General features: G+C 51.1%; 55 protein-coding genes, 1 pseudogene and 1 riboswitch (1 of these 57 running past the window's edge). Of the genes and pseudogenes, 35 read left to right on the top strand and 21 right to left on the bottom strand.

The window, feature by feature from the left end; translation table 11 throughout:
- Positions 1–1,277, top strand: the 3' portion of a protein-coding gene (gene viaA / locus VV869_RS13120; protein WP_337735358.1) for an ATPase RavA stimulator ViaA. Its footprint begins 172 nt before the window's first position; the window shows 1,277 of its 1,449 coding nt (coding positions 173–1,449); its start codon lies off the left edge, out of view; its stop codon occupies positions 1,275–1,277.
- Positions 1,278–1,414: 137 nt separating this feature from the next.
- Here viaA and VV869_RS13115 read toward each other — a convergent pair whose 3' ends face one another.
- Positions 1,415–2,530, bottom strand: coding sequence for a substrate-binding periplasmic protein (locus tag VV869_RS13115; protein ID WP_337735357.1), 1,116 nt, complete (start codon positions 2,528–2,530; stop codon positions 1,415–1,417).
- Between the two features lie 235 nt (positions 2,531–2,765).
- On the opposite strand from VV869_RS13115, the gene VV869_RS13110 reads away from it, so the two are divergent.
- Both VV869_RS13110 and VV869_RS13105 read left to right on the top strand, forming a co-directional pair.
- Entirely contained in the window at positions 2,766–4,175 is a 1,410-nt protein-coding gene (locus VV869_RS13110; RefSeq protein ID WP_337735500.1) for an NfeD family protein, read from the top strand.
- 3 nt (positions 4,176–4,178) lie between these two features.
- On the top strand, positions 4,179–5,009 hold the full coding sequence (locus VV869_RS13105) for a slipin family protein (RefSeq protein ID WP_337735356.1): 831 nt from the start codon (positions 4,179–4,181) through the stop codon (positions 5,007–5,009).
- A 44-nt stretch (positions 5,010–5,053) separates the two neighbouring features.
- Here VV869_RS13105 and pelG read toward each other — a convergent pair whose 3' ends face one another.
- The 7 genes from pelG to VV869_RS13070 are packed head-to-tail and all read right to left on the bottom strand — an operon-like array spanning position 5,054 to position 17,147.
- On the bottom strand, positions 5,054–6,427 hold the full coding sequence (pelG, locus tag VV869_RS13100) for an exopolysaccharide Pel transporter PelG (RefSeq protein WP_337735355.1): 1,374 nt from the start codon (positions 6,425–6,427) through the stop codon (positions 5,054–5,056).
- On the bottom strand, positions 6,408–7,922 hold the full coding sequence (gene pelF / locus VV869_RS13095) for a GT4 family glycosyltransferase PelF (RefSeq protein WP_337735354.1): 1,515 nt from the start codon (positions 7,920–7,922) through the stop codon (positions 6,408–6,410). Before pelF ends, pelG begins: the two co-directional genes overlap by 20 nt.
- Positions 7,919–8,890: a hypothetical protein gene (locus VV869_RS13090; protein ID WP_337735353.1), complete on the bottom strand. Its 972-nt coding sequence runs from the start codon at positions 8,888–8,890 to the stop codon at positions 7,919–7,921. The genes pelF and VV869_RS13090 overlap by 4 nt, the downstream gene beginning before the upstream one ends.
- On the bottom strand, positions 8,853–10,247 hold the full coding sequence (locus VV869_RS13085) for a PelD GGDEF domain-containing protein (protein WP_337735352.1): 1,395 nt from the start codon (positions 10,245–10,247) through the stop codon (positions 8,853–8,855). Before VV869_RS13085 ends, VV869_RS13090 begins: the two co-directional genes overlap by 38 nt.
- Before the next feature lie 22 nt (positions 10,248–10,269).
- On the bottom strand, positions 10,270–10,794 hold the full coding sequence (locus tag VV869_RS13080) for a hypothetical protein (RefSeq protein WP_337735351.1): 525 nt from the start codon (positions 10,792–10,794) through the stop codon (positions 10,270–10,272).
- Positions 10,795–10,806: 12 nt separating this feature from the next.
- Complete coding sequence (locus VV869_RS13075) at positions 10,807–14,355, bottom strand: tetratricopeptide repeat protein (protein ID WP_337735350.1); 3,549 nt, start codon at positions 14,353–14,355, stop codon at positions 10,807–10,809.
- A gap of 14 nt (positions 14,356–14,369) precedes the next feature.
- Positions 14,370–17,147, bottom strand: a complete 2,778-nt coding sequence (locus tag VV869_RS13070; protein WP_337735349.1) for an endo alpha-1,4 polygalactosaminidase — start codon at positions 17,145–17,147, stop codon at positions 14,370–14,372.
- Positions 17,148–17,442: 295 nt separating this feature from the next.
- Between VV869_RS13070 and VV869_RS13065 the strand changes: the two genes are divergently transcribed.
- The 11 genes from VV869_RS13065 to VV869_RS13015 are packed head-to-tail and all read left to right on the top strand — an operon-like array spanning position 17,443 to position 26,941.
- Positions 17,443–18,390 carry a YbgA family protein gene (locus VV869_RS13065; protein WP_337735348.1) on the top strand — a complete coding sequence of 316 codons (948 nt, stop codon included), beginning with the start codon at positions 17,443–17,445 and terminating at the stop codon, positions 18,388–18,390.
- Positions 18,380–19,210, top strand: coding sequence for a MerR family transcriptional regulator (locus VV869_RS13060; RefSeq protein ID WP_337735347.1), 831 nt, complete (start codon positions 18,380–18,382; stop codon positions 19,208–19,210). Before VV869_RS13065 ends, VV869_RS13060 begins: the two co-directional genes overlap by 11 nt.
- The gene (gene phrB / locus VV869_RS13055) at positions 19,207–20,691 is read left to right on the top strand and encodes a deoxyribodipyrimidine photo-lyase (RefSeq protein WP_337735346.1); all 1,485 of its coding nucleotides are present in this window, start codon (positions 19,207–19,209) and stop codon (positions 20,689–20,691) included. Before VV869_RS13060 ends, phrB begins: the two co-directional genes overlap by 4 nt.
- A gap of 44 nt (positions 20,692–20,735) precedes the next feature.
- Positions 20,736–21,164 carry a nuclear transport factor 2 family protein gene (locus VV869_RS13050; protein WP_337735345.1) on the top strand — a complete coding sequence of 143 codons (429 nt, stop codon included), beginning with the start codon at positions 20,736–20,738 and terminating at the stop codon, positions 21,162–21,164.
- A 2-nt stretch (positions 21,165–21,166) separates the two neighbouring features.
- Positions 21,167–21,913 carry an SDR family NAD(P)-dependent oxidoreductase gene (locus tag VV869_RS13045; protein WP_337735344.1) on the top strand — a complete coding sequence of 249 codons (747 nt, stop codon included), beginning with the start codon at positions 21,167–21,169 and terminating at the stop codon, positions 21,911–21,913.
- Positions 21,910–23,211 (top strand): NAD(P)/FAD-dependent oxidoreductase, encoded by a 1,302-nt coding sequence (locus VV869_RS13040; RefSeq protein WP_337735343.1) that lies wholly within the window; start codon positions 21,910–21,912, stop codon positions 23,209–23,211. Before VV869_RS13045 ends, VV869_RS13040 begins: the two co-directional genes overlap by 4 nt.
- Positions 23,208–24,011, top strand: a complete 804-nt coding sequence (locus VV869_RS13035) for a DUF1365 domain-containing protein (RefSeq protein ID WP_337735342.1) — start codon at positions 23,208–23,210, stop codon at positions 24,009–24,011. Before VV869_RS13040 ends, VV869_RS13035 begins: the two co-directional genes overlap by 4 nt.
- Before the next feature lie 22 nt (positions 24,012–24,033).
- On the top strand, positions 24,034–25,275 hold the full coding sequence (locus VV869_RS13030; RefSeq protein ID WP_337735341.1) for a cyclopropane-fatty-acyl-phospholipid synthase family protein: 1,242 nt from the start codon (positions 24,034–24,036) through the stop codon (positions 25,273–25,275).
- Positions 25,276–25,333: 58 nt separating this feature from the next.
- Positions 25,334–25,834 (top strand): DUF2878 family protein, encoded by a 501-nt coding sequence (locus tag VV869_RS13025; protein WP_337735340.1) that lies wholly within the window; start codon positions 25,334–25,336, stop codon positions 25,832–25,834.
- Entirely contained in the window at positions 25,831–26,379 is a 549-nt protein-coding gene (locus tag VV869_RS13020) for a chalcone isomerase family protein (RefSeq protein WP_337735339.1), read from the top strand. The genes VV869_RS13025 and VV869_RS13020 overlap by 4 nt, the downstream gene beginning before the upstream one ends.
- A gap of 25 nt (positions 26,380–26,404) precedes the next feature.
- On the top strand, positions 26,405–26,941 hold the full coding sequence (locus VV869_RS13015; protein ID WP_337735338.1) for a DUF3833 domain-containing protein: 537 nt from the start codon (positions 26,405–26,407) through the stop codon (positions 26,939–26,941).
- Between the two features lie 39 nt (positions 26,942–26,980).
- Here VV869_RS13015 and VV869_RS13010 read toward each other — a convergent pair whose 3' ends face one another.
- Entirely contained in the window at positions 26,981–28,636 is a 1,656-nt protein-coding gene (locus VV869_RS13010) for an ATP-dependent endonuclease (protein ID WP_337735337.1), read from the bottom strand.
- Positions 28,637–28,862: 226 nt separating this feature from the next.
- Here VV869_RS13010 and VV869_RS13005 point away from each other — a divergent pair, with 226 nt between their 5' ends.
- From VV869_RS13005 to VV869_RS12995, 3 genes are all read left to right on the top strand, one after another.
- Complete coding sequence (locus VV869_RS13005; RefSeq protein WP_261604060.1) at positions 28,863–29,258, top strand: VOC family protein; 396 nt, start codon at positions 28,863–28,865, stop codon at positions 29,256–29,258.
- A 319-nt stretch (positions 29,259–29,577) separates the two neighbouring features.
- The gene (locus VV869_RS13000) at positions 29,578–31,335 is read left to right on the top strand and encodes a bifunctional metallophosphatase/5'-nucleotidase (protein WP_337735336.1); all 1,758 of its coding nucleotides are present in this window, start codon (positions 29,578–29,580) and stop codon (positions 31,333–31,335) included.
- Positions 31,336–31,501: 166 nt separating this feature from the next.
- Positions 31,502–31,705 (top strand): hypothetical protein, encoded by a 204-nt coding sequence (locus tag VV869_RS12995; RefSeq protein ID WP_337735508.1) that lies wholly within the window; start codon positions 31,502–31,504, stop codon positions 31,703–31,705.
- A gap of 195 nt (positions 31,706–31,900) precedes the next feature.
- Here VV869_RS12995 and ribB read toward each other — a convergent pair whose 3' ends face one another.
- Both ribB and VV869_RS12985 read right to left on the bottom strand, forming a co-directional pair.
- On the bottom strand, positions 31,901–32,578 hold the full coding sequence (ribB, locus tag VV869_RS12990; RefSeq protein ID WP_337735335.1) for a 3,4-dihydroxy-2-butanone-4-phosphate synthase: 678 nt from the start codon (positions 32,576–32,578) through the stop codon (positions 31,901–31,903).
- Positions 32,579–32,726: 148 nt separating this feature from the next.
- Positions 32,727–32,913: riboswitch (FMN riboswitch) on the bottom strand.
- A gap of 123 nt (positions 32,914–33,036) precedes the next feature.
- Positions 33,037–33,999, bottom strand: a complete 963-nt coding sequence (locus VV869_RS12985; RefSeq protein WP_337735334.1) for a hypothetical protein — start codon at positions 33,997–33,999, stop codon at positions 33,037–33,039.
- Positions 34,000–34,267: 268 nt separating this feature from the next.
- Between VV869_RS12985 and VV869_RS12980 the strand changes: the two genes are divergently transcribed.
- The 10 genes from VV869_RS12980 to VV869_RS12935 all read left to right on the top strand — a co-directional run bounded on the left by VV869_RS12980 (position 34,268) and on the right by VV869_RS12935 (position 43,787).
- On the top strand, positions 34,268–34,459 hold the full coding sequence (locus VV869_RS12980; protein ID WP_261604064.1) for a hypothetical protein: 192 nt from the start codon (positions 34,268–34,270) through the stop codon (positions 34,457–34,459).
- Between the two features lie 201 nt (positions 34,460–34,660).
- Positions 34,661–34,936, top strand: a complete 276-nt coding sequence (locus VV869_RS12975) for an HlyU family transcriptional regulator (protein WP_337735333.1) — start codon at positions 34,661–34,663, stop codon at positions 34,934–34,936.
- Positions 34,937–35,385: 449 nt separating this feature from the next.
- Complete coding sequence (pntA, locus tag VV869_RS12970) at positions 35,386–36,942, top strand: Re/Si-specific NAD(P)(+) transhydrogenase subunit alpha (protein ID WP_337735332.1); 1,557 nt, start codon at positions 35,386–35,388, stop codon at positions 36,940–36,942.
- An 11-nt stretch (positions 36,943–36,953) separates the two neighbouring features.
- Positions 36,954–38,330, top strand: a complete 1,377-nt coding sequence (pntB, locus tag VV869_RS12965) for a Re/Si-specific NAD(P)(+) transhydrogenase subunit beta (protein ID WP_337735331.1) — start codon at positions 36,954–36,956, stop codon at positions 38,328–38,330.
- Positions 38,331–38,522: 192 nt separating this feature from the next.
- Entirely contained in the window at positions 38,523–39,965 is a 1,443-nt protein-coding gene (gene vxrA, locus VV869_RS12960) for a sensor histidine kinase VxrA (protein ID WP_337735330.1), read from the top strand.
- The gene (locus VV869_RS12955; protein WP_337735329.1) at positions 39,940–40,608 is read left to right on the top strand and encodes a response regulator transcription factor; all 669 of its coding nucleotides are present in this window, start codon (positions 39,940–39,942) and stop codon (positions 40,606–40,608) included. The genes vxrA and VV869_RS12955 overlap by 26 nt, the downstream gene beginning before the upstream one ends.
- Positions 40,608–41,474: a DUF2861 family protein gene (locus tag VV869_RS12950; RefSeq protein ID WP_337735328.1), complete on the top strand. Its 867-nt coding sequence runs from the start codon at positions 40,608–40,610 to the stop codon at positions 41,472–41,474. The genes VV869_RS12955 and VV869_RS12950 overlap by 1 nt, the downstream gene beginning before the upstream one ends.
- 189 nt (positions 41,475–41,663) lie before the next feature.
- Positions 41,664–42,869: an NnrS family protein gene (locus VV869_RS12945; protein WP_337735327.1), complete on the top strand. Its 1,206-nt coding sequence runs from the start codon at positions 41,664–41,666 to the stop codon at positions 42,867–42,869.
- Between the two features lie 63 nt (positions 42,870–42,932).
- A complete protein-coding gene (locus tag VV869_RS12940; RefSeq protein WP_337735326.1) occupies positions 42,933–43,109 on the top strand; it encodes a YoaH family protein in 177 nt (58 codons plus the stop codon).
- 162 nt (positions 43,110–43,271) lie between these two features.
- Positions 43,272–43,787, top strand: coding sequence for a phosphohydrolase (locus VV869_RS12935; RefSeq protein WP_337735325.1), 516 nt, complete (start codon positions 43,272–43,274; stop codon positions 43,785–43,787).
- A gap of 96 nt (positions 43,788–43,883) precedes the next feature.
- On the opposite strand, the gene nadE is transcribed toward VV869_RS12935, so the two are convergent.
- Positions 43,884–44,726, bottom strand: a complete 843-nt coding sequence (gene nadE / locus VV869_RS12930; protein WP_337735324.1) for an ammonia-dependent NAD(+) synthetase — start codon at positions 44,724–44,726, stop codon at positions 43,884–43,886.
- 182 nt (positions 44,727–44,908) lie between these two features.
- Between nadE and VV869_RS12925 the strand changes: the two genes are divergently transcribed.
- Positions 44,909–45,433 carry a nicotinate-nicotinamide nucleotide adenylyltransferase gene (locus VV869_RS12925; RefSeq protein ID WP_337735323.1) on the top strand — a complete coding sequence of 175 codons (525 nt, stop codon included), beginning with the start codon at positions 44,909–44,911 and terminating at the stop codon, positions 45,431–45,433.
- A 129-nt stretch (positions 45,434–45,562) separates the two neighbouring features.
- Positions 45,563–46,003 carry a hypothetical protein gene (locus tag VV869_RS12920; protein WP_337735322.1) on the top strand — a complete coding sequence of 147 codons (441 nt, stop codon included), beginning with the start codon at positions 45,563–45,565 and terminating at the stop codon, positions 46,001–46,003.
- 57 nt (positions 46,004–46,060) lie between these two features.
- Here the strand turns inward: VV869_RS12920 and VV869_RS12915 are convergent, their stop codons facing one another.
- On the bottom strand, positions 46,061–46,750 hold the full coding sequence (locus VV869_RS12915) for an AraC family ligand binding domain-containing protein (RefSeq protein ID WP_337735321.1): 690 nt from the start codon (positions 46,748–46,750) through the stop codon (positions 46,061–46,063).
- 273 nt (positions 46,751–47,023) lie between these two features.
- On the opposite strand from VV869_RS12915, the gene VV869_RS12910 reads away from it, so the two are divergent.
- Complete coding sequence (locus VV869_RS12910; protein ID WP_337735320.1) at positions 47,024–48,133, top strand: 1-acyl-sn-glycerol-3-phosphate acyltransferase; 1,110 nt, start codon at positions 47,024–47,026, stop codon at positions 48,131–48,133.
- An 80-nt stretch (positions 48,134–48,213) separates the two neighbouring features.
- Here VV869_RS12910 and VV869_RS12905 read toward each other — a convergent pair whose 3' ends face one another.
- Positions 48,214–48,588, bottom strand: coding sequence for an OmpA family protein (locus VV869_RS12905; protein ID WP_337735319.1), 375 nt, complete (start codon positions 48,586–48,588; stop codon positions 48,214–48,216).
- 245 nt (positions 48,589–48,833) lie between these two features.
- Positions 48,834–49,763: a LysR family transcriptional regulator gene (locus tag VV869_RS12900; RefSeq protein ID WP_337735318.1), complete on the bottom strand. Its 930-nt coding sequence runs from the start codon at positions 49,761–49,763 to the stop codon at positions 48,834–48,836.
- A 513-nt stretch (positions 49,764–50,276) separates the two neighbouring features.
- On the opposite strand from VV869_RS12900, the gene chrA reads away from it, so the two are divergent.
- Entirely contained in the window at positions 50,277–51,431 is a 1,155-nt protein-coding gene (gene chrA, locus VV869_RS12895; protein WP_337735317.1) for a chromate efflux transporter, read from the top strand.
- A gap of 135 nt (positions 51,432–51,566) precedes the next feature.
- Here chrA and VV869_RS12890 read toward each other — a convergent pair whose 3' ends face one another.
- The 3 genes from VV869_RS12890 to rpoS form a co-directional block, all read right to left on the bottom strand.
- Positions 51,567–52,109 carry a DUF1439 domain-containing protein gene (locus VV869_RS12890; RefSeq protein ID WP_337735316.1) on the bottom strand — a complete coding sequence of 181 codons (543 nt, stop codon included), beginning with the start codon at positions 52,107–52,109 and terminating at the stop codon, positions 51,567–51,569.
- 80 nt (positions 52,110–52,189) lie between these two features.
- Positions 52,190–52,411, bottom strand: a complete 222-nt coding sequence (locus tag VV869_RS12885) for a hypothetical protein (protein ID WP_337735315.1) — start codon at positions 52,409–52,411, stop codon at positions 52,190–52,192.
- Positions 52,412–52,598: 187 nt separating this feature from the next.
- Positions 52,599–53,474 (bottom strand): RNA polymerase sigma factor RpoS, encoded by an 876-nt coding sequence (gene rpoS, locus VV869_RS12880; RefSeq protein WP_337735314.1) that lies wholly within the window; start codon positions 53,472–53,474, stop codon positions 52,599–52,601.
- A 390-nt stretch (positions 53,475–53,864) separates the two neighbouring features.
- On the opposite strand from rpoS, the gene VV869_RS12875 reads away from it, so the two are divergent.
- Complete coding sequence (locus VV869_RS12875; protein ID WP_337735313.1) at positions 53,865–54,407, top strand: virion protein; 543 nt, start codon at positions 53,865–53,867, stop codon at positions 54,405–54,407.
- 129 nt (positions 54,408–54,536) lie between these two features.
- Here the strand turns inward: VV869_RS12875 and VV869_RS12870 are convergent, their stop codons facing one another.
- Positions 54,537–54,965, bottom strand: a complete 429-nt coding sequence (locus tag VV869_RS12870) for a hypothetical protein (RefSeq protein WP_337735312.1) — start codon at positions 54,963–54,965, stop codon at positions 54,537–54,539.
- A 419-nt stretch (positions 54,966–55,384) separates the two neighbouring features.
- Here VV869_RS12870 and VV869_RS12865 point away from each other — a divergent pair, with 419 nt between their 5' ends.
- The 3 genes from VV869_RS12865 to VV869_RS12855 all read left to right on the top strand — a co-directional run bounded on the left by VV869_RS12865 (position 55,385) and on the right by VV869_RS12855 (position 56,080).
- On the top strand, positions 55,385–55,591 hold the full coding sequence (locus VV869_RS12865; protein ID WP_337735311.1) for a hypothetical protein: 207 nt from the start codon (positions 55,385–55,387) through the stop codon (positions 55,589–55,591).
- The gene (locus tag VV869_RS12860; protein WP_337735310.1) at positions 55,591–55,743 is read left to right on the top strand and encodes a hypothetical protein; all 153 of its coding nucleotides are present in this window, start codon (positions 55,591–55,593) and stop codon (positions 55,741–55,743) included. Before VV869_RS12865 ends, VV869_RS12860 begins: the two co-directional genes overlap by 1 nt.
- Before the next feature lie 82 nt (positions 55,744–55,825).
- Positions 55,826–56,080: a hypothetical protein gene (locus VV869_RS12855; RefSeq protein WP_337735309.1), complete on the top strand. Its 255-nt coding sequence runs from the start codon at positions 55,826–55,828 to the stop codon at positions 56,078–56,080.
- A 45-nt stretch (positions 56,081–56,125) separates the two neighbouring features.
- On the opposite strand, the gene VV869_RS12850 is transcribed toward VV869_RS12855, so the two are convergent.
- The gene (locus VV869_RS12850; protein ID WP_337735308.1) at positions 56,126–56,590 is read right to left on the bottom strand and encodes a phage protein; all 465 of its coding nucleotides are present in this window, start codon (positions 56,588–56,590) and stop codon (positions 56,126–56,128) included.
- A 370-nt stretch (positions 56,591–56,960) separates the two neighbouring features.
- Positions 56,961–57,293, bottom strand: a pseudogene (locus tag VV869_RS12845) (ISNCY family transposase); the annotation flags it as partial.

Raw genomic sequence — 57,293 nt, 5'->3', positions numbered from 1 at the left:
AGCAGCGGATCAGCCGGGTGAGCGTGGAGGAGCGTTTTCGTCAGGAAATCACCCTTTACCAGGAAGTCAGCCAGTGGGAGCCGGATTATTTTCTCGACCATGCGGACGCCGTCGTGAAAAAGCTCGAGGGTCACTCTGCATTTTATTTTCGTGCAAAGAACTTGTTGGATCGGGAGCATCAGAAACATAATCCGATGTTTCAGAGCTATTTTTGTAATCAGTGGTATCAGGCGCTGACGCAATCGCTCACCGAAGCCCAGCAGACGGAACTGGAGCAGCATAAGGAAAAACTGCTGGCCGATTTGTATCAGCGCATTGAAACCATGCAGCAGATGAACGAAGTCACCGAAGCGGGTGACGAGAAAAAAGCCGGTCGACTGTGGGATATGGCTCAGGCCAAGTTAACCCGAACCGATGTGAAGAGTTTAAAAGCCATGGCGGCCTTCCTGAAGAAGAATAAAGGGTTGCAGGAGATTGCTGAGAAGCTGGGTCGTATGGCAAACGAAGTGGATGACCCGAATCAGGCCCGGGTACGCTCGGAAGACTTAAAAATGGTTGAAGAGCGGAGTGACAGCGTCACTGATGATATTGTCGGTGTTCATGAGAGTGATGACCTGGCAAAACTGTTACCGAACGAAGCGATGTTCCTGGCGTATCCGGAGCTGGAAGTTGTGTTCTACAAACATCTGGTTGATAAGCGACTGATGAATTACCGGATGCAAGGCGCGCAGCGCAAACTGCGTAAGGTGAAAGCCTACAAACGCCAAACCAAGCAGGTGGAGCAGGACAAGGGACCATTTATTGTCTGCATTGATGCTTCGGGTTCGATGAATGGTTTTCCGGAGCAGTGCGCCAAAGCCCTGGCTTATGGTCTGATGCAGATTGCGCTGGCTGAAGAGCGGGATTGCTACGTGATCATGTTCTCAACCCAGCAAATCACCTATGAGCTCACCAAACAGGATGGCCTGCGCGAAGTGCTGAACTTTTTGTCCTATTCATTTCATGGTGGGACGGATCTCGGACCGGTGCTGGATCAGTCGATTGCCCTGATGAGTAGCGAGAAATACCAGAACGCCGATCTGGTGGTGTTGTCAGATTTCATCGCACCGTCACAACCGGATGCAATGATGAAGCGGATTCATAAGCTCAAAGAGCATAAGAATCGTTTTCATGCGGTGAACTTATCCAAATATGGGAATCCGGAGCTGATGACGATCTTCGATCATTGCTGGTCGTATCATCCGTCCCAGTTGGGCCGCTTGTTAAAATGGAAATAAATACGACCGATGTTAAATTGAATTCCACACTAAAATAATAATATCTCTAGTTGTCTTGTCGTTGGCGGTGATTGATCACCGCCTTTTTTGTGTCCGGCGGAGATGAATATTGCGGTGAGTATGAGTGATGCGAGCGGTCATTTCTCAGCAAAGTATTCATGCAGAGCCTGCCGCCAGACGGGCGTCCTGCGCACTTTCAGCAGGGCACGATTGAGGGATTCGGTGTACGGGCTTTTATCTTCGATGGCAAACCCATAATTTTGCTTTTCAAATGGGTATGGCAAGACCGTCAATTGCTGGAACTCACCGTTTTCCTTTGCCTTTTTCACCAGATACATCAATACCGCGTTATCAGCTACCACAGCGTCGACATCCTGCAGCTCCAGCGCTTCCAGTAACTGACGATTATCACGATATAACCGATGCACAATGCCACGGTTGGACAGGTAGGTCGAAGAGGTTGAGGCGGTTTTCGCGCCAACCGGAATATTGGCCAGATCGTTTGGCCCCTTTATTTCCGAGCTGAGCAAACCCAGGGTGAAGGTGCTGGCGAGCAGGGCGGTGATACTGGCAATAAACAACGTGGTGGCAATCGCCAGAATGACGGTGATCACTCGTCCGGTCAGGGTTTTAAACTCAAAGTAATTAAAGGGACCTTTGGTGATAAACAGCAAGCCCAGAATAAAGCCTTCGATGAGTTTGGCCCGGCGCGACGGCATGGAATACAGCTTGTCGTTCACCCGGTGTTCCAGCAGGTAGTAAACCATCCCGACCAGCGAGGCGGCAATAAAGATGAATCCAAGTACCGACAATAACTGCTTGTTGGTTAACAAGCCCGTGACTGCGGACAGATAGTTTTTCTGTTTGACGGCGATGGCGAGGTGGGTTTCGTAAAATGAGTGGGAAAAGTCAAATCGCAACTCACGCTCAGGCGTGATCGACAGACAGGAAACGCCGAAGTTGATTTCCTTGTCGGCGATTTTGTCCAGCAGGGTTTTCAGCTCATATTCCTGGATTTCGTATTGGATCCCCATTTCTTTGGCAACTTGCTCCCAAAGGAAAATGCTCAGCCCGGAGAATGTACCGTCGGGATGTTTGATCACAAAAGGTGGGCAGTCATAGGTCCCGACCAAAACGGTGGGCTTGACGGCGGGCGCTGCGGCTGCGGGCAGCGTCCAGAAGCACTGTGTCAGCAGGAAGAACAGCGTCAGCGGGAAGAATAACCGGGAGGTTGGTTTGACAGGTCTGGCCATAGGTAACCCTGAATCGTTTCATTTTGGGTTAATTATAAGTGTCAATTTTATTTCACGGGGCTGTCTTATTTTTGCATGGAGAAGCGCATAAAACAGTGTGCTTAATCGGGTGGGCTATGCTTATAGCAGTTGAAACGTGCGCAGGAAAAGTATCAGGGTACTGAATTACCCGCGATTTTCTCCTGGGGGAGGAAGTGAAGTGAAACGTTTCTCTTACGTTGCGTTATGGTTGGTCATGTGGTTTTTCGCGGGCACTGCATCTGCAGACAACGTGTGGATTATCGAAATCAAAGGCGGGATCGGACCTGCCACAAGCGATTATGTCGTCCGGGAGATTGATGATGCCCGGGAGAACCAGGCTGCCTTCATTGTGTTGAAAATGGACACCCCCGGCGGTCTGGATACATCCATGCGCGATATTATCCGCGCTATTACAACTTCTTCGGTCCCGATTGCGACCTGGGTTGGCCCGTCCGGTGCCCGGGCGGCCAGTGCGGGGACCTATATTCTTCTGGCCAGCCATGTGGCGGCCATGGCCCCGGGAACGAATCTGGGGGCGGCAACGCCGGTTTCATTGACCGGCCCGGGCGGCAAGGATGACGACCAGAGCAGCAATCCGTTTGCGCCGAAGGATGACAAAGAAAAACAATCGGCCAAAGATGCTGAAGAGAGCCAGTCTGAGTCGTCCAAACCTGAGTCTTCCCAACCTGAATCCAGCGAACGCGTCCCGGCCAAAACGGCCATGGAGAAAAAAGTCATAAATGATGCGACCGCTTATATCCAGGGGTTAGCCAAACTACACGGACGCAATGAAATCTGGGCCGCCAAAGCCGTCACTGAAGCGGCCAGTCTGGATGCGGAAAGTGCACTCAAAGAAAATGTGATCGATTTTATTGCTCCTAATCTGGATAGTTTGATTGAACAGTCCAATGGCCGGACCGTGGCGATTAACGGCATTCAGCGTCCGATTGAACTGGCGAATGTTGCCTTTGTGGAGCGTGAGCAGGACTGGCGTTTTAAATTGCTTTCCGTGATCACCAACCCCAATGTTGCTTACATCCTGATGCTGATTGGGATCTACGGCCTGCTGCTGGAATTTTACAATCCGGGGGTGGGATTACCGGGGGTGCTTGGCGGGATCTGTCTGTTGCTGGCGATGTATTCGCTGCAAATGCTGCCGGTCAGTTATGCCGGTTTAGGACTGCTGTTGCTGGGGATCGCGCTGATGATCGCCGAAGCATTTAGTCCGAGTTTCGGGATCCTGGGGCTTGGCGGGGTCGTCGCCTTTGTTCTTGGTTCTATCATGCTGATGGATACGGAGACACCCGGATATCAAATTGCCATTCCGCTGATTGTCGGCCTGACCGTGGTTTCCGCACTGTTTACCTTTGTGATCCTGACGTTGTTGCTGAAGAGTCGGCGCAAGCCGGTGACGACGGGCGTTCAGGTGTTGCTCGGTGAAACGGCGACGGTCGTGGGCGGCTTTCCCGGAGAGGGCCGGGTGTTGGTGGGGGGCGAAATCTGGCAGGCACGTTGTGACAGGCCGTTGAAGAAAGGTGAGCGTGTCACTGTGAAGCGTATTTCGGGCTTGTATCTTTATGTTGAAAACGGGTTCGGCGAGTCGGCGGATCCGAAGAAGGACTGATATATGATTACCTACTCGTTTGCGTCAATTATCGTACTGGTGGTGATACTGATCATCAGTATGTTCAAGATCCTCCGCGAATATGAGCGGGCGGTGGTGTTTTTGCTGGGGCGGTTTTACGAAGTCAAGGGGCCGGGGCTGATCATTATTGTGCCGATTGTGCAACAAATGGTCCGGGTGGATTTGCGAACCATCGTCCTTGATGTTCCAACCCAGGATTTGATCACCCGCGACAATGTGTCGGTTCGGGTCAATGCAGTGGTGTACTTTCGGGTGGTGGAGCCGAAAATGGCGATCATCAATGTGGAAAATTACCTGGAAGCCACCAGTCAGTTGTCGCAAACCACATTGCGGTCGGTGTTAGGTCAGCATGAACTTGATGAGTTGTTGTCGGCCCGGGATGAGCTGAATAAAGATCTTCAGGTGATCCTGGATCAACACACGGACAACTGGGGGATCAAAATTGCCAATGTTGAGATCAAGCATGTTGATCTTGACGAAAGCATGGTTCGGGCGCTGGCCCGGCAAGCAGAGGCTGAGCGTTCCCGGCGGGCAAAAGTGATCCATGCCATGGGTGAACTGGAGGCATCCAAAAAGTTGTGCGAAGCGGCAACGGTCTTGAATCAGGCACCCAACGCCGTGCAACTGCGGTATATGCAAACATTGACCGAAATTTCCAATGACCGGACCACCACAATTGTGTTCCCGATGCCCATCGATTTGGTCGACAAATTCGGTGGATTCATGCAATCCTCAAAACCGTCCGAACCACGCCAGGCGGACACGCTGAAGCAGAATCCTTCTGAGCCGGAACATCCCATCGACTACCCTTAATTGCCGTGAATCAACGGGGCCAGCAGCTGTGCTGGCCCGATTTGCTATGAGCGCTGCAGCATGAAGGTCTGATACTCCAACTCATTGAATTGCCGGTTGAGCATGATTAAGCCGACGATGGTCGTCACCAGCATGGTGATCGCGAACCCGTAGCCGTAGAAGGTTGGCCCCAAGTCGATACTTAATTGTGCCAGCACCCAGTTCAAACACGCCATCAGGGCGGCCAGCGACAATGCCGCATAGCGTTTGTCCAGGTAATACATCACGTTGAGGATCGACATCACCAACACCTGAAGGCTGACCCCAATCAGATCGGCGTACAGTAGGTGTAGATAGGCCATGTCGAGTTTCAGCAGGTTCAGGATGTCTTCGGCCCATAGTAAGGCAAGGGCCAGCGTCATGCCTTGCACCTTGAAGATGGCATAGATGCTTTGCTGGCAGGCCAGGACCATTTTATCTTTCAGCAAGTAGATGGAATCGAGCGTTTCTCCTTGCCTTACTGCATCATAAAATTTGAGGCATGCATCCGCGAAGTCGGTTTCCATTTTCAGCAGAAAGACGGCCATACCGGGAATGATCGCCAGGTAGGCAACAAAAATCGGTAAATCGTAGATATAGGAAGCCCGGAAGGATGCGATGACCACGTATGACGTCTCTTCCCGAAACCAGAACACGAACTTATCCAGCCAGACACCGAGGTTGTACAGGACGCCGCAAATCATCAGTGAATAGAAGACTTTACTGGGATGTAAGAATTCAAACGCGACCAGTTGTTTCGCCGGAAAGTCCCGGATGACGAAGAACAAAAATGAAAAGGTGATGATGGCCTGACAGCCGCAGAAAATAAGCAACAACCCGAGCATGTTGAGTCCGGGGATGGCCAGGCTGAGCGTGATCATAAAGCCATAGCCGCAAGCGATGATGATCAGGATCCGGTAGTACTCTTTCATCCCGCTGAGAAAGATAATGATGAGCCATTGGTTACAAAGCAGCACCAGGGATGTGAAGATGGCCAGCTTTACTGTGGGTGCCAGATCCGGTGCGTTCATCAGTCCCCCGGCACCGACCAGCCCTGCGATCAGGCTGGTGATCAGCATGGCACCGAGTAAATTCGGTACCACCCGGTGATCCTCTGCCGCAAAGAGTAAGTCCGAGATAAATCGGGTCAGGAGTAATTGAAACAACCCGCTGATAATGAGGGAGCCGGCCATTAAGTAAGTCACAATGACCAGAAACTGAACAATGGCGTACATCGGAAAGACACTCCCGATGCTGAGGATCCCAATCACCATCAAAGCCAGAATCGAGATCACCCATGGACCGGAGCTAATCAGTCCGGCCAGGCCATAGGCTTCCAGAATGGAAAGAAGGGTGTTCTTATCCAGTATTTTGCGGAGTTCAAAGCCGATCCCTGCCACAGATGGCCTCCTCATAGAGTGTTTGATAGGCGCGATACATCTCTGTTTCGTTGTAGTCGCGAGTGACCCGTGCTTTACCAATATCGCCGGTCTGACGCCATTGCTCGGCATCGGCCAGGGTATCGATGATCGCCTGTGCAGCCTGCACCGGGCTGGCAATCGGAATCATGGTGCCGGCAGCGCCCAGTGCGGCATCTTCTCCGGGCCTGCCATAGAGGATTTCACGACAGGCGCCGACTTCTGTCGCGATGCAGGGGATCCCGGAAGCCATTGCTTCCAGTAGCACCAGCGGTTGCGCTTCACTGATTGATGTGAGCATCATGACCCCCAGTTTCGGCATGATTTCGGGCACGTTCTGATTCCCGAGCAACTTCACATGTTTTTGCAGGCCGAGGCTTTCGATCAGAAGCTCACACTCGTGGACATAGTCCGGGTCTTCTTCCTTCGGGCCAATGATCCATCCTTCCAGCGTTGGGAGGGTTTCAATGGCGCCGCGGATCGCCCGAATGAAGGTTTTGATATCTTTGATAGGAACCACCCGGCCGATCAGCCCGGCCACCAGCGGTGGGCTTTCCGGTCGTTGCGTATAGGCCGTATCAAACCGGTTCAGTTGAATGCCGTTCACAATGACCTGCGTTTTGTCGTCCGGCGCTCCGTCACTGTGCTGCCGTTGGCGGTTTCCTTCAAACAGGGAGATAATATGGTCAGCCTGATCATAGGCTGTCAGTCCCAGCAGCTCGAAAAACCGGATCCAGGTCTTGCGGGTTTGATCCATTTTTTTATGCAGGCTGATATCAATGAGGCTGTGACGATCCTTGATCCAACTGGCCTGAGACAGGTCGATCTTCCGTTCTTTGGTGTAAATACCGTGTTCAGTGATCAGGAGAGGTCGCCCGGTTTGTTGCTTGCATAAAGCCCCCAGGAACCCGGCGTAGCCGGTTGAGAGACTATGGAAGACTTTGGCATCGGGCAGGTGTTGCGAGATTCGGGCCAGGGTAAACAAGGGTTGGTAAATGGTGCGATACGTCCAGAAATAGTCAACGAACGATTTATTCGCCGCGGTATTCAGGTAGTGCTCCGTCAGGACCTCCCAGGACGCCCGGCTGTAGAGAAACTCCGCCATGGTCAGTTTGTTTTTTTTGCCCAAGGCGGAAGACATAGCGAGGAGCAATTCACCGGGAATCGGTGTTTTTTCGCGTTCAAAATAAGACAGGAACTCATCCCACCGGGCGAACAGTGCCTGATTGCCCGAACGGGGCGTAGGCGTCATTTCCCCGGGATCACTGAGCAAGTAATGCATTTCGAATCCGGTGACATTATCAGGGAACTCATACTGGGGCTGGCCATAAAAGTCAGGATTGCCCCCCAGAAAGATCAGGTGAAAGTTAAACTGGGGTAGGCCCTGAATCATTTGATGGACCCAGCTGGAAACGCCGCCGCGCACATAAGGATAGGTTCCTTCCAGCAACAGGCAGATGTCGACTTCCCGGGTCATAACCAATGCTCCTTAATCTGGCTGACGGATTCGCCTTTTTGGTTCGGGAGAAAGGCGATGTACTCGCGAACTTTTTGATAGTCATGGGCACGATAGGCCGCTTCCGCCAGGTAGGGCACAACTTGTTTAGCCCGTAAACCGTGCTCAAAAGCGTAGGTCAGATAAGGGACGGCTTCTTCAGCACGCTGTTGCGCCAGCAACACCCGGCCGAGCAGTAAACTGTTCGAAGCCTGCTGCTGGTGCCGGACAGATAAGTTGAGATAGTGCTCGGCTTGCTCGAGATAGTGTTTTCTTAAGATCCCTTCCGCAATGCCAAGGTAGCAGAGCTCCCAGTACTGTTGGGCAATGTCAAAAGCAGTCTCTGGCTGGTGGTCCTGTTTATACATTTTTTTGTGGCTGGAAATCAGCTCATTAATTTGGGTTTCGATGCCTTCCAGCGCGGCGTAGGCGAGCAGGCGAACATCGTCAGAGAGATCTTTCAGTGCCAGCTGAAGCAGTGGGACCGACTGCTGACGGGGCAAGTGGCAAATAGCAGAAACGGCCAGGGAGCGCTGTCCCGGGTCGTCACTGTGGACCAGGATATCCCGGAGGGCCCCTGAGCCGAACGGGCTGCGAGTCAGCAAATCGCCCGGGCTTTGGGGAAGCTGTAGAGGTTCACTGGATTGCCAATGACTATGGTGTTGTTTTTTTGGGAAATGTAAGCCCAATAACAGCGCGCAGGAGCTCCCAATCATCCCGACGACCGGCAGGAGAAACTGAAAGCTGAACAGAAAAATGAGCGGACCGGCTGACGGATAACGGTAAGTTTTCGGCAGCAGCAGCCAGTTTGCTGCGGCGCAACTAAGGCATGCAATGGTATGGGCAGCAGCAAGCGTAGACCAGGTGGATGCCACCCAGTCGTTTCCGGAGAGCAAATAAATGCAATACGCTTCAAACGTGGTTGCTTGAATGAATAGCCAGGTTTTCATCAAACGCTCCATAGTCATAGACCAGTGACATGATTTGTGGCAGTTCTTTCGCGACGGACAGGGGGCCCTGAATGTCGAGGGGGGAAGGTGTGCTTTCATCCAGAGCAGATTGCTGTTTGATCCGCTGGATAAATTGCTGGGTATTCGCTCGGGTGGAAAGCGGCAGTAAGACGAGCAAGGCCGGTTCCCCTTGGGGCGACTGACAGGCCCAGTAGATGTCAGCGCCGCGGCGATGGTTGACAATGGCATCCAGGTGACGTTTCTGTCCCCGATCGGGGACAGTAAAAATGACCAGGTGGCTGTCCACGCCGTGCTGTCGCTGGTTTTGCTCAGCCAGATTCAGATAGCTGAGGAACAGTTCGCTTTGTTGCGGCTGAATGAGCGGTGTCACGATGGTGTCACTGATCAGGCTGGCCGCATGGTTGGCAACCAGGGAAAGCAAGGCGTTGTTGGCGGGCGTTTGTAAAAAGAATTTGGCACTTTCTGCAAGGACAATCGCTTGCAGGTTATTCTGGGAATCTAGTAGCGGGATACACAGCTGATAGCGGGATTGGTGATGCGGGTCTATTTTGGCAACGGATAACAACACCCGCTGTTTCATCATGTCTTGCAGCATCGGGTCGGATTCTGTCAGTTGGTGATGATCCCCGATGGTCGCCTGCGGCACCGGATCAATTTGATCGCCGGTGACCGAGTAGAGCCCTGCAACTTCCAATCCGCCGATTTCAGCCAGCAGGTTCAGCAGCGGATGGCCGATCTGTTCGAGTCGGTTTGAGCTGTACGAGGTTGCTATTTTATGCAGGGCACTGATACTGGCCCGCAAGCTGACAGTCTGGCCGGCAGTCCGTTGTTCCAGTTGGTCATGAGAGACTTTCAGTAAGTGGTAGTTATGCGTGAAGCTTTCCAGCTTCTGTTTCATATACTGGTGATCTAGTTGGTGTTTTTGGGTGACGGCTTGCCAGTGATCGTGAAACTCCCCGGCGATCATGGTGGTCAGGGCCATGCCGATCATCATCGGCAGCGGGTAAAGCGTAAGCATGTCTTCGGCTTTCATGACACTGGCCAGCCCGGCTGCGATGAGCAGCGCACAGGCGAAGCCCTTCGCGAAGCCATAGCGCAGGGCGACCAACAGTGGCCCGAAGAGTGGCCAGAAGAAATGCGGCTCGTGCGCCATGGAAGTCAGCGCCGTTGAATGGAGCCAGAAATAAGTGGTGATGCTTGAAACGACTAAGGTTTCCAGCCAGGCTGCACCATCTTGCTTAAACCCGGAAACGATCCGGTCCCGCAGAGTTTTTATGGACAGGGCCTTTATGGACAGGGCCTTCATAGACAGGGGGCTCGTGTGCATTGTCTTCATAGGCAGATTCCGTTCTTATGAATCATTCTTTGGACTCGAGATTCAGGCCGTCGAGCAACTCGGCAATGACCATCTGTCCGGTACCACTGACGCTCTCACGACCCCAGCCGCTGCGGGTGCCGGTCGCCCGCCATTGTGTTTCCTGGCTGCGTGCAGACTGCACTTCCAGAGTAATGCCGACAGCCGGTTCACCATCCAGCCCGCTTTTATAATGCCATTCTTCAACCGAGCCGGTAATTACGTAGTCCACGTTTTGGGTTGCCAGCCAGGCCTGGGCGTTGTTTCGTTTCGCGTTGCTGTCCAGAATACTGGCGAGATCCTTCATGTGACTGGCCGGATAGAACCGGGCGTTGATCCCCTTGGCGTAGAGTTGTGCGCCGAGGATCTGTTCAGCTTTTTCCGATGCCATCGGCGTATTGGAGTTGTTGATCATCGGCATGATCACCCAACGGCTGTTGGCCGGGAACGTCGGACTGTCAGGGACTTGATAATTGGCACAGGCGCCTAAGGTCAACGCCGCTGTGAGTAGAAACCATTTCTTTTTCATATGCTAATCCCTTTAAAAACGATAGAAATATCCCAGTGACAGTTTCAAAGTTTGATCGCCGTTACGATCCTGGCTTTGCCAGTCGGCAGAGAAATACAGTTCATCATGGCCGAGAATGCGCCAGCCCAGTGCGGCGGTGACAGCGATATCCGGTTGGTTGGTCGAAAGGTTGTACCCGATGGAGGTCTCCAGCCAGTACCGGGGGGACGGGACCATTGGGCCGGGTTGGCCCGGCGTGCCATGCCAGAGGTGCTGACCAATGGCGATCCGCTGGTATTCGTCATCAATAAAGTTCCCGCTGACCAGCGGTGCAGGCCCTTGAACTTGGGCGTTGATGCCATTGAGCGGGTCTTGGCTTAAATTGACGTCCTGCATACTCAGGCTGGCATAGAGTTGCCAGGCCGGGTCATTGAAAAATAATTGCTCGGCTGCCCGCAGATTCAGATCCCATCCCCGGCCGATGTCATCGCCATAACGGGTCGACAAATCATGCCAGTTCCATTGCAGGGACAAAGACTCCCTGGCCGTCGGTTGATAGCTGATGCCAAAGCCGGCGGTATTATCTTCTCCGGTCAGGGTAAGTAACTGGCTGGCTTCAATCGCTTGTTGAATCCCCAACTGCAAAGATATGTCCCAGTATGGATCGAGTGAACGCCGGTAGCTGGCCGAGAAGCCCAGGCGTTGATCACCCAGCCCGTCGGCGAAATCAAATCCCAGCGACCAACGGGTCTCCGGTAGCCGGTAATGAAGTTCGCCCCGCAGCCGGGTTTCATCTTCCATGTCGATACCCGTGAGCAGGTCTGGCGTGGCGGCATGCTGGAAGTCGGCGCCCAATCGCCAGTTTCCTTGATGATGTGGGGTATAGTAGTCGATGCTGGAACGGGAGATATTCCACTCGGTATTGTGCGTCGTCTGAGCCCGGACGCTGTGGGTCTGATCCGGGTGCTGCGCGACATGGACCCGGCGCAACTGGCGTTCGGTTTCCGGCTCTTGCAGGGTGCCGAGGTTCTGTTCGCCATGCTGCCAGGCTTTAGCATACTGGCCGGTGAGCTGAAGGGCTGTATTGGTATCCGCTACCGGGATGTCGTTCGACTTCTCCAGTAAAGATTCCATGACCGCCCGATCTTTGTCGAGAATGGCAATGGCCATTTGCTGCCAATCCGGCAATGTGTATCGGCTCAGTGCGGTGTGCCGATGCCAGGCGATCAGGCTGTCAGGCTGACCCGAAGCCAGATAATAGCGAAACAGGTCCCGGGTATGGGGCTGATCCGGGTTTTCCAGAAGCGCCTGCTCCGCCAGTTGTTGCGCGGCCTGTTCACCAACAAACAGTGCAATCAGTGAATGGAAGGAAATGTCACCGTCTTCCAGGGCCAGCAGTTCATCCGTCAAATGACTGGCAAGATAGTGGTGCAGGCGACGGGCTTGGTCGGACTCGCCCCGTCGTTCCAGCAGCGTCGCATAGTTGAGCAGGACAGCGACATCGACTTGTCCAGAGGCCTCGTCGCGTAGCAGCAGTTGCCGGTACCAGAGATCGGCTTCCTCCAGTTGCCCCAACGTTTGTGCGGCCGTGGCAAAACTGAGCCACAGTTCGGCGTTGTCCCGAAGCGGCTGTTTGTACCGCTGATAGACTGACGCCATGGCGTCTTGGTCATTGGCTACAATCGTCAGCCAGAGTAATCCGCTAATTGCCGTCTCATGGTACGGCGCCTGCCTGAGGATTTTGCGGTAAAGCTCAGCGGCTGTTTCCTGATCCTGATTGTCCTTGGCAAGCTGAACCTGATACAGCAATACGTCAATATTGTCGGTGAGTGCCGGATCGTGAGTGGCCATATACACCAATCGGGTAAACGTCGGTTGATCCTGATTCTCCCGAGCGGCTTGGATGGCAGCCAATAACGCCTGTGCGTTGCCGGTTTGCTGATACAGTTTGACCAGGTTGTTGATATCTTCTCGGGTCTTCGCGGAATCGCCGCTTCTCAGGTAGCGATACATATCCATTTGGCTGCTGGTTCTGGCAATCAGTTGCTCCTGTACCTGCCGGGAAATGGGACGGTTACTGGTCTCCCAGGCCAGTGTTGAGACGGATACCAGATAATCATCGTCGGCCTGTAACCAGTGTTCCGGGGTGGTTAAAACGGCCAGGGCTTGGTCGGGTTGCTGGTTCATGATGTAGGCATTGGCAAATTGCTTCGCCTCGGCAGTTGTTGGGTCGCGTAATAACCGCAGCTTTACCCACTGTTCGATGACTTTTGGATGATCGCTCTGATATTCATAGAGGCGCGCCTGGTGGGCAATGAGTGCCGTATCTTCAGGGCGCAACGCCGAGAGCTGTTGCACGCTCTGGAGCGCAGCTTGGGTGCCTTGAGATTTTTCCAGCGCATTCAGCCAGGCAGGGTACTCCGTCACGCTTAACTGATTATTTGAGGCCAATTTGCTGAAATAAAGACCTTCCTGATAAATATCCCCGAGAGCCCGGGCTTCGGCGATCCCGTCCCGGATTTGAGTTTCGGTTGCGCCCATGGCCAGCAGGCGTTGGCTGAGCCGGGCAGCCGCCGCAATGTTGCCTTGCCAGCGCTGGAGGTCATGCAGGCGGACGATGACGGCAGGATCGTTTTCCGTTGCCGTGATTTCCGTCAGCAGCGCGGTGGCTTGCGCTAGCTGACCGGTCGCGATAGCCAACTCTGCGGTTTTGGCTTTGAGTTCAGTGCTGGGGGTCAGGGCCAGCAGTTTGCGTGATTGCGTCAGTGCCGTGTTCAAATTGCCAACCTGGGTCGAGTGGTCGATGGTCAGGCGAAGAAAGGCAGGGTTATTGTTCAGCTCTCCCTGATAGTGGTCGATAAACTGGCCGCTTTGCTCGGCACGTCCGGCCGCCAGGTAGAGATTCAATAAGGCCGTGGCATTTTCCAGTGTGCCTGACTGTTCAAAGGCCGCGTTTTGGAAACGCAAAGCATTGTCATAATCTGAATGTTGCGTGGCCAGGGACACCAATTCCTGGTAGCTGGTGAGGCCGCTTTGCAGGTGGGGTGCCAGATAATCGTAGCCTTTTTGCGTCATGGACAGCGAGATCGCGGTATCGGCCAGGTCTCTTGCCACACGGGCGTCCGGAATCGTGTCAATGTTATTCATCACCTGCCGGAGTTTTGCTTCAATATCCGGCGCAGCTCCGGCTGTGGCTTTGGTTTGAAAATACTTGTCCTGAAGCAGATTGACATAGGCGACCAGCAGCGGCCAATCCACCGATTGTTTCTCTTCGGCGATCACGGCTTCCGATATCGCAATGGCTTTGTCCAGATCGCCCATCTGAGCGTAGTTCTTGATGATCAGTTTACTGACGGTTTGGTTATCCGGCTCCCGGGCTTGAATTTCCTGCAGAAAGGCCAGAGACACCTGGGGAGACGTCGTTTGGGTCATCAGCCGGATCAGCATGGATTGGTCGGGCGCAAGCAGCCACAGCGCCCACAGTGAAGTGAGCGTTAAAATCACCAAAGTCGGGATATTGACCAGCTGGAGTCTGGTCTTTCTTCGTTTGTGGTTCAATGGACGCTGTGAAGATACTGCCATAGGCTGTTCCGCCATCAGGAAGAGGAAGGTTGCGTTGCCGGCTGGCTCGTATGGCGAGTCGGCGGACAATGGAACTCACCCAGGAAGCGTCCGGCTTTATTGCTGGTGTAACGGACGACATTCTTCGTTTGCGTGCGGCGAAGCGGTGACTCGATTTGAAGGCGGCAGTCGGAGGCATTGACGACTTCCAGCTTCAGCGGCATGTGACTTTCCAGAACCCACTGGATGACGTCCCCGTGTTGCTGCCATTTCACCAACTGCCCATTGGCATTTTTCAGGCGGATCGTGTGATCGGGATGACTGCTCAGGCTCAGCGTGCTTCTGGGCTGCGTCAGGATAAGATATTTCCCGTCTTCACCGTCATCCCAACCGGCAATGGTACTTTGTGCCATCACGGGGGTGCCCAACGAATGCGGCAGGCGAATACTCCGGACTCCCGAACTGGTGATCAGCCATTGCCCGTTCATTGTCCGGGCAAGTCCGGTTTCATAGAGGGCCGTGGCCCGTGCGGCATACTCGCTTAAATACAATGGCGTCACTTTTTGTCGCATGGCCCAGTCATAGACGTCCGTCACGCCCTTCAGCGATGCCGGGTAGGCGCCGGAATACATGTGATAATAAATACTGATGCTCTTTAAGCGGCGAGGGCTGCCCAGAAGTTCGAAGGTCTCGATTGCGCGGCGATAGCCGTCAAAATGCTCGGTCCATAAATTGGTATACAGGTTCTCATTGAGGACCGGGGCATACACATGGACGGCGGAGGGATACCAGGCAATGGTCGGAGAAATTTGGGTCAGACTCTGATTGCCGCGAACGACATGGGTGTTGCCGCCGTTGACATTAAGGACATTCGCTTGTGCTGCAATTGCCAGAATGCTTTCATCGGGATCTGCCCGTCCTGACCATAAAATCAGCTTGGCTTTTTTGTCTTTCGGGGCGAGTTGTTGATTGACATAGTTCAGGCTGCCGATGATCTCCTTATGATAGTCGACGGTATAGCCGGGAATCGGCAAGTGATCGCCGTACTGCTTTTCCTCGACACTGATCGAATCATCCCAGAAGAACGGGTGGCTGAAGGTATGAGACGCGATTTCAACATTTGGCAGGGCGAAGATTTTTCGGGCGATGGCTTCCAGCTCGGCACTCTTGTTCGGATACAAGCCGTGCTTGCTGACTTCCCCCTCGATGACCGAGACGGTTTGCGGGAGCGGATAGGGTTTAAATACATGCTCCATCAGGACTTCAGCCGTGTAAGGTTTGCCGGGAAACCAGGCTATGGAAGGGAAACCGTCGCCATCGACATGGCTGGTCAGGATCCGCCGGCCGGTTTCCGTGGTCACATCGGCTGCCGGAATCGGGGGTAAATTCAGGGTTTCATCGATCAGGCGAAACGGGTCGATGTACCAGGCTTCTTTGTGGTTGGCCAGCATGGTGACGGGAAGCGGCAGCAGGGCAGCGCCTCCCCATGCGGCTTTAAACAGCAGTCCGGCGGGTTGCTTCGTATCATCCCGGGCGAGGATCAGTGGTTGGACCGCGGGGTCGGTACTGATCCATTTCGGATAGCTTTCAAATTGGCTAAAACGCAACGGGTAGCGATCAGCAAGCCAATCCTGCCCTTGGGTGATCGAGACCTGACGGCTGAACGTTCCGACCTCCCGCAGCCCCAACCGGGTGCGTAACGTGGCCAGGGTCGGCAGCGTTCGGAGAAACAGCACGGGTCGCTGACCGAGATGTTCTGCCAGCCAGGTTTGCATGTGGGGATTGCGGTTGTAGGCGCTTTCTTCCAGCCAGGCGACGATCCCGGCATAGCGGTTGATGTCGAGGTGGTCAAAATCCAGGGTGTTGACGTCCCGGCAGTCAGGGACATAGCCTTTGTATTCCAGCGGCATGGCAATCATGCGGTGGCACAGGGAGCGGCTGTAGCCTGCTTCAGCGCCATCGTAAAATCCGAGTACCCGCTTGGGGACGGGGACGATGGTGCTGACGCCAAACTCATACAGCATGCCGTCACTGATGTACGGGGTGTAGCCTTCACGGAGCAAGCGTTTTGCTTCGGTTTGTTGGGCATTCCGCTCCCGGCCGGGAATATAGTCAATCACAATCACTTCATGACCGAGTGCTTTGACCTGTGCCAGCTGGTTGCTCAGCCACTCGGTGTCGGATTGGCTGACTTTACGGTAGCTGTCATCCACCGGGTGATAGCTGTGATACAGCGATTCGGCGACGACCGCATGAACCGGTGCTTTCAGGCGGGGCAGGATGGTAAAGCCACGGTTGAGGATCAGCGCGGGTTGAGATTGCAACCGGGACAATGCCTCGATGAGTTGGATCAGCGCTTGCTGTTGTATCGCTTGTGACGCTTCATCTTCGGCAAATAACGTGTAACTGTCGAGGGTGTCCAGAAAGAGGCCGTCGAATCCTTTGGCTAAATGCTTCGCCGCTAAAGCGAGCAGGTGGGATTGCCACTCCTTCGATGATAAATCCATGACATGACTTTGCCAGTTGTTGTTTTTTATCGGGGAAGCGGCGTGTAGAGATGATGGAAGATTTTTGCCGTCGTATTCTCCCACACTGACATAGGCGAAGACCTGGGTCCCGGCGTCGTGCAGGGTCTTGATCTGCCGTGGGGTGATCAGTGACGGATTGACGACGGCCCGGTCATAGCTCATCAGCTCGCGGACAGAATCAATCGTGTTGTAGTAGAACACAACCGATGGGGGTTGATGTGTTGATGCAAGTACCGGTGGAAGCAGGTTCAGCAATAGCATCAGTGCCCAGATCATCATGCGCATTCCACCACTCCTGTGTGAGTCACATCCCTAAGAATCGTATGCTATCAGGTTTATATAAAAATATAAGCTATCAGCATCATTCAATATAAAAATCATGACCTAATTTATTCATTCCTAGGGGGAATTTTAGTTCAGAACTGTTCATAAATAATCCCGTGTACAAGTTTTGAGACAAATTATTCTTCTAAATGCGGTACTTGTCATACCTGCGGTTATACAGGATTTATTCTTGTACAACTCAGGGTGGTTTGCTATCTTCATTGTACGGATTTTAATTTTGTACAAGGTGGAAGTCATGGCGATCCCAGTTGGAATTAGCGCATGTGTATTTGGCCAGAAGGTCCGGTTTGATGGCGGGCATAAACAGAATCGTTTTGTGGTCGATGAACTGGCCAAGTACATTGATTTTAAACCGGTCTGCCCTGAAGTCGGGATTGGAATGCCCATTCCCCGTCCGGCCATTCAGCTATTGCAACTATCCGATGGCCGCGAGCGGCTGGTGGCGAGTAAAGATAAGTCGACGGACTATACCGAGTCGATGAAAGCGTTTGCGGATCAGCATATTCCCGCCTTTGATGCCTTGTGCGGTTATATCGTGTGTGCCAAGTCACCCACGTGTGGCATGGAGCGGGTGAAGCTATATGTGACCAACGGGAACACAGTGCCCGGTGGGTCGGTGGGGGTATATACCCGGGAGCTAATGGTGCAGATGCCCTGGCTTCCCATCGAAGAGGATGGCCGGCTGCAGGATCCTGTCTTGCGAGAAAACTTTGTGTTCCGGATTTATGCCCTGAATGACTTCTATCAGTCTCTGCGGGAGCATCGAACCTGTCGCGCTTTCATTGATTTTCACTCGCGCTACAAACTGGTGCTGATGGCCCACAGTCCGGCGGCTTACAAGGCGCTGGGCAGGATGGTGGCATCAATTAAAGACTGGGATCTGGACGAGTTTTACTACGAGTACCGTCAGCAGTTTATGGATGCAGTCAAAAACCGCGCCAGCAGAAGCAATAAAACCAATGTGCTGATGCACTTGCAGGGATATTTCAAACGCTCGTTAACAAAGCGGCAAAAGCAGGAATTGGCGGATCTGATCATGAGCTACCGCGAAGGCCATCAGCCGATCCTGGCCCCCCTGGCGCTGATCCGGCATTACCTCAAAGAATATCCGGACCCGTATTTGCAGCTGCAAACTTTTTTAAATCCATATCCTGAGGAGTTGAAGTTACGTTATGGATTGTGAACAACCCTATTTTGCAATTAAAGAAGTTTCTGAGCTGACCGGGGTGAATGCGGTGACGCTCCGGGCCTGGCAGCGTCGGTACGGACTGCTGAACCCGATGCGTACCGAGCAAGGGCATCGACTGTATTCTCAGACGGATATTGAAACCATCCGCCAGATTGTCGCCTGGCTCGAAAAAGGGGTTGCTATCAGCAAGGTGCGGCCGCTGTTGGCGGAGCCCGAGGCCACCGATGTGACGCTGCAAGCCGATGAGCACAAAGCATTGCCCCTGGCGGAGATCACCGCTGCGTTATTCGACTGCCAGCGCAAGAAACTGGACCAACTCCTGATTCAGTTGATGAAAGAGTATCCGGCTGAGCTGTTTCTCAAACAGGTGGTTCATCCGGTCGAGCAGGCGATTCAGCGCGAGGATAACCCGCTCGTGCAGATTCAGCAGTCGCTGTGGCAGTCCGTGATGACCGAGCGTTGTCTGGCGCTGGTGGCGCAGGCACGCAAACATGCGGATAAGCGCAGTTTTCTGATTAGTTTCGATTCAAATGTGAACTACCGCCTTTGGGTCAAAGCCTGGCTGCTGGCCGATAAAGGTGACGATGTCACGATTTTACCGGCGTTAGACAACAAATTGCTGGGGCTGGGTGCCGCAATGACTCAGCTGAAGGTTGAATCCCTGTATGTATTCGGGGAGCAACGCATCAGCCCGCAGGCGGTGTCGCAACTTGATACGTTACAACGTCATACTGGGTGTCAGGTCACATTGTTGGGCAGCATTGCGACCATTCACCAGCATGACTTTACCCATCAGTCACCGAGGAGCGAATGATGGTTACACAAACGCAGCAGTCGGGTTCGCTATATTCTGAGCCGGAAGTGGCGTCCGATTTAGGCGGATTGGTCTGGTTTCGGGCTGATTTGAGAGTCGTTGATAACAAGGCATTGAGCGAAGCCTGCAAACGCTGCGATCGCGTGATGGCCTTGTATATTGCCACCCCGATGCAATGGCATGAGCACCATGTGTCGCCGATTCAGGTCGACTTGATCCGGCGGCGGCTGGCGGTGCTTCGCCAGCAGCTAAAAGCACTGAATATTCCGCTGATGGTGCTGGAACTGCCGGACTTTCATGCGATCCCGGAAGCGGTGCTGGCATGGATGCAGCAGCATCAGCTCGGTCATGTCTTTGCCAATAAGCAATATGAGTGGAATGAAGGCCAGCGGGACGATGTAACTGCCCGTTTGCTGAACCGTCATCAGATCTGCTTCAGTGCGTTTGACCATGATTGCGTGATTGCGCCCGGTGAAGTGCTGACCCGGAGCGGGGATCCCTTCAAAGTATTTACGCCGTTTCGCCGTCAGTGGTTAACGCAGTATCGCCAGCAACCGTCACAGCCGGAAGCCCGTCCGGAACCGGTTGCCCAGCGCCTGCCGGATGCACTGTACTCCGAACAACCGATATCGCTGACATACCCGGAGAAAAGTAGCGTGGACTGGCCGGTGGATGAAGAAGCACTGATCCAGCGCCTCCGGACCTTTTGTATGGAGAAAGCCCCGGATTACCATCAGAAACGGGATTTTCCGGCCGTCGACGGCACCAGTTGCCTGTCGCCGTATCTTGCCATCGGCGCGCTGTCGCCCCGGCAATGTTTGTCGGCCCTGTTTGCTGAATCGCCGTTCTGTCTGGATGAACCTGAAAGCGGGGAATTCACATGGTGTAACGAAATCATCTGGCGGGAATTTTATCGTCACCTGATCGTCGCTTGGCCGAAACTCAGCCGGGATCAGCCTTTCCAGCCCTGGACCAAACATGTGCGCTGGCATGAGTCTGAGTCGCTGTTGTCGGCCTGGCAGCAGGGAGAAACCGGTTTTCCGATTGTGGATGCGGCCATGCGCCAGCTGCAAGAAACCGGGTGGATGCATAACCGTTTGCGGATGATCACGGCCAGTTTTCTGACCAAGGATTTACTGATTCACTGGCAGGCCGGTGAGCAGTGGTTTATGTCCCACCTGATCGACGGGGACCTGGCGTCCAATAATGGCGGCTGGCAGTGGGCAGCATCCACCGGAACGGATGCGCAGCCTTACTTCCGGGTATTCAATCCGACCACCCAGGGGGAACGGTTTGATCCAAAGGGGGAATTTATCCGTAAGTGGGTACATGAACTGAAAGACGTGCCTGATAAGTACATTCACGAACCGCACCGGTGGCCGCAAGCACATCGGCTGAATTATCCGAAGCCAATCGTGGATCACAAAAGTGCGCGTCTCAGAGCAATTGAGGAATTTAAGACCGCCAAAGCTCAGGATTGATTGTCGGTCTTCATGTTACACGCTTCCAGAGAAGGAGAAGCCCCATGGCCAAGCCGGATCCTGTCATCCATCAGTTTGTTGAGGTGTACAGTCAACTGTCGAAAGACCATTTGTCGGTCCTCGAAAACCTCTACCACCCGGATGTGATTTTTGAAGATCCGGCGCATCAGGTGGTTGGTTGGGAAAACCTCCATGCGTATTTCACCCGGTTGTTCAAGACCGTCAGTGAATGCCGGTTTGAGATCCACGACACCGTCGCCGATGGCCAGAAAGCGTATGTCGAGTGGGAGATGATTTTCAGTCATCCGCGACTCTCGGGTGGGGCGACCAGAAAGGTACACGGCTGTTCCAGGCTGGAAATTCAGGATCACCGGATCATCCGGCATCGGGACTATTTCGACCTGGGCGAAATGCTCTATGAAGGCGTGCCTGTGCTGGGTGCTGTGGTTCGTCAAATCAAAGCGAGGCTGTAGTCATGCAACAGCGCTTCAAGCAACAGGTGTTGATCACCGGCGCAAGTTCAGGGATCGGCGAGCAACTGGCAAAGGACTATGCTGCGCAGGGCTGGCAGGTGCTGGCTTGTGGTCAGTCACGGGAACGGTTAGATAAACTTGCGGCCACGAGCTCGCATATTCAGTCCCTGGTTTTTGATGTGACCGACCTGGCGGCCGTAAAACAAGCCATTCATGCATTGCCGCAATTACCGTCGCTGATCATCCTCAATGCCGGGACGTGTGAATATATCGAGCAGGGGCACATTGATGTGGCGCTGTTTCGCCGGGTCTTCGACGTCAATATGTATGGCGTACTGAACTGTATTGAGGCGATGCAGGATCGCTTTGGCGACACAACGCATCTGGTGATTGTCGGCTCTACGGCTGCTTATCTGCCTTTACCCCGGGCGGAAGCCTACGGTGCCTCGAAAGCTGCCATTGCTTACCTCACCAAAACGCTCGCGGTCGATCTGGCAAAACAAGGGGTGAAAGTCACGTTGGTCAGTCCCGGCTTTGTCAAAACCCCTCTGACCGATAAAAACGATTTTGCCATGCCGATGCTGGTGTCACCGCAGTACGCGTCTGAGAAGATCCGTCAGGGGATCGCTGCGGGGAAGAATGAGATCCATTTTCCCCGCCAATTTAGTCTGATGCTGAAAATGCTGGCGTTATTACCGCTGCGGGTTCAGTACGCCGCCATCAAACGAATGACAGGGAAAACATCATGAAAATAGCCATTATCGGTTCCGGGATCTCCGGCCTGACGTGTGCCTGGCACCTGCATCGCCAACATGACATCACCGTCTATGAAGCCAACGCTTATATCGGCGGGCACACGGCGACGGTCGATGTCAGCGTGCCCAGTGGGGACTATGCCATCGATACCGGATTTATCGTCTTCAACGATCGGACTTATCCCCGGTTTGAGGCATTGCTGGCTGAACTGGGCATTACCGGACTGCCGACCGAAATGAGCTTCAGCGTGCAGAATGATGAACATGGGCTTGAATATAACGGGCACAATCTGGCATCCATGTTTGCCCAGAAACGCAATCTCTTGAATCCGAGGTTTTACCGCTTTATTGCGGATATTCTGCGCTTTAACAAACTCGCCCGAGAAGTCGACCTCGAGACTGCCGCATGTCGTACTTTGGGGGCGTTTCTTCAGGAGCATCGGTTTAACGCCTATTTTGCCGAAAACTATATCCTCCCTATGGGGGCGGCCATCTGGTCTTCGACCTTGTCAGATATGCGGGCATTTCCGCTGGCATTCTTTATCCGCTTTTTCCGTAATCACGGTTTACTTGATGTCACCAACCGGCCGCAGTGGTTTGTGATCCCCGGCGGCTCGCGGGAATACGTTCGTCGGCTGGTGGCACCGTTTCAGGAGCGCGTATTGCTCTCCCAGCCGATTCAGCAGATTTTTCGTCAGGAAGGCCGGATCAAAATTGTTACCGGGCAGGGAAGCGACATTTATGATCAGGTGATTTTGGCGTGTCACAGCGATCAGGCGCTGGCCTTGTTGGCCGATGCCTCCGAAGCGGAGCAACAGGTACTCGGTGCCATGACCTACCAGGATAATGAGGTGGTGCTACATACCGACACCCGTCTGCTCCCGAATTCTAAAGCTGCATGGGCTGCCTGGAATTATCATCTCGGAGCGTCGGATGCGAATCGTGACCATCAGTTGGCCAGCCTGACGTACAACATGAACATCCTGCAACGACTGTCGGCTCCGGAAACGTTTTGTGTCAGTCTGAATCAGACCGGGCAAATAGCAGAAGAGAAAATACTGCGGCGCTTTACCTACGCCCATCCGGTATTTACCACGGCCAGTATGCTGGCGCAGCAGTCACGAGACACCATAAACGGGCGGCGGGGTACCTGGTTCTGCGGTGCTTACTGGTACAACGGTTTTCATGAGGATGGGGTACGCAGTGCACTGGATGTGGTGGCCGGGATTGAAGCCCGAACCCAGCGACCGGCCTTTGCAGATCTCCCGGAAGGCTCAGGAGTGGTGTCATGAATAGCGCCCTGTTTGTCGGCAGTGTTCGCCACCGGCGCTTTTCACCGGTCAGCCATCGCTTCAGCTACCCGATGTTTATGCCGTTGATTGACCTTGATGAGCTCGATGAGTTACAGCAGCGAGTGAAGGGCTTTGGTACGGGACTGCTGAATTTTGCCCGATTCCGGCCGGCGGATTACCTGCGTGATGGTGGCGACAAATCAAGTCCCAGCAAGCTTAAAGAACAAGTGATTGAAAAGGTCTTTGAACTGACGGGTGAGCAGATGCAGGGGCGGGTAATGATGCTGTGCCAGCTGCGATATGCCGGACTCTACTTCAGTCCCCTGAACTTATATTACCTCTATGATGCGCAGGATAGTTGGCAATGGATGCTGGCCGAAGTCAGCAATACCCCGTGGAATGAACGGCACTATTATGTTGTTCCCGCAAAGTCACATTGGCCGGAGCGCACCTGGCAGCATCAGAAAGCTTTTCATGTATCGCCGTTTAATCCGATCACCCAGGGCTATCAGTGGCGACTGAAAGCGCCGGGCCGACAGTTGTTTGTCCATATCGATATTTGTTCTGAGCAGAGTCAGGAAAAAGTGCTGGACGCCACCCTGGCAATGACCCGGCAGCCGTTCAGCACCCGGGTGTTGTGGCGCCTGCTTGCTGCAACGCCAATCCAGACCGTCAAAGTGGTCACCGGCATTTACTGGCAGGCGCTGCGGCTGTGGCTCAAACGGGTCCCTTTTTACAGCCACACCAGACGAAGCGATACGAAACACGACCGTCCAAAAGCCACACGGCGTACATTGTGAAACCAAACGTTGAGGGATAACCATGTTAAAAAGTGAATCACAACCGCTTGTACTGAACCGGTCAGGACGGGATGCGATAGCCCAAAACGTCATATTTAAAGGGCTGGCGCAGCTACGTGGTGCGGGGCTGACCCTTGTAGACGAGCTTGGGGAAAGCCATTTTTTTGGAGAATATGAGGCCACCTGTCAGGCAAAGATTATCGTCAATCATGGCGGACTCTACGCGCGGTTACTGTCCGGAGGCAGTATTGCTGCCGGAGAAGCTTACATCGACGGATGGTGGGATTCGCCGGATTTAACTGCGGCGATCCGGGTCATTGCCCGTAATCTGCCGGTTCTGGAACAACTGGAATCCAAAATCAGCTGGCTGACTGCGCTCCGGAACCACTGGTTGCATTTTACCCGTCGCAACAGCAAGGCAGCGGCCAAACAGAATATTCTCGCGCATTATGATCTTGGCAATGATTTCTACCGTATTTTCCTAGACAGCAATATGCTTTATTCCGCGGCGATTTATAAGAGTGAACACACGTCGCTTGAAGACGCGCAGATCCACAAAATGGATCGACTCTGCCGACAGCTGCAATTGTCACCCTCGGATCACTTGCTGGAAATTGGCACGGGCTGGGGCGCATTCGCCATCTACGCGGCGAAACAGTACGGCTGCCGGGTGACCACCACTACAATTTCGGAAGCGCAATATGCCTGGGCCAAACAACGGATTGAAAATGAAGGGCTGACCGGGCAAATCACTTTACTGTGTAGCGACTATCGTGACTTAAGTGGTCAGTTCGACAAAATCGTATCGGTCGAAATGGTCGAGGCGGTGGGGAAAGAATATCTGGCGACTTACATTCAGCAATGTCAGTCACTGCTCAAACCGGACGGATTACTGGCACTGCAGGCGATTACCATGGTTGATCAGCGCTTTGAGCGCTACAGCAAAGGGGTAGATTTTATCCAGAAGCACATTTTCCCGGGAGGCTTCCTGCCCTCGGTGACGGTGCTGGCTGAACAAATGACTGCCCATAGCGACTTTGTGATCCGGGATTTGAAAGATATCGGGATGGATTACGCCCGCACGCTGGCGGACTGGCATCAGAACTTTCATTGCAACCTGGACGCAGTGAGCGGGCAAGGGTTCGATGAAACCTTTATCCGGATGTGGCGGTATTACTTCTGTTACTGCGAAGGCGGTTTTTTAGAGCGCAGTATCAGTACCATCCAGCTGTTGGTCAGCCGCCCCGGCTGGCGTCAGTCCTGATTTTTTACGGGGAAAAGCGGCGGTAGATCGACCTCAATTCAGCCAAAGGTGAGCACAAATGGCAACGCGTGAACTGTTTACGGTGGGAGTGCTGTTTAACCTGTACTGGTTACTCGCCGTGCTTGGACAAAATTCGTATCTCTGGCTTTTGGTTGGCTCACTCCTGGTGTGCTGGTGGATGGCGCGATACGTCTGGAAGTTCGCCACCATCATCGCCGGTTGCGGGATTGCCATGGACTTTACTCTCAGTTATTTGGGCGTCCTGTCGTTCGATGTTTGGGGGATCCCCGCCTGGCTGGCATTGCTCTGGTTTGGTTTCGGCACCTTTTTATGGATGATTCGTGAGGTACTGAACCGTTCCTCGACGGGGTGGCTGGTGCTTCTGGGCGGACTTGGCGGGGCTGCCAGTTATTTTGCTGGCTATCGTTTGGGCGCCGTTGACTGGCCTTTGGGAATGTTACCCACAATGGCCGTGTTAACCCTGTGCTGGCTGGTATTTTCCATGCTGGCTTTGAAATTCATCCGTTATTGGTATCGCTCTGAGCGGGAGGTGTTATGAACCGTTCGATAAAGACCGGATGGCATCATTCCGGAATTGTGGCTCACATCATGAGTCTGGCTTTGGTCCTGATGGCGATGGTGTACGCGAATCCGTCGTTTGCTATGACTCCTTGGCAAAGTTGGCCGGCGGTCGGGGATGCCCGGCTAACCTGGGGCCCTTGGGTGATTTATGATTCGGAGCTGAGAACGCCCAGTGGTGAGTATCTGCCGGAAATGGAAGAGCTGGCGTTGGTGATTAAGTATCAGCGTGAGATAGATCAGGAAGATTTACTGGAAGCCACGGATGAACAATGGCTGCACCTTGGCATTTCAGCCAACAAGCGCCAACGCTGGCTGGCACGGCTGGCTGAAATCTGGCCGGATGTCCGCAAAGGCGATCGGCTGATCTTTGTGGTGAATCGGGAAGGCGGCATTTTTTATCAGGACAATCGCATGATTGGGACGGTTCGCGATAAAGAAATGTCCCTGGCCTTTATTCAAATCTGGCTCTCGCCGAGAACGGCTTATCCGAAGTTACGTCGTCAGTTAATCGGACAGGCCTAACCGTGACAACTGCGTGGGGTATCGCATGAGGTGGAAGGCGTTCAAAATCGGAGTATTGGTGATCGGACTATTCGGTTTGCCCGGGTGCTCATCAACCATAGAGGATTATCGCGGCACGTCTCCTGAATTTCAGCTGTTTGAATACTTTGACGGGCAGGTGAAAGCCTGGGGAATGCTGCAGGACTGGCAAGGAAAGTTGACCCGTCGGTTTGAAGTCGATATCCGCGGAGTGGTCGCGGGAAACCAGCTCACGTTAGATGAAGATTTTCTGTTCGATAATGGTGAAAAACAGCAGCGAACCTGGGTGATTCATCGCGGGCTGGACAAGGGGCATTATGTGGGACGTGCCGGAGATGTGATTGGGCAAGCCAAGGGGCGCTCTATCGGGAATGCGCTGCGCTGGCAATATGTCCTGCGTGTCCCGGTCGGGGAGACAACGTTTGATATCAGCCTTGATGACTGGATGTTTCGCCAGGACAGCAAGCGGGTGTTTAATCGCGCGACGATGAAGAAATGGGGCGTGACAGTAGGCACCATCACGCTGTTCTTTGAAAAGCAGTGATTGTTCGGGTTAAACAGGCACTTCATTCAACCCATTCACTTAAACCATGCCACGCGACATTGCGACGACACGCTTAAGGATCCAGCGTAAAAGTAATGGAATATCGTCAATATGATCCTCGCTGGTGTACGCCACCATCGCCAGGGCAACATCGGGTTTTGCGTGACGCTTTAAGGCTCGCATAATGATTTTCTTCGGTGATGCCGGATTGTTTTCCGGCATGTTGGCCAGCTGACGGAACAGGGGCTCATAGCCGTGATGGAACAAAAAATGTTCGATGTCGTGATTCGGCAGTACCGTCAGGCGATGGCGCTCGGAATCACCACCAAGCAAGTTGCGAACAGTCTCCGCATATTTTTTCCCGGCTAAGTCCCCATCGGCGACCAAGTGCCATTCAATCCCCAGGTTTCGGGCGACTTTGATCAGCGGTTTCAGCCCGCTCTGGGCAAATTCAATGATTTGTACACCTTCGGCGGCCAGGTTATAGCCGGACATCCGTGCAAACTCGTTGAACAGCCAAACTTCGGTTTCCCCCTCAACCAATAACCAGACCCGGGCAAACAAGGCGCTGGGCCGATGCAAACGCACATGGAACGTCACGCGGCGCTCTTCATCCCGGCTCAGTCGTGTCCCTTCCATGGAATAGACACGGGTCCGGTCCGGCTCGCGGATCAGCTTGCGGATCGAACGCAGCGGCACAGCTGTCGTGAGATCGGCACTGTTGGTGGTGAGGATCTTTTGCATCGGCATGTTGACCATAAACGCCCAGGCCTGATGCAGCAGTGTTGGGTGCAGGCGGCCTTCCGGATCTTCCAGGATCATCAAGGGGCGGGAGATCCGTTTCAACTCAACTGGTCCACGGGCCCGAATAAAGGCATTGAGCAGGCCCATCAGGATCAACCGGCTTTGCTTCGTCATTTGCGGCTGAGTCAGCTGGTCAAGCGGATTGGCAATCGATTGGGCGCGGTCGGGGAAATGCGTCCGGTCAAATTTGGCTTCCCGGCTATGCGGTGTAAAGGCAAAGTAGTGATCCATCAAGGTACGCAGGGCCTTAATGCTACTTTTGAGTTCTCCGGAGCTGACATGCCCCGGCCGGGTCATCAGCCGCTCACAGGTATTATCCAGCCGACGCTGAATTCGGGCTCGCTCATCAAGCTCTTTCTGATTTTGTCCGTTCCCATTGTGTGGCTCGGTCCCGGTGCGTAAGCGGCGCGCATCGCGGATCCGCACGATCGGGTGCAACACCATCAGGTGACGGACGAGTTTTTCGGTGTTGGGGCACGCGATGATTTCACCTTTGTCGTTCAGAAAGTCCCGATAGGTGGTAATTTTATCGTCCTTCACCACACTATTGATCTGATAGTAGAGGTGATGAATATTGTCGGCATCGGTGATCCACACTGGGGCAAAACCCCGATACTTGCGCGCTTTATGTTCCCCGGGGTAGTCTTCCACCCAATGCAACACAATTTGCAGCTGGGTCATTTTGGTGTGACCGGCAGCATAGTCGACATGGAAATCGGCGAATTTGAAATTATAAAGGTGGGCATCCGGCGACAGCGCGATACTCAGGGCATCCAGAAGTGAGGATTTCCCCCATGCATTTTCACCCACCAAAACGGTCAGTTCGTTCAATGTTAATGACAGGCGTTTGATACCCCTGAACCCGGACACTTCAATTCGTTTCAAATGCATAGTTCACCTCTGTATTTAGCTTACAGCACCTGTTTGGATCTCAGGTGTGCCAAGTTCACATTTCCAAAAGAAGTCTTTATGGTTCATGCAATTAGGCTCATTTCTGTGCTTCCTCTTGTTGTCGGCTATCGGGATTGCTATAGTCCTGCACATGAAATGTCCTTAATCGTCTGTTGATTCAGAGGCTTAGGGGAAGAAAAATAACGAATACCACTGGAGATGTCAGATGGCTAAGATTATCCACGCAATGGTTCGCGTTCTGGATCTGGATAAGTCACTCAAGTTTTACAAACAAGCGCTGGATCTGGAGATTGCTGAGCGCCTGGATTTTGAAGGATTCACGCTGGTTTACCTGCGCAATGAAGAAAACGACATGGAACTGGAGCTGACCTGGAACCACGGGACTGAAGAAGCGTACACACATGGCAGCGGTTATGGCCATATTGCAGTAGCCGTGGATAACCTGGAAGCTGAGCGTGAGAAGCTGGTGGGATTTGGTTATGAGCCGGCTGACATTAAGGAGTTCTTCCGCGACGGTCAGCTTCTGGCTAAGTTCTTCTTTATTCAGGATCCGGACGGTTACAAGATCGAATTCCTGCAACGCCACGGCCGCTATCAGTAAGCGCATCTGTTTCGATAGTACCTCCGTTTCGATAGTACCGCCGAGGTACTATCGAATCCCCAAACCTATTCTCACGGGCTTCTTTTCTCAAGAAACCATTTATAAATCAATGCTTTGTGTATATATGGGTCTCCGGTCAGGTTATATGACACAGCCATGACAGCAACGCGTTATCCTTGTCATCAAATTGTCGTCATGTTCGACTAACTATAATCATCAAGAGAGCATGAACGATAGAATGTTGCAGGAAATTATGTGATTGGCATCATATTGTATTATCATAGCCCGCAACGGCAGTATACGGAGTCAATAAGTCTATATGACAAATAACCGCTCAGCGAAAATTACGATCGCCCACATCAACGACACCCACTCGCATTTCGAACCTTCATCGATTTCTTTGAATCTTCCCGAGACCGTCCTCGATGGGCAAACGTCGGTGTATGCCAGTTGCGGCGGGTTTTCTCGTGTGTCTTCAGCGGTTAAGGATGTTCAGAGACAAGCCCATCTGAAAGGACGTGAGTTCATGTTCGTGCATGCGGGTGACTGCTTCCAGGGCACCTTGTATTTCTCCTTATATAAAGGCTATGCCAACGCCAAATTACTCAACGCCATCGGGGTTGAAGCGATGGCGTTGGGGAATCACGAGCTGGATATGGGCAATGCCCCGGTGGCTGATTTTATGGATCAGGTTCATTTTCCGTTATTGGCCGGGAACTGGGATCTGTCGCAGGAAAATCAGGCCAAACCAAATCCGCTGCGGGATAAAGCGGGCGTTTATGCTTTTGATCATCGTGCCGGACATGCACGTTATATCGTGAAAGACGTGCTGGGCGAACCGGTTGCCTTATTCGGGTTAGCCATTGAAAACATGTCCGGGATTGCGAATCCGGATCCGGACACTGATTTCCTGGATGTGGTTGAGGTGGCAGAACAAACCATCGCAGCGATCCGTCAACAGGGGATCAATAAAATCGTGTTGATCAGCCATTTGGGGTATGAGCGCGATTTGGAGCTTGCCGCACAAGTCGAAGGGCTGGGAGCGATTATTGGTGGCCATACCCATACCATGCAAGGTGACTTTACCAATGTGGGTTACGGTGTCACTGATGAGTATGCCCGCATGGTTCAGGGGACGTGTGTTGTTCAGGCAGGTTGTAACGCTTTAGCTTTAGGTCAACTGGAGCTGGATTTTAACGCAGACGGCACGGTTGCCAGCGCAAGTGGCGTGAATCAGTTATTACTGGGTCGTCAGTTTACCGTTGATGCGTCGCGTAGCGAGCATCTTGAAGAAAGCACCCATGACGCGGTGAAAGCGTACCTCACCGACCAGCCCAACGTGAGATTTTGTGCCAAAGATCCACTGATTGAGAATTTACTGAACACCCAGTTCCGGCCAGCGGTACGGGAGCTCCAAACCTTACACATTGCAGAAGTGGGTGAGCCGCTGCGTCATGTGCGTATTCCGGACAACCGGGGTGGCAGCCATATCGCACCGCTGGTGGTTGACAGTTTTTTGTGGAAAGGGCGCCAGTTAGGTCATGAAGTGGACTTTGCAATCCACAATGCAGGGGGGGTGCGCGCTTCCCTGAACCCGGGTCCGATCACTTCGGCGGATATTGCCGGCCGGTTGCTGCCATTTGCAATTGGCTTAATGGTCTACCAAGTCAAAGGGAAGCGGGTGCGAGAGGCGCTCGAAGGCGCCATTAACAACGCCATTGATAACGGCATTGAAGGCACCGGTTCCGGCAGTTTCCCGTATACGGCAAACCTCCGATTTACCTACCGCTGTTGTAGCGACGCAGGCCGACGGATTGAGCATTTGGAAACTTACCGGAATGGTCTCTGGGTTGCTGTCGAAGATGAGGTGACGTATACATCGGTTTCATCCGGCTATACGGCGAACGGAAAAGAAGGGTACGACGCTTTGCTGGATTGTATTGTTGAGCCACAAGCGTTGAATGTCACCATGGCGGACGCATTTGCAGACTACGCGGCAGACAGGCAGTATTTGACGGCACCGGAGGAATCCCTAATTCGATACATTCCTTGCCAGTGCTCTCAGGATGTCGCCTGAATGAATTGATCGGGCCTTCATTGTTATAGGGCCTGATTGAAGTTCAAGTTTAAGTCTTAAATCTAAAACTTAAAGCGTCAGAAAATCAGATTTTTAAAAGTAAAAAGCGTCACTGTGGTGGCGCTTTTTTTGATCTTGCTTCCACTGCGGTGACTTCCTCCTTGTGGTGCAAAAAATAATCAAAAAAAGCCTTAATGAAATAGGTGAGATGTCGATATATATCAATGTCAGAAGAATGTCAGAAGAATGTCAGAATATGACAACAGGGGGAAAGAAAATGGATAAAGATTGGTTAGATATTGCGATGGTCACTGGCTGGATTTCTGCTTGGTCTGTCCTGGTCTACTTCATTCCTGCCGTTGGGGTTTAATCGAAACTCAATCAATGCCGGCCTCAATAACCAACCGCCTCAATCATTACCGGGCCATGGAATGAATCCGAGTCGTTGAGTTCGCCAGACGAAGCTGGTTCAGAGGCTGAGCAAAAATGACAAAAGCCGTGTTTCTGGAACACGGCTTTGATGTATCTGCGGGCTTTAATGTATTTTCGGTAGGTTATCTGCGGATTAGGCGCTTACAGCTTGCGGATGCTCAGTATTCACCACTTCCTTGGCCAGTCGGTAAGCGGCCAAATCTTCAATGGTCAGTACCGGCATATTAAATTTCTCACCAAAGGCGATCACTTCCGGCAGGCGAGACATGGTGCCATCCGGATTGGTTAACTCGCACAGGACGCCGTAGGGTTTGCGGCCGGCCAGACGCATCAGATCGATGGTTGCTTCCGTATGCCCGCGGCGTGCCAGCACACCTTCCGGATTCGCTTTCAGCGGGAAAACGTGACCGGGACGGTTCAGATCCGATGGCTTCGCATCGTCAGCAATTGCCGTCTTGATGGTTGTTACGCGATCTGCCGCCGATACACCGGTGGTGACGCCCTGAGCCGCTTCAATGGTCACGGTAAAGCCTGTTTGGTTCGCGCTGGTGTTGTTGTCGACCATCATCGGCAAATCGAGTTGCTGGACCCGTTCTTCCGTTAAGCACAAACACACAATCCCGGAACATTCACGGATCATAATGGCCATTTGCGCCGGGGTCAGCGTTTCCGCAGCAAAGATAATGTCCCCTTCATTTTCACGATCTTCGTCGTCAACGACTAAGACGCCACGACCTTCGCGGATTGCTTGCAGGCCGGCTTCAACACGTTCAAATGGGGTTCCCATCGGGGAGAGTAAAGACTGATTCATGGTAAAAAGCTCCAAATAAAAAATACCAGAATCAGGGCATAGAAATTCAGCGTTTCAGATCGTCTGAAATCGTGCTACAGGTAGGTGTGACCACGCCCACGCATTAAAGCGCCGACAAGTCATGTATAGCTCGAGGCACACGGCCTCCACTGATCCTCTTTCATCCGGACTATAACCGTCGGCTCTGGATTGATGCCTGTTCAGGCACTGAACCACATCTGCTGACCTTAATCACTTCTTTTCAGAGAAGTGATTAAGCGCTCGCGGGCTTTCCAGGCAGGGTTGATGCCTGAACTACCGCCGGTGGGGAATTTCGCCCCGCCCTGAGAATGCTCTGGCATCTTAGAAAACTCATTCCTTTGACGCAAGAGAAACTGCTGATTTTACGTAATAAGTTTGAACTCAGTAGCGGGGTGGTGGGTTTGTATGCAGACAAAAGACGACGAATTCACCGCTGATTATTTCGCTGAATGTTCGGTGGCCTGAGCCCCGGATCCGGTGAATGCTTCTGCTTGCTTCAGGCGGCGGGATAAGTTCTTGACCAGCAACGGCAGACAGTAGGTCGGTAACTGTATGGCACCCATCAGCACCAGGAAATCCGGTCCCAGATAGCTACCGGCAACGGTAAATGTCAGCAGAACATTTCGATTAGCTGAGGTTATCGCGGCGAGCAGCGCTTGGTCGACTCCCTGGCGACGATAAGTGAGATATCCGGCAATGAAAAACAGTGCGCAGATGGCAAGACCCGCCAACAAATAAAACAGGCCGTTGAACATCGATTGATCAAACGTTTCACGAAAAGAACCAATCAGTCCAAAGGGGAAAGCCAGGACTAACAGAATGGTCACCTGGGAGAGTTTGCCATGGATTCGGTGTAAGACCTGATGCGGCACGAAGTGATAACAAAGGGCTGAAAACAGCATTGGGCCAAAGATAAAAATCACCAAGCGTTGCAGATAACTGCCGAGGTCCAGCGTGACACTGTCATCCTGAAAAAGCAGGAGGTTGATATAAAGCACGGCTGGCATCAGCAAAGTGGATGCAATCGTCATTGCCATGGCTTTTAATGGTTCAAGCCCAACCGAGCGGGCAATCGCCGGTGTTGCAAACAGCGAGCCTGTCGCGGCAACCGCGGAAATGGCCAGTAGCAGAGAACTACCGGCACCAATCAGGGAAGCGATCGCTGTAGTAAGGACAGACAGGGCAACCGAATGAAACAGGGCATAGCGCCAAATTTCCGCTTTTGCCAGCAGCTTGACCAGCACGCCTTGTTGCATTCCGATGAGAGTGAACAACATCAGGCTAAACAGGACATAAGGTAAAAACGGGAACAGTTGCGCCGACCAGTCCGGGAACAGAAAGCCCAGCACAGCGGCGAGAATCAGTAATAAGGATGAGTGTTTTGAGAGCAGGCTCAGCATAGTTTTTTTTTCTGGTTGAATGTTGCGCTATTGTTATACAAAACAAAAACCGAATGCAAGCGCATGATTAAAATACCACCCAATAGGCTGCTTAGTGCGTAATTATGCATCCTGATTTAGGGTTTATTTTGGGCGGGAAAATTGCCCGTAACGGCTTGTTAACTCATTAGAAAATCTAATCTTGACATCGAAATATTGTCATTTTTACGTGTAAAATGAAGCGGTTATTATTGCCTCAGTTCAGAATGATAACGAAAGAGAGGCAATCATGGCACAGGCAATGAATTTTGACACCATCGCTACGAATGTTGTAATGGAGAAAAAAGCCTATGCGGTTAACATCAAAGGATTGATTGCACACGCATTGGATATTTTGTTCGGCGGCGAGACTGCGCCTAAACAATATAACGTTTCAGATCTTCCTGCCCATCTGCAAAAAGATATTGGATTGTATCGCTAAGCTCGGGCTAGAAATTATATTTTATAAACGCTGACATCTGTCAGCGTTTTTTTTATTTATAAAATATTGCCCGAGGGTTAATGAGTTGTTGTGATGTTTGGTTGTGTGATAATGACAGAGTTTTTTCATCTGAGTTTAATTACTTTCGATGAGAATATGGCATTATAAGAGCGTATGTGCATGAACCACGGAGATCTTTAGGTGGGCTTTTTTTCAAAGTTATTTGGTTTGGATAAGGAAAAGAAGGTAGTCGAGGCAGAGCCTGTCGAATACGAAGGTTACCTGATTTATCCTGAGCCGATCGCTGAAAACGGTCAGTACCGTATCGCAGGGCGGATCTGTAAGGAAATTGAAGGTGAGCTCAGAACCCATCAGTTCATCCGCTCGGATCTGCTGGCCTCGAAGCAAGACGCTGAAGAATTTATGCTCAATAAGGCCAAAATGTTCATCGATCAGACCGGCGATAGCATGTTCTGATTTTTTTGAATGCAAAACATGCCGGTACCTGTCACCGGCATATTGCTTATATACGGCAGGGTAAAGCACCACGGATGGCATCGTGCCGGAAAATACTTCAGGGAAGATCGGTGACAACGTCCCGCTTTGGCGATCGCGCTATCTCTCCTCAATGTGTTTAAAACGGCTATTTCGATCGCTGAGTGTGCTTTTTTGAACGATTTGAGTGTCAGGTTGAAATGAAGTGGCATTTTATTCGTCTTATTGATGATAATTTACTAATTTCATTTGAGGTTTGACCTCTGTCCATCTGTATTAAACGTTCTTTTATTTCTGTTGTAAGGTAACATCCGACGTCAATAATGATGTTTATGTTTGAAAGTTTTGTATTATTCCTACAAGGTACTTGATATTACTCTGTGGGTTGGATACAAAAATAGAACTTCTTTGCCAATGTTCAGGGAATAATAATGCTAATTGGTGTGCCAAAAGAAACACTCGCCAATGAAACGCGAGTGGCTGCGACGCCGAAAACGGTTGAACAGTTATTAAAAATGGGGTTCAGCGTTGCGATTGAGCATAACGCTGGTATTCATGCTAGTTTCGACGATGCGGCCTATAAAACCGCGGGTGCGAGTGTGGTCTCGACAGAGGAAGTCTGGCAGTCAGATTTGATTCTGAAGGTCAATGCACCTCAGGTAAACCCTGAGACCGGTGTTGATGAGTTCGAATTGATCAAAGAAGGGGCAAGCCTGGTCAGCTTTATCTGGCCAGCGCAAAACCCGGAATTGCTTGAAAAGCTGTCGAGCAAAAAAATTAATGTGATGGCGATGGACTCCGTGCCACGTATTTCACGTGCGCAAGCACTGGATGCGCTGAGCTCCATGGCAAACATCGCCGGTTACCGTGCTGTTGTCGAAGCTGCTCATGAGTTCGGTCGTTTCTTTACCGGGCAAATTACTGCGGCCGGTAAAGTACCACCGGCGAAAGTTCTGGTGGCTGGTGCCGGGGTTGCGGGTCTTGCGGCAATCGGTGCTGCCGGTAGCCTAGGGGCGATTGTTCGTGCATTTGATGTTCGGCCTGAGGTGAAAGAGCAGGTTGAGTCGATGGGTGCAGAGTTCCTGGAAGTGGATTTCAAGGAAGACACCAGCACCGGTGACGGCTATGCCAAAGAGATGTCGGATGAATTCAACAAGGCTGCTGAACGTCTGTACGCTGAACAGGCTAAAGATGTCGACATTATTATCACCACAGCGTTGATCCCGGGCCGTCCGGCACCGAAATTGATCACCCAGGAGATGGTGGATTCAATGAAGCCGGGCAGTGTTATTGTTGACCTGGCGGCCGCCAACGGTGGTAACTGTGCCTATACCGAAGCTGATAAAGTGGTGACCACAGATAACGGCGTCAAGATTATCGGTTATACCGATATGGTCGGCCGACTGCCAACCCAGTCTTCTCAGCTGTACGGAACCAACCTGGTTAACCTGATCAAACTGTTGTGCAAAGAAAAAGACGGCACCATCGATATTAACTTTGATGATGAAGTTCTGCGTGGTCTGACGGTTATCAAAGAAGGTGAAGTTACCTGGCCGGCGCCACCGATTAAAGTTTCTGCGGCCCAGCCACAACCTGCAAAGCAGGCAGCGGTTGTCGCTCAGAAACAAAAAGAGCCTGTCTCTCCTGCGAAAAAGTACGGCTTCATGGCCGCGGGTATCGCTGCCTTTGGTTGGGTGGCCAATGTGGCTCCGGCTGACTTCCTGTCTCACTTTACGGTGTTTGTGCTTGCCTGTGTGGTGGGTTACTACGTGGTATGGAATGTCACGCACGCACTGCATACGCCGCTGATGTCGGTGACCAATGCCATCTCCGGGATCATCATCGTCGGGGCCTTGCTGCAAATTGGGCAGGGGATCGGTGTTGTCACCTTCCTGGCCTTTATCGCCGTGCTGATTGCCAGCATTAACATTTTCGGTGGCTTCACCGTGACCAAGCGCATGCTTGAAATGTTCCGTAAAGATAAATAAAGGAGTAACAAATGTCTGCAGGAATCGTACAAGCGGCATATCTTGTTGCTGCCGTACTTTTTATCATGTCACTGGCGGGACTTTCCAAACAGGAAACAGCACGCGCAGGGAACTACTACGGCATCGCCGGGATGGCCATTGCTCTGATTGCAACGATCTTTGGTCCGGAAGCACAAGGGACCGGCTGGATTATTCTGGCGATGATCATTGGTGGTGCGATTGGTATCCATTACGCGAAGAAAGTTGAAATGACCGAAATGCCGGAGCTGGTTGCAATTTTGCACAGCTTCGTCGGGATGGCTGCGGTTCTGGTAGGTTTCAACACCTTCCTGGATCACGGTGATCTGACCGGTGCCATGCTGAACATTCACCTGGTTGAAATCTTCCTGGGTGTCTTTATCGGTGCGGTTACCTTTACCGGTTCAATCGTTGCGTTCGGTAAACTTCGCGGGCTGATTTCATCCAAACCGCTGATGCTGCCGCATCGCCATAAGCTGAACCTGGCTGCGGTCGTGGTTTCCATCCTGCTGCTGATGATGTTTGTCAACGCGGAAGGCTCAATGTTCGCCTTGATTATCGTCACTCTGATTGCATTTGCCTTCGGCTATCACCTGGTGGCTTCAATCGGTGGTGCGGATATGCCGGTTGTGGTTTCCATGCTGAACTCCTATTCAGGATGGGCCGCAGCGGCGGCTGGTTTCATGTTGGCCAACGATCTGTTGATTGTGACCGGTGCTCTGGTGGGTTCTTCCGGTGCGATTCTGTCTTACATCATGTGTAAGGCGATGAATCGCTCATTCATCAGTGTCATTGCCGGTGGCTTCGGGACTGATGGTTCCGTTTCTACCGGTGATGAAGAGCAGGGCGAGCACCACGAAGCCTCAGCTGAAGAAGTTGCGGAAATGCTGAGTGATGCACGTTCGGTGATTATTACTCCGGGATACGGCATGGCGGTTGCTCAGGCCCAGTATCCGGTACATGAAATTACCGAGAAGCTGCGTAAGAAAGGGGTGAACGTTCGTTTCGGGATCCACCCGGTTGCTGGTCGTCTGCCGGGTCATATGAACGTACTGCTGGCGGAAGCCAAAGTGCCGTATGACATTGTGCTGGAAATGGATGAAATCAACGATGATTTCGAAGAAACCGATGTGGTGTTGGTGATTGGGGCGAATGATACGGTGAACCCGGCTGCGCTGGAAGATCCGAACAGCCCGATTGCTGGGATGCCGGTTCTGGAAGTTTGGGACGCTAAGCACGTGATTGTGTTCAAGCGCTCAATGAATACCGGTTATGCCGGCGTTCAGAACCCGCTGTTCTTCAAAGAAAACACGCAAATGCTGTTTGGTGATGCGAAAGAGTCATGTAACAAGATTCTTGAGCACATCTAAGCGCGCAGTAATTGCGGATCAATCAGGGAGCCTTCGGGCTCCCTTTTTTGATCCGGTTAATGACTTGAAGTCTATTGTAGTATTGAGGAAGTCGGGGAGTTCGAATCTTTTCTCGCCAACTTCGCCGTTAATCCTTCTGATGAATGACAATTTGCTGACATATCACCGGAATTGAGTGATACACTTGCCGCCATGAGAAAGTATGTCTTATTGTTTTCGCTGTTGATTTCAGGGGGAAGCCTTGCATCAACGGATACCTTATCTGATCGCATTGATGCGGTCCGTTCTGAGTTACTCAACAGCGAGCCGCTGGCGACGTACGATTTCAGGCAGCTACAAAGCCAATTCCCGAATCCGCTGTTATTGCCATCAAGTCTACTACCGCAATCCTCGGCATATCCGCTGAAGTCTCTGAGACGGCTTTACGCCAATGCGATCAGCTGTAAAGGCCCCTGGCCAGTCAGTCCGCTGGTGACGCATCCGGTCGTTTTTACCCGGGCGATTTGCAATAACACGATCCTGCCGAATGGCTGGTTTGTCCGTTCAGGTTATATTCATCCGGGCGGTGGTAGTTATGCTTCCCGATATATCGAGAAACATCCGGAAGCAGCCCAGCAGTTGGCGGGCTATTTGCACATTCAGGAGCGGGAGCTGGCGCCGACCAATACGGCGCTGGGTCGGCTTCAGCGCATGAGCGGCGAAGAGATCCAGGTGTATATTGCCGGTGCGAAAACGTTCATATCCAACGGTGAGCTCTGGATCCGAAATGGCAATGAATATTATGTTTATGATCAACCGGCCTGGTCGTTGGCGCTGAACAAATATGACATGCATTTTATCCGGTTGAACCAAACAGACTTTTGCCTGGTCAAAAGCGGCAACATCTGTTGGCAGGAAGAAGATAAATCGCAACTGACGTTTTATCTGCTGGTCGGTTTGCTGGTCGGCAACATCGCGTTGCTGGTTGGCTGGGGTGTGTACCGGTTGCGGATCCGCCGCCGTGCCATGCAAGAGCGCATGCTGGTGCTGCAGATTCTGACTCACGAACTGCGGACACCGATTGCGAGTCTGGGCATGACGGTTGAGGGTTTCCGCAGGCACTTTGATGCTTTGCCCGAAAGTCTATATGATGAATTCAGGCGGCTCACCGACGATGCCAGGCGCTTGCGCCAGCTGGCCGAGGCCAGTAAGGATTATTTGCAGGCAAACCAACAAGAATTAAGCGTTCAACAGGTCGATTCCTTCAATGAATGGATGGAATACCTGAGTGAACCCTATGCAGACGTCTCTCTCCAGTTGGCAGAGGATCGGTCTGTCTCGGTCAATATTTACTGGCTGGGCACTTGTATTGATAACCTGTTATCCAATGCCCAGAAATACGGCACTGCGCCGATCACTTTATCGTCATCGTTTCGTGATGGAAAGTTGATTGTAAGAGTTGAAGATAAGGGACAGCTCGGGTCGAAAGACTGGGCTCGATTAAGAAAGCCCTTTGTGAGTGAAAAAGGCCTGGGGCTTGGTCTTACAATCGTAGAATCGATGATACGTAGAATGGGCGGACGAATGAAGTTACAAGGTCCGCCTACCACTTTTATTTTGGAGATACCGTGTGAATCAAACTCTGCTTCTGGTTGAAGATGACCAAAATTTAGCTGCTGGTTTGCTGGAAAGCCTGAGAGAAGCAGGCTACGAATGCCTCTACGCGGATTGTGCAACAAAAGTCGCTGATCTTTGGCCCCAGGCTGATCTGGTGGTGTTGGATCGTCAGTTACCTGAGGGTGACTCTCTGGATTACCTGAACGGCTGGCTTGAGATTAAACATACGCCGGTCATTCTACTGACAGCCATGGTGTCTATTTCTGATAAGGTCGATGGTCTGGACTCAGGTGCAAAAGACTACCTGACCAAGCCGTTTGCAGAAGAAGAGCTGTTGGCGCGGATACGGGTTCATCTTCGCAATGGTGATGATCAGCCGGCTCAGGCGGCCAATGTCATTTCGGTCGGTAGTATCAATATCGATCTGGACAGCCGGGAAGTGAAACAAGGTGAAGATATCATCGTGCTGACGCGCACCGAATTTGAACTGCTGGTCTTTTTGGCCAAGCATTCGGGTCGCGTGTTTACGCGGGATGAATTGCTGGATCAGGTTTGGGGTTATAACCACTATCCGACCACGCGAACTGTTGATACTCACATTCTTCAGTTACGACAAAAGTTACCGGGTATTGAAATCGAAACCCTGCGCGGTGTCGGCTACCGAATGAAATCATCGAAGTAATGCGAAAACAGCTTTCTTTAACCTGTTCGTTATTGTTCCTCAACTCGGTGCTGGTATCACCGAGTTTTGCCACGGGTTGGTTTGCCGGGCAGGATGTCTACACGGTCGCTCATCAGCGGTTGCTGGAAGGGAAAACGGCTGACAGCTTCGGCAGTATGGTACAAGCCTGGCAGCAGCAGCCTGACGGTACCCAACAGAACAACCTCAATCAGCTGTTGAAGTTGGCGATCACCGAAGATTGTGGCCTTAGCTTATCGCAGAGTACGTTGCCTGATTGGTTGCCCAACCTGGCGATCCAGCGGGAAGTGATACAAAGCGTCAACCAAACCATGCTGAAGCTCTCGATTAACGGTACCAGCCGAACAGAGCTGAAAGAAATCCGGTTGTCGAAATGGCCGGATCAGGACGTGATTGCAGCAACACCCCGGATCGCAGAAGGGGGGTACTTCAATGTCGAAGCGCGTCGACTGGATGCGCCCGTGGAAGCCGGCCTGTATCAGCTGACCATTACCACGGCTCAGGATGAAGTGCTGAATCAATGGATCCTCTTGACGTCCCCGTTGGCGAAACAGCGGATTGGTTGGAAAGACAGCAAGAACTGGCGAATCGAACAGGGTGGGCTGCCGAATCCGGCATGTCCGTCGGAAGTGCTGTCGATGAGTCTTTATGATCTGAATGACACCAGCTGGACGCCGCTGTGGACCGAAAATGTCGATGGCCGGCTACCCACCACTTTACCGGTGATTGATGTCGCGGACGGACGCTACTGGTTGAGCGTTGGACTGATTGAAAGCCGCTGGCAAGGCAATATTGCCATTCTTGATATTCAGCGTATCACCCGCCCGGTCGATTTTCCGGGCTTCTGATCCGGTCAAAGCCCTCAATGTGAATCAGAGACTAAGCTCGCTCGGTTGCAGAACTGGCGGGCTGTTTTATCTTTGCTGCCACGCTGCCACGCCTCCATGGAATCTTGTTTTTGTATTAAAGATGTATTTTCATCGCAACTTTAAAGGTGTATTATTCATGCATGTTTAGATTATGCGATAGGTAGCCGTATGATGCAGATTCTTGATCAAGCCAAGGAGCAACGGATTCCACCACTTTTTCGTCTGGCCTTTCGGCCGTTTTTTCTGGCCGGAAGCGCTTTTTCGGTGATTGCCATGGTGATTTGGGCCATGTTCTGGTCGGGGACGGTCAATCTTTCTGGCTGGATGTATGACAATCCAATCTGGTGGCATAGCCATGAAATGCTGTTTGGCTTCACCGGGGCCATTATCGTCGGCTTTCTCCTGACGGCGGTGCAAAACTGGACCGGCAATCCCGGTGTAAGAGGATGGCGGTTAGCCATTATTTTTTGTTGCTGGCTCGTGGCACGGCTTGGGCTGCTTTTCTCATCGCCTGGCTGGGTGTGGATGGCATTTGACTTACTGTGGATGCCGTTGGCCGCTTATTTCCTGGCGAAGCCAATCGTTCTCCGAAAGCAATGGAATAACCTGTTTTTCTCACCGCTGATTTTATTGCTGACTTACTTAAATGCGCGCTTTCATTTGATTGCACTCGGTATGTCTGATGACAACGTGCATCACGTGTCGATGGTGGCAATTGTTGCGATATCAGTGATTGTACTGGTTGTCGGGGGCAGGGTGATTCCATTCTTTACCTGGCGAGGCACCCAAACCGAACAGATCACTCGAATCACCTGGCTCGAACGTGCTGCACTGATCCCATGTTGGTTGCTTCTGGCTTGTGTACTCCTGCCTATCCCGGTTGCGATCCGTGAGGTGGCACTGCCAGGATTGCTGGCCGCGACGGCTGTATTTAACCTGCTGCGTTTTTTACGTTGGCGGACCTGGTCAACGTTGGGTGTGCCGCTACTGTGGCTGCTGCATTTTGCTTATTTGTTTATGATTCTCGGATTGTTACTGCTTGCCGGGCAACAAATTACGGGGGCTACAAGTTACAGTGTCGCGCTCCATTTTCTCACGGTGGGTGGAATTGGGGCAATGATTCTGGCGATGATTGCCCGAGTCTCGTTAGGCCATACCGGGCGTCCGCTTCAGATTCGGCGCTGGATGGTTGCTGGCTTTGTCCTGATGATGTGTTCGGCTTTAGTACGGACATTATTGCTGATGATTTTCCCGACGCTGGCAATTAGCAGCTATATGGTTTCTGCGCTGTTGTGGGCTTGTGCATTCGGGATTTTTACTGTGGTTTATTATCCAATCCTAACTCGTCCACGGCTGGACGGCAGACCGGGTTAGTGACAATGGGTATTTTTATGCCTAAAATACTGCTCCATTTTCAATGAGCAGAAATACATATTCATGCTGAATAACACGCCAACATTGACGCACGAGCAGCAGCAGCAGGCTGCTGACCGAATCCATGAACTTATGGCTCAGGGGATGAGCAGCGGGCAGGCCATCATGATGGTTGCGAATGAAATTCGCGAGGCTGACGCGAAAAATAAGGCACAGGACGGCGACACAGACGCTGAATAGTGCGACAAGATCGGATATAGACAGGCACTAAATGGTGCCTGTTTTTTCATCAAATTGTGCGTAAAATCTCAACTGTGTCAATAGGGTTTAGCAAAGTGTTCCGGGCTGAAATACACTTGAAGCGTTAGCTTTTTTGTATGAACTTTTATACAGGGGGGGCGGATGAATAATCGGTACTTAAAAGCACGTACGTTAGCCAGAGCGAAGCATCAGGGCCAAATGTATGGCAGTGTCCCGTATTATGTCCACCTTGAAGCGGTATCCCGCCTGGCAAGCCCGTTTGGGACTGATGCGATGGTTGTCGCGCAACTTCATGACGTTATTGAAGACACGGAAACCAGTGTTGATGAATTGGCCGCAGATTTCGGGTTTCTGGTTGCCGATGCCGTCGCCTATATCAGCGATGGTAAGTTGGATGACCGGCAGACACGCAAAGCTGAAATTCATCAACGTTTGGCCGCGTTAGATGTTGATGAAGAGGCGGCCAGAATTGCGTTGATTGTGAAGGCTTGCGATCGGTTGGCCAATGTTCGCGCCAGCTTATATGGTGAAGCATCCTATTTCAGTGTGTATCAACAGGAACATTCAAGCTTTAAAGAGGCGGTTTATCGCCAGGGGCTATGCGAGGCAATTTGGTGGGAATTGGACAATTTAATTAATCGTTCTCAGGCATCCTGAGAACGATTGCGGCGATAAAAAGGGGCGTGATGCCCCTTTTTTATGGTTTGTTGTTTATTGTTTCTCGATTTTTTTTTCCGTGTGTTCCGGGTCGAACTACGCTTGCTCTTCGTCATAGATGGTTGGGATTGGCTGACGCTTGTGCTGAGTCGCCTGATAAATTTCCACCAAACGCTCGGCTACTTCGGATTCAACCGGCTTACCTTCCAGGAAATCATCGATTTGGTCATAGGTGACCAGCAGGGCGTGCTCATCCGGTTTTTGCGGTGCCAGCTCTTCCAGATCGGCGGTCGGCACTTTCTTCACTAGCACTTCCGGCGCGCCCAGAGTTGCGGCGAGCAGGCGAACCTGACGTTTATTCAGACCAAACAGCGGCGCCAAATCACACGCCCCGTCACCAAACTTGGTATAGAAGCCGGTAATATTTTCTGCGGAATGATCAGTGCCCAGAACCATCCCACCCACTAGACCGGCGATCTCGTATTGAGCAACCATGCGGGCGCGGGCCTTCACGTTGCCTTTCACGAAATCTTGTTTAATGTGGCACTCAGGTGCCAGCGGCGTATTTTCCAGGGCTGCTAACGTACTGGCATGCAGGCCATCTACACCATTTTTAATATTCACGCTGATCGAGTGGGTCGGTTGAATAAAAGACAGCGCCATTTGGGCTTCGTCTTCATCATGTTGCTCACCATAAGGCAGGCGAACCGCGATGAACTGATAGTCGTGAGAATTGCTTTCGTCATTTAGCCGGTTAATCGCGAGTTGCGCCAGGCGGCCACAGAGGGTTGAGTCGACACCGCCGCTGATCCCAAGAACCAGAGACTTACATCCGGTTTGTTTCATCTTTTTTTGGATAAAACTGATACGGCGCTGAATCTCAAAATCGACATCAATTTCCGGTAAAACGCGCATCTCCGCGCGAATGAGCTGTTCCATAGTGAGAGAATCCTCAGGGCATTGCCCGCTTTCTAACCAAATAGCCGAACTGAAGAAAAAATTTCAGTCTTAGCATTAAACCTTTTCCAAAATCATGCGATAACTCTTTAAGAGGATCAATCCTGAACAAACGATAAAATCAAATAAATCGTAAATTGGTATAAAAAAGGGCCACATTCGCTATGTCAGTATCGATTGCCGTTTTCGGTAGTGCATTTAACCCACCGAGTTTAGGGCATAAATCCGTGCTGGAACGGTTGCAGAATTTTGATCGGGTCTTACTTCTGCCGAGCTTTGCCCATGCGTGGGGCAAAGTGATGATCGACTATGAGGCCCGTTGTGAACTGGTCGAAGCGTTCATCGCTGATTTGGGGCTACCGAATCTTGAGTTATCCCGGCTAGAGCAGGAGATGGCGGTGGATCAGGAATCGATTACCACATTTGCTGTGTTAACTGAGCTGCAGAAACGCCACCCCGACGCGCAACTGACGTTTGTCGTCGGACCGGATAACTTCTTGAACTTTTCTAAGTTCTATAAGGCGGATGATATTTTGGCACGATGGCAGGTGCTTGCCTGCCCGGAGACTGTCAATATTCGGAGTACGCAAATTCGTGACATTATTGTCAATAATGGCTGTATTTCACATTTAACAACACCGCAAGTCGCTAAAATGCTCAAAGATAGAGAACGTTATCGTTTCCAATAATTCTAAAATGACGTGTGTAGAGTTTGGTAAAAAAGGCAGGGTTTCGTGAGTTGTAGATTGATTTCACATGCCGTGTTTTTGGGCTTAAATCTGTGGCCCGCGGGGATGGTGTGGGCGCAGGCGTGTCATATGTCTGCGAATGCATCCCTGCAAATGACGGCGGAAGAACAAATTGTGTATGAGCAGCCGTGTCAGCCGGCGGCAATCGCGATTCCGGAACCAGTGGAACAGACATCCTCGAGTGAACTGACCCTGGGTGATGGAGAGGGGCAACAGGCAGGAGAAGAGGGGTTTTGGGATAATTGGGCCGGGCACAATAATTCTCCGGTGTTGTCTTCAAATACCCGATCCACCTATTACGGCGTTGGCGTATGGTTGCCGGAAAAATACCAGGATCTTGATGTGATGACGCTGGAGGATGCGCAGCAATGGATTAAGAACCACGGCTTGCAAATGAGTCTTGGCGTTGGGGGAGAAGACGGACGTTCGGCTCGGTTCCGTGTCGATTACCGCTGGCATGAAGAGCGTCTGAACGATCTCTTTTTACAAGTGGAAATCCCATTTCAATAATCTGTCTCGGTGTTTGTGCGTAAAACGGCACTGAAACCCGAGACAGTTGTCGCTGGCTTATTCGAAGTGATGACCGAGGATCGGCTGAGCCAGTGCGTTCAATGCCTGGTGGCTGGTCTGGAGGGCTTGGGCAATTTGCTCAGGCTGACGACCGGAGCGAGATAGTCGCAAAGCTTCCCGCATAGTTAAGCAAGCTTCGAACTCATTCACAGTACACCCCAGATAGGTTGGCAGCTTTTCCAACATTGCCGGTGCCGTGATTTTCTCACCTTTGATAAGTTGAGCCAGTTGCGCAGCTTGCGTTGGATTCAATCCAGGACAGATCACCTCGGTACTGACACGCAAAGTCGTGACTTGATCAGCAATCACGCTCAGCAGGTTTTTCTCAACAGATTGAGGTTGAGTCAGCGTGGTTGGATTACTTTGGTGACGTTGTAACTCATCAAGTAGTGCATGCAGCAAAGGGCTGACGGCGAAAAAGCCAGCTTCACGGCACAAGGGCGTGGTGAGCCGAGAAGAGAAGGAGACCGTGTCGAAACGCGAGCCCGGGAGCACCGTGAGGGCGTGCAGGCAGTTAAAAGGGATCCAGAATCCCTGTCCTTTCGGCACCAAAAACTCCTGATGTCCCAGCCGGAATAGCGCAGCACCTTCGTGAACGACAATCATATAGGAAATATGGCTTTTGCGGCGGGATCCCACATGGAGGAACTGCTGAAGGGTATGCGAAAATTCTATAGCTTGTTTCATAGTAAGTCTCTGGCAGAAAAGCACGCACATATTGTTCTGTTTTGTCGAAAGCGTCAATAACGTCGTAGGATTGATGATTTAATTGGCGCTTTTTTGGCTGAAATTGCTACGCTAACAACAGACATCAGGAACGAAACTGGGATAAGGTGCGTGAAATCTATGCATTTTCATGTGGTATGACCTCCAACCATTCATGATATGGGGCCATGTCATTGGGCAAACTGATAAATCTGCGTAAAATGTCGCGGTTCTTATTAAAGATGAAACATTATTGTGCAAACAACAAACAACGATATTTATAAAGAAATACGCCCTTATAACGATGAAGAGGTTAGTGGGGCGATCGCGCGTCTGGTGAATGACAAGGAATTCATTACGGCTATCCTCAACTACCGTTTCCCGCAGTTCTCCGGTGTTCTGGGCTGGCTGTTGATCCCGATGATTAAGCGCTTTTTGATTTGGAAGTGGTCAAACGTCAAGACGGTTGCTGACGTGCAGCAGCAAGTGGCACGGTACATGGAAGCGACCATTGATCACTCATGTGACGGTGTCACTCAAAGTGGTCTGGACAAGCTGGACCCGAACCAATCCTACCTGTTTATTTCCAATCATCGGGATATCGCAATGGATCCGGCGATGGTGAACTGGTGCCTGTACAAAAATAACTTCCAGACGCTTCGAATCGCTATCGGTGATAACCTGCTGAAAAAGCCTTGTGCGACAGAGCTGATGCGACTGAATAAAAGTTTCATTGTAAAACGCTCGGCGAAAGCGCCGCGTGAAATGATGAAAGCACTTGGGCTGCTGTCCAGCTATATTTCTCACTCCCTGGAGACGGGCAACTCAATCTGGATTGCCCAGAAAGAAGGCCGAGCGAAAGATGGCGACGATAGAACTGATCCGGCTATTTTAAAAATGTTCTATATGGAAGGCCGGAAGCGCAAACAGGAATTTAGCGAATTCATGGCTGGCCTGAATATTGTCCCGGTCGCGATCTCTTACGAGAATGACCCGTGTGATGTTGCTAAAGCCAAAGAGCTTTATGAGAAAGAGACCCATGGCAGTTACGAGAAAGGTGAGTTCGAGGATATCGAAAGTATCGTTCAGGGAATTGTTGGGCAAAAACGCCGGATTCATGTCAGCTTTGGTGATGTGATTCGCGCCCCGGCTGAGACGCCTGAAGCACTGGCGGAAGCGATCGATCAGCAGATCGCCGTCAACTATCATCTGTTCCCGGCCAATTACATTGCAGCCGGTATTGAGGATGAAACTGCCACTGAAGCAGAGAAGGCCCGGTTTACAGAGAAGCTATCGGGTTTGCCACAAGGGGTCGCGGATATCCTGAAGAAAATGTACGCTTTCCCGGCGTTGAAAAAGCAATAAAGCAATAGAGTAAAAACCAGGCAGCAGTGCTGAGACTGCTGCCTGCTTTTGGCAAAGGGGCGGCGTTGACTGGTTGGCAGTCAGAAAGCGGGTTCCGAGATTGGGCTGAGCGTTCGGACGATGACCTGGGGCGACAACACCTCAACCCGGCGATTGCGCTGCCTTTCTTGTTGTTGATCCACATTCGTGACAGGGTCACTATTTCCGGCTGCAACCAGCTGGATTCGTTCCTCCTCGATGCCAAACACGGATGCAATGTAAATTGCGACCGTAAACGCGCGCTCGTAGGAAAGCACCACATTCTCTTCTTCTGTACCACTGTCATCACTGTGGCCAATCACAATGACGTAACTGTCTGGGTGCTGTCGCAGGCGAATGGCAATCGGATCCAGCATACGCTGACCATCATCAGTGAGCTGATAACTGTCTTTGTCAAAGTAAACGATTTGCCGCATTTCGGGAAGCTCTGTCAGCAATATCGCGGCAGGGGGGACAGCAGGCGGGCCGGATCGCTCCGTATTCTCAGTGACCCTGTCACCTTCCGTTCCGCACGCCGTTAACAGCAGACTGCTAAACAGCACACTGAATAGAAGAGAAAGCAACTGTGGGCGACCTGGCATTGCGGAACCCGGAATGATCAAACACTCCTTTAGGTTTAGAACATCTGTCCGGATCCACAACTGAATTGTTGAGACGAAGGCTAGCCTTGGGTGATCGGATTGAGCTCGCGGTATGGCGGCACCGACATGCGCTCTGACATGAAATCGATAAATGAACGAACCTTGGGTGCCAAATATTTACGGCGCGGGTAGACGGCGTAGATTGGTAGCTCGACATCCGCTTTCCATTCCGGCAACAACTGCACCAGCTTTCCGGTATCGAGCTCGTCGGTGATCAGATAAGTGGCAAGATAAGCGATCCCCAGTCCGGAAATTGCAGCCTCCAACACTGCCGGGGCATTATCAATTCGGTAGTTCCCACGGGCACGAACGGATTGGCGAACGCCATCACGGACAAATTCCCAGTTCACGTATTTTCTCTCCCGGCTCTGGTAAGTAATGCAGTTATGTTTGCGCAGCTCCCCCGGAGATGCCGGAGCGCCGTATTCGGCCAGATATTCAGGGGAAGCGACCACCGCGAATCGGCAATCCGCTAATTTGCGTGCAACCATCCCCTCCGGCGGATGTTCATGGATGGCGACCCAGCAGTCAAACCCTTCTTCGAGTAGGTTAGGGCGGTGGTCAAACAGGCTAACCTCAAGCTCCAGATCCGGGTGAGCCTTCTGAAACTCGGCCAGAGCTGAGGTGATGTGCGAGTTTCCGAATGACTGGGCAATACCGACCCGTAAGACGCCTTTAATCTCATTGCGATAGCCCGCCACCATGGCTTCGGCTTCACTGACGGTATCCAACAGCTGTTGGCCATATTCAGAATACTGCAGGCCGATCTCCGTGAGCGCAACGGCGCGAGTGCTTCGCTGAACTAACTGGCACCCCAATCGCTCTTCCAACATTCGAATCTGTTTGCTGACCTGTGATTTTGAAATTCCGAGCCGTTCTGCGGCGCGGGTAAAGTTCTGTTCATGGCCGACAGTTGCCAAGATCACCATTTGTTGAAGATTTTCTAGCATAAGGGGAGGACCGCAATTAATAGACGCTGAAATTATACCATTGATAGTTAGGCGGTAAATGGTTCAGTCATCAACCTGTGACAATGTCACACAAATCTTCACCAGTGCTTGTTCGTCGATATGCTGCTTTACCAACTGTGCCTTACAAGCCATCTCCAATTTCACCGTAGCACTTGTTCCGTAGCTATGCCGCATGTTGCCTGAAACGGTACGGTGCACAAAGCGATAGCCCTTCGCAGTTCCAGCATATTTTTCTGATTAATCTCAATCATGTAACGTGTCGGCGTGGTGGTTTTATTTGTTTATTTTCAATTACTTAAAGTTATCGTTTCTGGCTGGGGATAATGTGGTGGGGTGTTTTGTTATTAAATTACAACCGGGGTCGTGTGTTAGTGAAATCTTCTGTTTACTAGAATCTGAAGATTCTATTGATTTCAATCATTCACTGTATCAAGCTGAACGATTTCATTAATGAACTTGGCGCGAGTATGATTCAGGCTCCGAGGAGGTGTTATGTATCTAACCGTTTTGTTTCGATTTTTTGTGCTGGGGCTCTATAGTTTCGGAGGCCCGGCAGCCCATATCGGCTTTTTTCAACGTGAGTTTGTTCAGCATCGAAAGTGGCTAAGCGAGCAAGACTTTACGCAGGCAGTTGCGTTGTGCCAGTTTTTGCCCGGCCCGGCGAGTAGCCAGCTGGGAATGTATATTGGCTATTCAAAAGCCGGTTATCTGGGCGCATTGGCAGCATTTATCGGATTTACCTTCCCGTCATTTATCCTGCTGACGGTGTTGGCGATGGGGGCTCATGAGTACGCCGGCAATGCGATGATCGAGAGTGTGATTAGCGCCGCGAAGCTATTGGCTGTTGTCGTGGTTGCTGATGCGTTATGGGGAATGGCGAAGAAAAACCTCACAAATGCCATCACCATAGGGACAGCTGCACTCACCGCGATTAGTGTTTATTTCAGTGAAGGCCTCCTGGGGCAAATTGTCCCGATCCTATGTGCTGCAGGCGTTGGTTACGTGATTGCTTTGAGCCGATTGGCGTCTGAGACATCGGCTGCGCACTCAGCTTCACCTATCCGACCAAACCTTGTTTTACTTGGCGTGTTTATAACCCTGCTGATTGGGTTGCCGTTTATCTCGGAACAATCAGCTTGGATTAACTTATTTAATATTTTCTACCAGGCGGGGAGCTTCGTGTTTGGCGGCGGGCATGTGGTGCTGCCGTTACTCGAGCCTTTGGTTCATGGCATCGTGAATAAAGAAACATTCCTGAGTGCGTACGCCTCAGCACAGCTTGTGCCAGGACCGATGTTTACAATGGCCAGCTATCTTGGTTCGGCTGCCATGGCAGAGAATCCGTTGCTTGGTAGTGCAGTGGCAACACTGGCTATTTTTCTACCCGGCGGGTTATTGCTTTTCGCGTTTCTGCCTGCGTGGTACGCACTGATGGCACATCCTAAACTCAAGTTGTCTTTGATTTTAGTGAATGCAAGTGTAGTCGGATTGCTGGCAAGTGCTTTTGTTTCCCCCGTGATTCAGACTTCGATTACGTCAGTTCTGGATGTCGCAGTCGTCATGATCGGTTATGGTTTGCTGAAAAATCGGCAATGTCCGGTGTGGTTACTAATCATCATATTCACCGGTTATACGTTGTTTATCTAACCTAAGGAACGGATAAGCAAGAGATTCGTGCAGCGGCCATGAGTGCCGCTGTATTTTGATTACTCTAACGCACTATAACTTAATGATGTTGCCCTAAAACCTCTAATCACATCAAAACAAAAACAAACGAGCTGGTTATAGCATCTGTACAACCAGAGCATGATTCTTAATTTTCAGCTCAGGACGAGCTGTCTTAAGCAACGATTGCTTCATATCTTCATCATCCAGGCGATAGACGGGTTGTGTGAGGATAAGATTCCCGACCATCTCGATGATAGGTGAGAGTAGCTGTTTGGCTGCGAAATTATTGAAGGTATCCGGGGTGAGATCGAGCGACTCTACCTTTAAGTCCTTGAGGAAAATCGCCCCCTCGTTTTTGTCGTAATATGGGATGGCACTGAAGTTTGCCTGAATTGCGACTTCCTGTTGCGGCTGGCCGGTAATCATAATCTTGGCATGAGATTTCGCATCTAGATTCACCCGATCATTAGTAACCCGACCAATGCCGATTTTCAGATCGTTAAATTTTACATTGGCATGCGCAAAACCTTTAACGCCAACCGTCCGTTCATAGCTGGCACGGCTATCTAAATAATCCTGGATCTCTGATTCAGTCACACTGTAACTTACGCAAGACACCAACATTGTCAGACAGAGCAGGACAAGAATACTTCTCACTGAGCACACCTAATCACTCATCAAAATATTGATAAGTATTAACCTTGGCCCGTCATGCTGCCAGTGCGGTTTCGAGATGGTTAAAAGCAGTGTTTAAATTCTTCTTTATAGAGGTCGGCGAGTTTCTTCCTGTATTTATCACCTTGCTTGCTGGTGTATCCCTGGCGCATTTTCTTTTGTATTTTTTCAATTTTCGCCCGGGTTTTTAAGCACTTCTCCTTAGAATCACTTTTTGCATCTGCAGTAAAAGCACCAGTCATCGCGATGCAGACAATCATCGTCACCATTGTTTTATGAAACATACACTAAGCTCCTATTTCAACCAGGCATTGATGATAAGGGAGATCTCAGCGAGCGATGAAGATATTGCAAATTGTATTGGGGGAGGATACACAGGGACGATGAAATCGCTGACAACTCAATTTCGCGAAAGTGCGAAGAGGATTCAGAAGAGTGCCTTACCAGGGGAAAAGCACTCTTCGTTGTTTGTTATGCCGTTTCAGAAAAGAGGACTTCTAAATCGTAGTTACATCGTAACAGGTTGTTTCTTAGTTTCTTCAGCGAGTTCACTTGCAATTGACGGATTCGTTCGCGTGTCAAACCGACTTCATCCGCGACTTGTTGTAGGGTTTGAACCTCATAGCCTAAGAGGCCAAAGCGCCGGCAGATGATCTCTTTGTCCCGATCGTTCAGACAGTCCAAAACAGAAATTGCAAGGCTCGCAACATCCTCGTTGCCAATCACTGTGTCTGGTTTCATTGATGAATCATCTGCGATGAAAGCCGAAATGCTCTGAGAGTTACTATCATCAGAAATCGCCTGATCGATCGAGACGACTGGGGTATCTAAGGCCAGTACCGTAGAAATTTCTTCAACATTGCGTTCTAACTTTTTCGCAATATCTTCGTGGCTTGGTTCCTGACTCGAGCTTTTCATTAACTGCTTATGCGTTCGAATGATCGTATTAATCTCTTTGGAGACATGTACGGGGAGGCGAATGGTACGAGCCTGGTTGTGAATCGCTCGCTCGATGGTTTGTTTAATCCACCAAGTTGCATAGGTTGAAAAGCGAAATCCTCGTTCAGGATCAAATTTCTCAACTGCGGTGATTAAGCCGATATTTCCCTCATCGATGAGATCACTCAGCAACATGCCACTGCTGCGGTACTTCTTTGCGATACTTACCACAAGTCTTAGATTGCTCTCAATCATCGAAGATTTTGCACTTCGGTCGCCGAGTAAACTTTTTCGGCTATACTGCGCTTCGTCAAACTTTGACAATAAAGGTTTTTGTGCAATATCCTGCAAGTATAAATGTATTACGTCAACGTCAAAACCGTTGATATCATTTCCATTGATATCCATATGATTACCCTCATTAATTTACAAATTTATCGTTATTATTATTTCCACACAAAATTACACTACCATACGGATATGACATATTCTATTCAACAAAGGTCATATTATTGTTTTTAAGTATAATTTTTTGTTATCGATAATTTTTTTATATTCACTTTAAAATTGTCAGACATATTTTGTTTAAATCGATATGTATATCAGTAATAGACGGTGATTCTGCGCCTAAACACTATCTCGTTGTGATATTTTTTTGGTTAGGTTGTTGATTTTTGATGGTTTTGTTTGGGGGTCTTTGGTTTTAGATTGTTTATTTCTGCTTACATGATTCATTTATTCCTTACATTACTATGGTCGAATAGCTGTCATTCCTAGTATATCGTCTGAGAATTACATATGGAGCAACTGAATATGAAGGCGTTCCATTTTTTAAACGTACAAAATTTCACAATTTTTATGCTTTCCAGACTATTCCGAAAATTCAAGCGTTATATTTATGCTTACCGACTGAAGCTCATTTGCGCTCCCGCTAATAAAAAAATGCGTGGTGTTGCACGGGGTATCCGAAACCATAACCCATTAAATATCGAGTACAATCGGCGCAATCAGTGGGAAGGCCAGGTTGGACATGATGGTCGTTTTGTGATCTTCGTAAGTCCGGTCTATGGTTTTCGGGCCGGAGCACGTGTATTGCGCAGTTACCAACGACGCAATATCAATACCGTTCACCGTATCGTTCATACGTTTGCACCCAGCCATGAGAACAACAGTGATCATTACGCCAAAATGGTCAGTCAATGGTCTGGCTTTGGCCTGCATCAACCGCTGGATGTCAGCAGGGATGATACCACTACCAGAATCATTCAAGCCATGGCCAGAATGGAAGTCGGACACCAGTATCCCCTGAAGGAAGTGATGAAAGGGGTCCAGTTAGCATAACGCAATGGGGACTTTGTTATCCTGTAACCTGGCGTCAGGGAGAGCATCTGCCGGGAAGAGTTGAATGCCTTATCTGATTGAACAGAGTAAGGCATTCATCAGTAAAATCGCTTGATTCAGAAGAAGATTCTAAACAGTGAAAAACCCAATGGAGTACAGCAAGTGCAGCGGGCCAGCGACGACAATGTACGATGCCCAGAAACAGATTACCGTGATACAGAAAACACGAAAACTTGAATGAAAGGTGTACTCACTCGAAGCAACAATTTCATTGTTGTTCAGATGAAATCTCCGCGACATTAAAAATGCCAGAACAACATACAATCCCGTAAATGCAAGTCCCGGGATGTTTGGTGGCACGAAAGGCGCAGAGAAAATAAGCCCGATAATAAAGACCACTCCAAGAACCGCCGTCAGCTTTGTGTGGTTGTCTTTCTTCATGATGGCGAAGTTAGCCCACAAGAAATAAATCAATCCGACCGGCCCACCAAGCGCACCACAGGCAACTTGTCTTGGCGAATAAATTCTAGTAATGGCAGTATTTTGAGTGTTGACCATGTCTGAGTAAAACCTTTTAGACGAATAAAAAAACAAGAGAATTCACGATAGTGATGTGTCTAATATCAACGACCAACGCTCCGAGTAAATCTCTGCTTTGTAACCTTACGGGTCACTTCTCAGTAATTCTGTAATTTTCCGCACTGTCACATCCGCGGCATCTATCGCCGTCAGCGTAGCCGGGATGGCTATCGGTGCCAACGTGCTCAAGCACATGAAGCAAAAAGGATGGCTCTTCAGTTTAGTGGCTTCCGGTGGCCTGTCGCTGTTCCAGCAGTGGCAAACCAACAAAGCATACCGACCGCATCCGGTAAGCCGAGACCCAGGCTAAAATCCGCCTGATTGAAACCAGCGACACCAACGCCGCCGAGCTGGACCGGCTCAGCATCGCCCAGCGTGGTTGGAAGGACGAATACCTGTTGCTGATTACCACCACGCCGCTGGTCTTGTGCTTTGTGCCCGGCATGGTGCCGTATATCGACGCCGGGTTCGCCGCCTTAAACACGGTGCCGGAATACTATTGGTACGGCTTGGCAATGGTCTACATCGACTCGTTTGGATTCCGCCGGATGCTGCGGCAGGCTATCGAGAACTGGCATAAAAATAGGTTGGGGGAGCTACGTTAATGGACGTCTATCAAACGGTGCTGGTTGCGGCTGCAACCGGCTTTTTCTCAGCATTTGGCACCGGGATTGCCATGAAAACGGATATTGCGTGGATTAAGAAAATTGTGGAAACACATGAGGCACGCTTGAGAAACTTAGAGAAGAATTACTAAAAATAAGACTCTAGTCACAAGCACACAAAACACAACACATATACTGTTAAGGCCTAACTCACCACAAACCTAAAGGGGTGCTATGACAATTTCTAAAGCGGAATTTATCAAAAAAAACGAAAGCACTATTCAGGAAGTATTTGAAGGGATAAAGCAAAAGTTTGAGCTTAAATTGACTGAACACGGTTATGTTAGTATTGAAATTCCAATTAAACCTTCTTTTGCTGACGGGATTATTATAGAGGCTGAACATCGCCTTCATAATTATCTCACTGAGCTTGGCTGGCAATTAAATAGTAGCTACAGCGAAAAAACACTAAAACTTGAAATCCGCTAACAAAGCCCGCAATCGCGGGCTTTTTCATAACTACAGGCGGGCGAATTACTTGCTGGCACGTTTGGCTTGTGCCTTACGGTAGGCCTTCTTTTTATCTTTTGTCACGGTGTCACTTCGTGGCTCTTTCAGGCGGCGGCCACCACGGAACGGTAATGGCGTGACGACATTGGAGCGTACCGGCACATAATCCAGCTCGTACATCCGTTTCAGGGCATGGAACTCGTCAAACCGGAGCGCCCACGATTCCAATTCCTTGGGACTGAAGCGGCGGCCCTCGGGCGTGACAATCACGCAGTATTCCTCATCAATCCGGAAACCTTGCCAGCGGGTATCATCCGGCAGGTAGCCACGGGCCCGGATAATCAGCAATTTTTCCGCCATCGGATTCACATCAATTTCGCCGGACAGCCAGCGTTTGACGGTAATGGGTCGGACATGAAACCATGCCGCAGCCTGGTCGATATGGTCGAAAGTACGCCAAAAGAGTCGTTTGAATGATTCATGCAGCATGATGAACCTCGCAAAATTAATCGGTTTATCTACGTTTTTTTCGATTGATTGCAAGGCTATTGATTTCTGTTTTCTATCAATCGGGCAAAAATCGCCGACAAATGTCATCATGACCAACAGACCTTGTTCTCAGGCGTTCGAAACTACCGGGTAATCAAAGGGCTTTAAATTGGCTTGATGTTGTTTAACTAACTGTTTCAAAAGGTTTTTGTGGCGATATTGTGGCGGGTGTCCAGACTGACTCAATAAATGTTAAATTCATCTTCCCCCTGTTTACCCTAATTTAAAATGTCCTGTTTGACTCCCAGATTCAAATGTCTCTTCTCAAGGTAGTTCATCCTGCTCAGAAACTGGCTATAGAGCAGGGAAGTCAGGGTTTCTTCCGGCTACTAGCTCTGAATTGTTCAGGGTGAACGAGTACCGGGTTCAGTGCTTCCAATTGCCGGATAGCACGTTGTTGCGCGGTACGTTTCGGCGCTTTTTTGCTACGGCTGCGTTTCTGTTGCTGCTCGAATTCTTCCTGCTTGGCCTGGGCAAATTTCAGCACGGCGCCCAAACGCTTGTTCTCGACAACCTGGCCCTGATCAACATCAGCCAGCTTGTCGAAGGTTTTAAATGCCAGTTTACGATGGCCATACTGGATGGCGATGGTGCCATCGGGCCGGTCAAGTACCTTGACCACTTGATTCACCAGCCGCTGGTT

It is taken from the genome of Photobacterium sp. MCCC 1A19761, assembly GCF_037389125.1.
Taxonomy (GTDB): Bacteria; Pseudomonadota; Gammaproteobacteria; order Enterobacterales; family Vibrionaceae; genus Photobacterium.
This window is presented reverse-complemented; position numbering and strand designations above follow the sequence as displayed.

What these genes read in the sequence shown, in the direction of transcription:
- rpoS (WP_337735314.1), bottom strand. Translation starts at nt 53,474, where the DNA reads ATGGATATCAATGGAAATGATATCAACGGTTTTGACGTTGACGTAATA.
- VV869_RS13020 (WP_337735339.1), top strand. Translation starts at nt 25,831, where the DNA reads ATGAACCGTTCGATAAAGACCGGATGGCATCATTCCGGAATTGTGGCT.
- VV869_RS12915 (WP_337735321.1), bottom strand. Translation starts at nt 46,750, where the DNA reads ATGAAACAAGCTATAGAATTTTCGCATACCCTTCAGCAGTTCCTCCAT.
- pntA (WP_337735332.1), top strand. Translation starts at nt 35,386, where the DNA reads ATGCTAATTGGTGTGCCAAAAGAAACACTCGCCAATGAAACGCGAGTG.
- VV869_RS13060 (WP_337735347.1), top strand. Translation starts at nt 18,380, where the DNA reads ATGGATTGTGAACAACCCTATTTTGCAATTAAAGAAGTTTCTGAGCTG.
- vxrA (WP_337735330.1), top strand. Translation starts at nt 38,523, where the DNA reads ATGAGAAAGTATGTCTTATTGTTTTCGCTGTTGATTTCAGGGGGAAGC.
- VV869_RS13000 (WP_337735336.1), top strand. Translation starts at nt 29,578, where the DNA reads ATGACAAATAACCGCTCAGCGAAAATTACGATCGCCCACATCAACGAC.
- VV869_RS12900 (WP_337735318.1), bottom strand. Translation starts at nt 49,763, where the DNA reads ATGCTAGAAAATCTTCAACAAATGGTGATCTTGGCAACTGTCGGCCAT.
- VV869_RS12985 (WP_337735334.1), bottom strand. Translation starts at nt 33,999, where the DNA reads ATGCTGAGCCTGCTCTCAAAACACTCATCCTTATTACTGATTCTCGCC.
- nadE (WP_337735324.1), bottom strand. Translation starts at nt 44,726, where the DNA reads ATGGAACAGCTCATTCGCGCGGAGATGCGCGTTTTACCGGAAATTGAT.
- VV869_RS13075 (WP_337735350.1), bottom strand. Translation starts at nt 14,355, where the DNA reads ATGGCAGTATCTTCACAGCGTCCATTGAACCACAAACGAAGAAAGACC.
- VV869_RS12875 (WP_337735313.1), top strand. Translation starts at nt 53,865, where the DNA reads ATGGAGCAACTGAATATGAAGGCGTTCCATTTTTTAAACGTACAAAAT.
- VV869_RS13105 (WP_337735356.1), top strand. Translation starts at nt 4,179, where the DNA reads ATGATTACCTACTCGTTTGCGTCAATTATCGTACTGGTGGTGATACTG.
- VV869_RS12885 (WP_337735315.1), bottom strand. Translation starts at nt 52,411, where the DNA reads ATGTTTCATAAAACAATGGTGACGATGATTGTCTGCATCGCGATGACT.
- VV869_RS12980 (WP_261604064.1), top strand. Translation starts at nt 34,268, where the DNA reads ATGGCACAGGCAATGAATTTTGACACCATCGCTACGAATGTTGTAATG.
- VV869_RS12860 (WP_337735310.1), top strand. Translation starts at nt 55,591, where the DNA reads ATGGACGTCTATCAAACGGTGCTGGTTGCGGCTGCAACCGGCTTTTTC.
- VV869_RS13035 (WP_337735342.1), top strand. Translation starts at nt 23,208, where the DNA reads ATGAATAGCGCCCTGTTTGTCGGCAGTGTTCGCCACCGGCGCTTTTCA.
- VV869_RS13040 (WP_337735343.1), top strand. Translation starts at nt 21,910, where the DNA reads ATGAAAATAGCCATTATCGGTTCCGGGATCTCCGGCCTGACGTGTGCC.
- VV869_RS13085 (WP_337735352.1), bottom strand. Translation starts at nt 10,247, where the DNA reads ATGAAGACAATGCACACGAGCCCCCTGTCTATGAAGGCCCTGTCCATA.
- VV869_RS12850 (WP_337735308.1), bottom strand. Translation starts at nt 56,590, where the DNA reads ATGCTGCATGAATCATTCAAACGACTCTTTTGGCGTACTTTCGACCAT.
- ribB (WP_337735335.1), bottom strand. Translation starts at nt 32,578, where the DNA reads ATGAATCAGTCTTTACTCTCCCCGATGGGAACCCCATTTGAACGTGTT.
- VV869_RS12945 (WP_337735327.1), top strand. Translation starts at nt 41,664, where the DNA reads ATGATGCAGATTCTTGATCAAGCCAAGGAGCAACGGATTCCACCACTT.
- VV869_RS13070 (WP_337735349.1), bottom strand. Translation starts at nt 17,147, where the DNA reads ATGCGCATGATGATCTGGGCACTGATGCTATTGCTGAACCTGCTTCCA.
- VV869_RS13115 (WP_337735357.1), bottom strand. Translation starts at nt 2,530, where the DNA reads ATGGCCAGACCTGTCAAACCAACCTCCCGGTTATTCTTCCCGCTGACG.
- VV869_RS13090 (WP_337735353.1), bottom strand. Translation starts at nt 8,890, where the DNA reads ATGAAAACCTGGCTATTCATTCAAGCAACCACGTTTGAAGCGTATTGC.
- VV869_RS12855 (WP_337735309.1), top strand. Translation starts at nt 55,826, where the DNA reads ATGACAATTTCTAAAGCGGAATTTATCAAAAAAAACGAAAGCACTATT.
- VV869_RS13065 (WP_337735348.1), top strand. Translation starts at nt 17,443, where the DNA reads ATGGCGATCCCAGTTGGAATTAGCGCATGTGTATTTGGCCAGAAGGTC.
- VV869_RS13045 (WP_337735344.1), top strand. Translation starts at nt 21,167, where the DNA reads ATGCAACAGCGCTTCAAGCAACAGGTGTTGATCACCGGCGCAAGTTCA.
- VV869_RS12920 (WP_337735322.1), top strand. Translation starts at nt 45,563, where the DNA reads ATGTCTGCGAATGCATCCCTGCAAATGACGGCGGAAGAACAAATTGTG.
- VV869_RS12925 (WP_337735323.1), top strand. Translation starts at nt 44,909, where the DNA reads ATGTCAGTATCGATTGCCGTTTTCGGTAGTGCATTTAACCCACCGAGT.
- VV869_RS13015 (WP_337735338.1), top strand. Translation starts at nt 26,405, where the DNA reads ATGAGGTGGAAGGCGTTCAAAATCGGAGTATTGGTGATCGGACTATTC.
- phrB (WP_337735346.1), top strand. Translation starts at nt 19,207, where the DNA reads ATGATGGTTACACAAACGCAGCAGTCGGGTTCGCTATATTCTGAGCCG.
- VV869_RS13010 (WP_337735337.1), bottom strand. Translation starts at nt 28,636, where the DNA reads ATGCATTTGAAACGAATTGAAGTGTCCGGGTTCAGGGGTATCAAACGC.
- VV869_RS13030 (WP_337735341.1), top strand. Translation starts at nt 24,034, where the DNA reads ATGTTAAAAAGTGAATCACAACCGCTTGTACTGAACCGGTCAGGACGG.
- VV869_RS12870 (WP_337735312.1), bottom strand. Translation starts at nt 54,965, where the DNA reads ATGGTCAACACTCAAAATACTGCCATTACTAGAATTTATTCGCCAAGA.
- VV869_RS13110 (WP_337735500.1), top strand. Translation starts at nt 2,766, where the DNA reads ATGTGGTTTTTCGCGGGCACTGCATCTGCAGACAACGTGTGGATTATC.
- pntB (WP_337735331.1), top strand. Translation starts at nt 36,954, where the DNA reads ATGTCTGCAGGAATCGTACAAGCGGCATATCTTGTTGCTGCCGTACTT.
- VV869_RS13025 (WP_337735340.1), top strand. Translation starts at nt 25,334, where the DNA reads ATGGCAACGCGTGAACTGTTTACGGTGGGAGTGCTGTTTAACCTGTAC.
- chrA (WP_337735317.1), top strand. Translation starts at nt 50,277, where the DNA reads ATGTATCTAACCGTTTTGTTTCGATTTTTTGTGCTGGGGCTCTATAGT.
- VV869_RS12950 (WP_337735328.1), top strand. Translation starts at nt 40,608, where the DNA reads ATGCGAAAACAGCTTTCTTTAACCTGTTCGTTATTGTTCCTCAACTCG.
- VV869_RS13050 (WP_337735345.1), top strand. Translation starts at nt 20,736, where the DNA reads ATGGCCAAGCCGGATCCTGTCATCCATCAGTTTGTTGAGGTGTACAGT.
- VV869_RS13005 (WP_261604060.1), top strand. Translation starts at nt 28,863, where the DNA reads ATGGCTAAGATTATCCACGCAATGGTTCGCGTTCTGGATCTGGATAAG.
- VV869_RS13080 (WP_337735351.1), bottom strand. Translation starts at nt 10,794, where the DNA reads ATGAAAAAGAAATGGTTTCTACTCACAGCGGCGTTGACCTTAGGCGCC.
- VV869_RS12940 (WP_337735326.1), top strand. Translation starts at nt 42,933, where the DNA reads ATGCTGAATAACACGCCAACATTGACGCACGAGCAGCAGCAGCAGGCT.
- VV869_RS12905 (WP_337735319.1), bottom strand. Translation starts at nt 48,588, where the DNA reads ATGCGGCAAATCGTTTACTTTGACAAAGACAGTTATCAGCTCACTGAT.
- pelF (WP_337735354.1), bottom strand. Translation starts at nt 7,922, where the DNA reads ATGACCCGGGAAGTCGACATCTGCCTGTTGCTGGAAGGAACCTATCCT.
- VV869_RS12935 (WP_337735325.1), top strand. Translation starts at nt 43,272, where the DNA reads ATGAATAATCGGTACTTAAAAGCACGTACGTTAGCCAGAGCGAAGCAT.